Origin of the sequence: Billgrantia gudaonensis (assembly GCF_900100195.1) — a bacterium.
Lineage (GTDB): Bacteria > Pseudomonadota > Gammaproteobacteria > Pseudomonadales > Halomonadaceae > Halomonas > Halomonas gudaonensis.
Genome location: NZ_FNES01000001.1, coordinates 228235 through 284987, shown reverse-complemented (window position 1 = coordinate 284987; position 56753 = coordinate 228235). Strand labels below are relative to the sequence as shown.

Annotated in this window: 51 protein-coding genes (2 of these 51 only partly in view); 13 read left to right on the top strand and 38 right to left on the bottom strand. The window is 66.2% G+C overall.

Features of this window, described 5'->3' with window-relative positions; genetic code table 11:
- The 4 genes from BLP96_RS01265 to BLP96_RS01250 all read right to left on the bottom strand — a co-directional run.
- Window positions 1-446: the 5' portion of a Nudix family hydrolase gene (locus BLP96_RS01265; protein ID WP_245682116.1), read on the bottom strand. It extends 511 nt beyond the left edge of the window; only the first 446 of its 957 coding nucleotides appear in the window; the start codon lies at window positions 444-446; its stop codon lies off the left edge, out of view.
- A gap of 66 nt (window positions 447-512) precedes the next feature.
- Entirely contained in the window at window positions 513-1742 is a 1230-nt protein-coding gene (gene argJ / locus BLP96_RS01260) for a bifunctional glutamate N-acetyltransferase/amino-acid acetyltransferase ArgJ (protein ID WP_089682272.1), read from the bottom strand.
- 135 nt (window positions 1743-1877) lie between these two features.
- On the bottom strand, window positions 1878-4613 hold the full coding sequence (gene secA, locus BLP96_RS01255) for a preprotein translocase subunit SecA (RefSeq protein ID WP_089682270.1): 2736 nt from the start codon (window positions 4611-4613) through the stop codon (window positions 1878-1880).
- An 86-nt stretch (window positions 4614-4699) separates the two neighbouring features.
- On the bottom strand, window positions 4700-5065 hold the full coding sequence (locus BLP96_RS01250; protein WP_176761426.1) for a hypothetical protein: 366 nt from the start codon (window positions 5063-5065) through the stop codon (window positions 4700-4702).
- A 149-nt stretch (window positions 5066-5214) separates the two neighbouring features.
- Here BLP96_RS01250 and BLP96_RS01245 point away from each other — a divergent pair, with 149 nt between their 5' ends.
- From BLP96_RS01245 to BLP96_RS01235, 3 genes are all read left to right on the top strand, one after another.
- Window positions 5215-5694, top strand: a complete 480-nt coding sequence (locus tag BLP96_RS01245; RefSeq protein WP_089682268.1) for a DUF721 domain-containing protein — start codon at window positions 5215-5217, stop codon at window positions 5692-5694.
- Window positions 5695-5780: 86 nt separating this feature from the next.
- Window positions 5781-7172 (top strand): CHAD domain-containing protein, encoded by a 1392-nt coding sequence (locus BLP96_RS01240; protein WP_089682266.1) that lies wholly within the window; start codon window positions 5781-5783, stop codon window positions 7170-7172.
- 71 nt (window positions 7173-7243) lie between these two features.
- The gene (locus BLP96_RS01235) at window positions 7244-7795 is read left to right on the top strand and encodes a thioredoxin family protein (RefSeq protein WP_089682264.1); all 552 of its coding nucleotides are present in this window, start codon (window positions 7244-7246) and stop codon (window positions 7793-7795) included.
- Between the two features lie 34 nt (window positions 7796-7829).
- Here BLP96_RS01235 and BLP96_RS01230 read toward each other — a convergent pair whose 3' ends face one another.
- Window positions 7830-8201 (bottom strand): DUF2306 domain-containing protein, encoded by a 372-nt coding sequence (locus tag BLP96_RS01230; RefSeq protein ID WP_089682262.1) that lies wholly within the window; start codon window positions 8199-8201, stop codon window positions 7830-7832.
- A gap of 116 nt (window positions 8202-8317) precedes the next feature.
- On the opposite strand from BLP96_RS01230, the gene BLP96_RS01225 reads away from it, so the two are divergent.
- The 3 genes from BLP96_RS01225 to dkgB all read left to right on the top strand — a co-directional run bounded on the left by BLP96_RS01225 (window position 8318) and on the right by dkgB (window position 10352).
- The gene (locus BLP96_RS01225) at window positions 8318-8848 is read left to right on the top strand and encodes a PadR family transcriptional regulator (protein WP_089682260.1); all 531 of its coding nucleotides are present in this window, start codon (window positions 8318-8320) and stop codon (window positions 8846-8848) included.
- 71 nt (window positions 8849-8919) lie between these two features.
- Window positions 8920-9420: a nucleoside deaminase gene (locus BLP96_RS01220; protein ID WP_089682258.1), complete on the top strand. Its 501-nt coding sequence runs from the start codon at window positions 8920-8922 to the stop codon at window positions 9418-9420.
- A gap of 128 nt (window positions 9421-9548) precedes the next feature.
- Window positions 9549-10352: a 2,5-didehydrogluconate reductase DkgB gene (gene dkgB / locus BLP96_RS01215; RefSeq protein ID WP_089682256.1), complete on the top strand. Its 804-nt coding sequence runs from the start codon at window positions 9549-9551 to the stop codon at window positions 10350-10352.
- 15 nt (window positions 10353-10367) lie between these two features.
- Here dkgB and BLP96_RS01210 read toward each other — a convergent pair whose 3' ends face one another.
- From BLP96_RS01210 to BLP96_RS01180, 7 genes are all read right to left on the bottom strand, one after another.
- Window positions 10368-11525 (bottom strand): hypothetical protein, encoded by a 1158-nt coding sequence (locus BLP96_RS01210; RefSeq protein WP_089682254.1) that lies wholly within the window; start codon window positions 11523-11525, stop codon window positions 10368-10370.
- Entirely contained in the window at window positions 11522-12361 is an 840-nt protein-coding gene (locus BLP96_RS01205) for a hypothetical protein (protein WP_089682252.1), read from the bottom strand. Before BLP96_RS01205 ends, BLP96_RS01210 begins: the two co-directional genes overlap by 4 nt.
- Window positions 12362-12550: 189 nt before the next feature.
- Complete coding sequence (locus tag BLP96_RS01200) at window positions 12551-14362, bottom strand: acyl-CoA dehydrogenase C-terminal domain-containing protein (protein ID WP_089682250.1); 1812 nt, start codon at window positions 14360-14362, stop codon at window positions 12551-12553.
- Window positions 14363-14500: 138 nt separating this feature from the next.
- Complete coding sequence (locus BLP96_RS01195) at window positions 14501-14953, bottom strand: MarR family winged helix-turn-helix transcriptional regulator (RefSeq protein ID WP_176761425.1); 453 nt, start codon at window positions 14951-14953, stop codon at window positions 14501-14503.
- A gap of 93 nt (window positions 14954-15046) precedes the next feature.
- A complete protein-coding gene (locus BLP96_RS01190; RefSeq protein WP_089682246.1) occupies window positions 15047-15814 on the bottom strand; it encodes an SDR family NAD(P)-dependent oxidoreductase in 768 nt (255 codons plus the stop codon).
- Window positions 15815-15831: 17 nt separating this feature from the next.
- Window positions 15832-17505, bottom strand: coding sequence for an AMP-binding protein (locus tag BLP96_RS01185; RefSeq protein ID WP_089682244.1), 1674 nt, complete (start codon window positions 17503-17505; stop codon window positions 15832-15834).
- Between the two features lie 166 nt (window positions 17506-17671).
- On the bottom strand, window positions 17672-18277 hold the full coding sequence (locus tag BLP96_RS01180) for a TetR/AcrR family transcriptional regulator (RefSeq protein WP_089682243.1): 606 nt from the start codon (window positions 18275-18277) through the stop codon (window positions 17672-17674).
- A 103-nt stretch (window positions 18278-18380) separates the two neighbouring features.
- Here BLP96_RS01180 and BLP96_RS01175 point away from each other — a divergent pair, with 103 nt between their 5' ends.
- The 4 genes from BLP96_RS01175 (at window position 18381) to BLP96_RS01160 (ending at window position 23077) form a co-directional block, all read left to right on the top strand.
- The gene (locus BLP96_RS01175; RefSeq protein WP_089682241.1) at window positions 18381-19568 is read left to right on the top strand and encodes an acetyl-CoA C-acyltransferase; all 1188 of its coding nucleotides are present in this window, start codon (window positions 18381-18383) and stop codon (window positions 19566-19568) included.
- Window positions 19568-20392, top strand: coding sequence for an alpha/beta fold hydrolase (locus tag BLP96_RS01170; RefSeq protein ID WP_089682239.1), 825 nt, complete (start codon window positions 19568-19570; stop codon window positions 20390-20392). Before BLP96_RS01175 ends, BLP96_RS01170 begins: the two co-directional genes overlap by 1 nt.
- 303 nt (window positions 20393-20695) lie before the next feature.
- Complete coding sequence (gene arsB / locus BLP96_RS01165) at window positions 20696-21778, top strand: ACR3 family arsenite efflux transporter (RefSeq protein WP_089682237.1); 1083 nt, start codon at window positions 20696-20698, stop codon at window positions 21776-21778.
- Between the two features lie 48 nt (window positions 21779-21826).
- Window positions 21827-23077 (top strand): MFS transporter, encoded by a 1251-nt coding sequence (locus BLP96_RS01160; RefSeq protein ID WP_089682236.1) that lies wholly within the window; start codon window positions 21827-21829, stop codon window positions 23075-23077.
- A gap of 7 nt (window positions 23078-23084) precedes the next feature.
- Here the strand turns inward: BLP96_RS01160 and BLP96_RS01155 are convergent, their stop codons facing one another.
- The 10 genes from BLP96_RS01155 to BLP96_RS01110 all read right to left on the bottom strand — a co-directional run bounded on the left by BLP96_RS01155 (window position 23085) and on the right by BLP96_RS01110 (window position 34131).
- A complete protein-coding gene (locus tag BLP96_RS01155) occupies window positions 23085-23435 on the bottom strand; it encodes a metalloregulator ArsR/SmtB family transcription factor (RefSeq protein WP_089682234.1) in 351 nt (116 codons plus the stop codon).
- A gap of 282 nt (window positions 23436-23717) precedes the next feature.
- Window positions 23718-24953, bottom strand: coding sequence for an organoarsenical effux MFS transporter ArsJ (gene arsJ, locus BLP96_RS01150; RefSeq protein WP_089682232.1), 1236 nt, complete (start codon window positions 24951-24953; stop codon window positions 23718-23720).
- On the bottom strand, window positions 24946-25989 hold the full coding sequence (locus BLP96_RS01145) for an ArsJ-associated glyceraldehyde-3-phosphate dehydrogenase (RefSeq protein WP_089682230.1): 1044 nt from the start codon (window positions 25987-25989) through the stop codon (window positions 24946-24948). Before BLP96_RS01145 ends, arsJ begins: the two co-directional genes overlap by 8 nt.
- Before the next feature lie 121 nt (window positions 25990-26110).
- On the bottom strand, window positions 26111-27811 hold the full coding sequence (locus BLP96_RS01140) for a methyl-accepting chemotaxis protein (RefSeq protein WP_089682228.1): 1701 nt from the start codon (window positions 27809-27811) through the stop codon (window positions 26111-26113).
- A gap of 41 nt (window positions 27812-27852) precedes the next feature.
- Window positions 27853-28260, bottom strand: coding sequence for an arsenate reductase ArsC (locus BLP96_RS01135; protein ID WP_089682226.1), 408 nt, complete (start codon window positions 28258-28260; stop codon window positions 27853-27855).
- 151 nt (window positions 28261-28411) lie between these two features.
- Window positions 28412-29263, bottom strand: coding sequence for a phosphate ABC transporter ATP-binding protein PstB (gene pstB, locus BLP96_RS01130; RefSeq protein ID WP_089682224.1), 852 nt, complete (start codon window positions 29261-29263; stop codon window positions 28412-28414).
- Window positions 29264-29291: 28 nt separating this feature from the next.
- The gene (gene pstA, locus BLP96_RS01125) at window positions 29292-30458 is read right to left on the bottom strand and encodes a phosphate ABC transporter permease PstA (protein ID WP_089682222.1); all 1167 of its coding nucleotides are present in this window, start codon (window positions 30456-30458) and stop codon (window positions 29292-29294) included.
- An 18-nt stretch (window positions 30459-30476) separates the two neighbouring features.
- The gene (gene pstC, locus BLP96_RS01120) at window positions 30477-31733 is read right to left on the bottom strand and encodes a phosphate ABC transporter permease subunit PstC (RefSeq protein WP_089682220.1); all 1257 of its coding nucleotides are present in this window, start codon (window positions 31731-31733) and stop codon (window positions 30477-30479) included.
- A 104-nt stretch (window positions 31734-31837) separates the two neighbouring features.
- Window positions 31838-32863: a substrate-binding domain-containing protein gene (locus BLP96_RS01115; protein WP_089682218.1), complete on the bottom strand. Its 1026-nt coding sequence runs from the start codon at window positions 32861-32863 to the stop codon at window positions 31838-31840.
- 92 nt (window positions 32864-32955) lie between these two features.
- The gene (locus BLP96_RS01110; protein ID WP_089682216.1) at window positions 32956-34131 is read right to left on the bottom strand and encodes a multidrug effflux MFS transporter; all 1176 of its coding nucleotides are present in this window, start codon (window positions 34129-34131) and stop codon (window positions 32956-32958) included.
- A 134-nt stretch (window positions 34132-34265) separates the two neighbouring features.
- On the opposite strand from BLP96_RS01110, the gene tal reads away from it, so the two are divergent.
- Window positions 34266-35204: a transaldolase gene (tal, locus tag BLP96_RS01105; protein ID WP_089682214.1), complete on the top strand. Its 939-nt coding sequence runs from the start codon at window positions 34266-34268 to the stop codon at window positions 35202-35204.
- A 73-nt stretch (window positions 35205-35277) separates the two neighbouring features.
- Here tal and BLP96_RS01100 read toward each other — a convergent pair whose 3' ends face one another.
- From BLP96_RS01100 to BLP96_RS01060, 9 genes are all read right to left on the bottom strand, one after another.
- Window positions 35278-35790, bottom strand: coding sequence for an STAS domain-containing protein (locus BLP96_RS01100; RefSeq protein ID WP_089682212.1), 513 nt, complete (start codon window positions 35788-35790; stop codon window positions 35278-35280).
- A complete protein-coding gene (locus tag BLP96_RS01095; protein ID WP_089682210.1) occupies window positions 35777-36982 on the bottom strand; it encodes a PP2C family protein-serine/threonine phosphatase in 1206 nt (401 codons plus the stop codon). Before BLP96_RS01095 ends, BLP96_RS01100 begins: the two co-directional genes overlap by 14 nt.
- Window positions 36983-36992: 10 nt before the next feature.
- Window positions 36993-37775 (bottom strand): MlaA family lipoprotein, encoded by a 783-nt coding sequence (locus tag BLP96_RS01090; RefSeq protein ID WP_089682208.1) that lies wholly within the window; start codon window positions 37773-37775, stop codon window positions 36993-36995.
- 20 nt (window positions 37776-37795) lie between these two features.
- Window positions 37796-38917: a beta-ketoacyl-ACP synthase III gene (locus BLP96_RS01085; protein WP_089682207.1), complete on the bottom strand. Its 1122-nt coding sequence runs from the start codon at window positions 38915-38917 to the stop codon at window positions 37796-37798.
- Window positions 38918-39055: 138 nt separating this feature from the next.
- Window positions 39056-43129, bottom strand: coding sequence for an ATP-dependent RNA helicase HrpA (gene hrpA / locus BLP96_RS01080; RefSeq protein WP_089682205.1), 4074 nt, complete (start codon window positions 43127-43129; stop codon window positions 39056-39058).
- Window positions 43130-43211: 82 nt separating this feature from the next.
- Window positions 43212-44888 carry an AMP-binding protein gene (locus BLP96_RS01075; protein WP_089682203.1) on the bottom strand — a complete coding sequence of 559 codons (1677 nt, stop codon included), beginning with the start codon at window positions 44886-44888 and terminating at the stop codon, window positions 43212-43214.
- 134 nt (window positions 44889-45022) lie between these two features.
- On the bottom strand, window positions 45023-45823 hold the full coding sequence (locus BLP96_RS01070) for a class II glutamine amidotransferase (protein ID WP_089682201.1): 801 nt from the start codon (window positions 45821-45823) through the stop codon (window positions 45023-45025).
- On the bottom strand, window positions 45816-47642 hold the full coding sequence (locus tag BLP96_RS01065) for a VWA domain-containing protein (RefSeq protein ID WP_176761424.1): 1827 nt from the start codon (window positions 47640-47642) through the stop codon (window positions 45816-45818). The genes BLP96_RS01070 and BLP96_RS01065 overlap by 8 nt, the downstream gene beginning before the upstream one ends.
- Before the next feature lie 31 nt (window positions 47643-47673).
- Window positions 47674-48114 carry a hypothetical protein gene (locus tag BLP96_RS01060; protein ID WP_089682197.1) on the bottom strand — a complete coding sequence of 147 codons (441 nt, stop codon included), beginning with the start codon at window positions 48112-48114 and terminating at the stop codon, window positions 47674-47676.
- A 106-nt stretch (window positions 48115-48220) separates the two neighbouring features.
- Between BLP96_RS01060 and BLP96_RS01055 the strand changes: the two genes are divergently transcribed.
- Window positions 48221-50290, top strand: coding sequence for a S9 family peptidase (locus BLP96_RS01055; RefSeq protein WP_089682195.1), 2070 nt, complete (start codon window positions 48221-48223; stop codon window positions 50288-50290).
- A gap of 61 nt (window positions 50291-50351) precedes the next feature.
- On the opposite strand, the gene BLP96_RS20040 is transcribed toward BLP96_RS01055, so the two are convergent.
- The 7 genes from BLP96_RS20040 to dnaX form a co-directional block, all read right to left on the bottom strand.
- Window positions 50352-51155, bottom strand: coding sequence for a hypothetical protein (locus BLP96_RS20040; protein ID WP_176761423.1), 804 nt, complete (start codon window positions 51153-51155; stop codon window positions 50352-50354).
- A 144-nt stretch (window positions 51156-51299) separates the two neighbouring features.
- A complete protein-coding gene (locus BLP96_RS01045; protein ID WP_089682193.1) occupies window positions 51300-51749 on the bottom strand; it encodes a YcgN family cysteine cluster protein in 450 nt (149 codons plus the stop codon).
- A 154-nt stretch (window positions 51750-51903) separates the two neighbouring features.
- Complete coding sequence (locus BLP96_RS01040) at window positions 51904-52200, bottom strand: YcgL domain-containing protein (protein WP_089682191.1); 297 nt, start codon at window positions 52198-52200, stop codon at window positions 51904-51906.
- Entirely contained in the window at window positions 52197-53327 is a 1131-nt protein-coding gene (rnd, locus tag BLP96_RS01035) for a ribonuclease D (RefSeq protein ID WP_089682189.1), read from the bottom strand. Before rnd ends, BLP96_RS01040 begins: the two co-directional genes overlap by 4 nt.
- A gap of 33 nt (window positions 53328-53360) precedes the next feature.
- Window positions 53361-53966 carry a recombination mediator RecR gene (gene recR, locus BLP96_RS01030; RefSeq protein WP_089682187.1) on the bottom strand — a complete coding sequence of 202 codons (606 nt, stop codon included), beginning with the start codon at window positions 53964-53966 and terminating at the stop codon, window positions 53361-53363.
- Window positions 53967-54117: 151 nt separating this feature from the next.
- Window positions 54118-54444 carry a YbaB/EbfC family nucleoid-associated protein gene (locus BLP96_RS01025; protein WP_089682185.1) on the bottom strand — a complete coding sequence of 109 codons (327 nt, stop codon included), beginning with the start codon at window positions 54442-54444 and terminating at the stop codon, window positions 54118-54120.
- Between the two features lie 31 nt (window positions 54445-54475).
- Window positions 54476-56413 carry a DNA polymerase III subunit gamma/tau gene (gene dnaX, locus BLP96_RS01020; RefSeq protein WP_089682183.1) on the bottom strand — a complete coding sequence of 646 codons (1938 nt, stop codon included), beginning with the start codon at window positions 56411-56413 and terminating at the stop codon, window positions 54476-54478.
- 168 nt (window positions 56414-56581) lie between these two features.
- On the opposite strand from dnaX, the gene BLP96_RS01015 reads away from it, so the two are divergent.
- A protein-coding gene (locus tag BLP96_RS01015) for a DNA recombination protein RmuC (protein ID WP_245682114.1) crosses the window boundary here: on the top strand, window positions 56582-56753 show its start. Its footprint extends 1256 nt past the window's final position; the window shows 172 of its 1428 coding nt (coding positions 1-172); the start codon lies at window positions 56582-56584; its stop codon lies beyond the right edge, outside the window.

The window sequence follows — 56753 nt, the reverse complement described above, 5'->3', positions numbered from 1 at the left end:
CGCGCCTCGTCGCTCTCCTCGCCGGTGATCAGGTACTCGGTGGGCAGCATGACGGCCCTCAGGATCGGCAGGTTGGCGGCCGGGAAGGGATAGCCCACCAGCTCGTCCATGGCCACCCAGCGTACCGCCTGTCCTTCGCGACCGAAGGGCTCTCCGGCAAAGGCATGCACCTGCCATACATCGAGCAGGATGTGCTTTTCGGCATATTCGTGATGCACGCGAATCAGCGGCTGAGCGCGCTGTATCTCCACGCCCAGCTCCTCGTGCAGCTCGCGCTTCAGGCCTTCGAGACCCGTCTCGTAAGGCGCCAGCTTGCCGCCGGGAAATTCCCACAGCCCGCCATGGTCGACGTTGGACGGCCGACGCGCGATCAAGACCTTGCGGCCATCCTCACTGATGATGGCGGCCGCTGCCACGTGCACCCTTCTCTTCACCATTGCGTTCATTAACCTCTATCCCGCTGTGACCGCGCCTCGCGGAGCGCGGGGCTGATTCATCCTTCGCAACCGCCGTCAGCTGCGGTAATCGGCATTGATGCTCACGTAGTCATGCGAGAGATCCGAGGTCCACACCGTGGCGCTCTCCCCGCCTCTTCCCAGGCCAATGCGGACCCTGATCTCCTCGCACGCCATCACCTCGCTGCCGGCCTCCTCGGTGTAGCCGGGGGCACGCCCACCGTTTTCCACCAGCCGAACGTTGCCCAAATCGATGGTCACCCTGCCTACGTCGAACTTCGCCACTGGCGCCCGCCCCACGGCAGCGAGAATTCGCCCCCAATTGGCGTCCGAGGCGTAGAATGCCGTCTTGACCAGCGGCGAATGAGCCACGGTGAAGGCCACCGCCAGCGCCTCCTCACGGCTCGTCGCTTCGCTGACCTGCAAGGTGACGAACTTGGTCGCCCCTTCGGCATCGCGAACGATCGCCTGGGCCAGCTCGGTCATCACCCGCTGCAGACCGTTGCGAAACACCGCCACCTGCTCCTCGTCGACCACTCTGGCACCGCGACCGGTGGCGATCAGTAGACAGGCGTCATTGGTCGAGGTGTCGCCATCCACGGTGATGCAGTTGAAGGAGCGTTCGACGGTCTCGCCCAACAGCGAGTCGAGCAGCGGCTGCTCGATGTCGGCGTCCGTGGCCACGTAGGCGAGCATGGTGGCCATGTTGGGCTGGATCATTCCCGAGCCCTTGGCGATGCCGTTGATGGTCACGCTCTGCTCACCGAGTTCCACGGTCACGCTCGCCCCTTTGGGGCGGGTATCGGTGGTGAGAATCCCCTCGCCCGCCAGCCGCCAGGCTTCCGCACCGTCATCCAGCGCAGCGATGGCTGCCGGCAGGCCGCCCAGCAAGCGTTCCATGGGCAGCGGCTCGCCGATCACCCCGGTCGAGAACGGCAGCACGCTCTCCTCTGCCACGCCCGCCAGGCGGGCCAGCTCCGCACAGGTCGCATGCGCGTCGCGCAGGCCGGCCTCGCCGGTACCGGCATTGGCGTTGCCGGTATTGATCACCAGGTAACGCGGCGCTGCCGCGCGGGCCGTGCAGGCCGCCAAGTGCTCGCGGGCCACGATGACCGGTGCCGCGCAGAAGGCATTGCGCGTGAAGGTTCCTGCCACCCGCGCCCCCTCGGGTACCTCGATCACCACCAGATCGCGCCGGTCGGGCTTCTTGATGCCCGCCATGGCGCTGCCCAGACGCAAGCCCTCTATCGTCGGCATCACTGGAAAGCGTGATTCACCCACTGCCATGGTCGTCTCCTGTCAGAATCCGCTTCGAGCTTCGAGCTTCGAGCTTCGAGCTTCGAGCTTCGAGCTTCGAGCTTCGAGCTTCGAGCAGGATGCTACCCCCTGGCAAAGGGGGCGCAACCCGAGGCCCGTAGCCCGTCAGTTCAGCTTGCCGCAGCACTGTTTGTACTTCTTCCCCGAGCCACACGGGCACGGATCGTTGCGCCCGACCTTGGGGCCTTCGCGGCGCAAGGGGCGGCCGTCGGCGCCGGGCGGCAGCGGTGCCGGTTCGTCGTCATCGCCGGCAGTGGTCATCGCCGGCGAATCGTGACGACTCGCCGCACTCGCCTTCTCACGCTCCAGTGCCTCACGACGCTTGCGCTCCAGCGCCTCGACCTCCTCCGGCTGGCGCACCTGGACATGACTCAGGATGCGGGTGATGTCCGACTTGATGTTGGTGAGAAGGGTCTGGAACAGTTCGAAGGCCTCGCGCTTGTACTCCTGCTTGGGATTCTTCTGCGCATAGCCGCGCAAGTGAATTCCCCGACGCAGGTGATCCATGGCCTGCAAGTGTTCCTTCCAGCGCGTATCGAGAACCTGCAGCATGACCTGCTTCTCGAAACGGCGAATCAACGCTTCACCGGCCTGCTGCACCTTCTCGTCGTAGGCCTCGCGGTGCATCGCCTGCAAGCGCTCGCGCAGCTGTTCCTCGTGAAAGCGGTCGTCCTGCTCGGCCCACTCCACCACCGGCGCTTCGAGGTTGAACTCGTTCTTCAGATGGTCCTGAAGGCCTGCCAGATCCCACTGTTCGGGCAGGCTCTGGGGCGGCACGAACTCGCTGATCGCGGCATCGAGCACTTCTTGGCGAATGCCCAGTACGTTCTCGGAGACATCCTCGGCGCCGAGAATCTCGTTGCGCTGCTCGTAGATCACGCGACGCTGGTCGTTGGCCACGTCATCGTACTCGAGCAGTTGCTTGCGGATGTCGAAGTTGCGGCTCTCGACCTTCTTCTGGGCGCGTTCCACGGCGTTGGTGACCATCTTGTGCTCGATCGCCTCGCCGCGCTCCAGGCCCAGCGCTTTCATCATGCGCTGCACGCGGTCGGAGCCGAACAGGCGCATCAGGCTGTCTTCCAACGACAGGAAGAAGCGCGTCGAGCCGGGGTCGCCCTGACGGCCGGAACGCCCGCGCAGCTGGTTGTCGATACGCCGCGACTCATGACGCTCGGAGCCGATGACGTGCAGCCCGCCGGCAGCCACCACGGCCTCGTGGCGTTCGCGCCACTCCTCCTTGAGCGCCTCGATCCGTGCCTCGCTGGGGTTCTCCAGCTTGGCCACCTCGGCCTCCCAGTTGCCGCCCAGCACGATGTCGGTCCCGCGGCCGGCCATGTTGGTGGCGATGGTCACCGCGCCGGGCCGGCCGGCCTGGGCGATGATCTCGGCTTCGCTCTGGTGCTGCTTGGCATTGAGCACGTTGAAGCCGAGACCTTCCTTCTTCATCAGTTGCGCCAGGTACTCGGAGGTCTCGATGGAGGCGGTACCCACCAGTACCGGCCGGCCAGCCTCGGTCTGTGCCTTCACGTCCTCGATGATGGCCTCGAACTTCTCCTCGGCGGTGAGATAGACCAGGTCGTTGTGATCCTCGCGGATCAGTGGCTTGTTGGTGGGGATCACCACCACGTCGAGGCCGTAGATCTGGCGGAACTCGAAGGCCTCGGTGTCGGCGGTGCCGGTCATGCCCGACAGCTTGTCGTAGAGGCGGAAGTAATTCTGGAAGGTGGTCGAGGCCAGCGTCTGGCTCTCGCGCTGAATGGTGACGCCCTCCTTGGCTTCCACGGCCTGATGCAACCCTTCGGACCAGCGCCGCCCGGGCATCGTGCGGCCGGTGTGCTCGTCGACGATCACCACCTGGCCTTCGCTGACGATGTAGTCCACGTCGCGATGGTAGAGGTGACGGGCGCGCAGCGCCGAGTGCATGTGTTGCAACAGGTTGAGGTTCTGGGCCGAGTAGAGCGAGTCGTGCTCGCCGAGCAGACCCTCGCCACGCATCAGTTCCTCGACCTTGTTGTGACCCGCCTCGGTGATCTCCACCTGCTTGTGCTTCTCGTCGAGGGTGAAGTCGCCGCTGGTGGGATCCTCCTCGTCCTCGCACGGCACCAGGTTGCGGGCCAGACGATCCACTACCGAGTAGAGCTCGGTATTCTCGTCCACCGCCCCGGAGATGATCAGCGGCGTACGCGCCTCGTCGATGAGAATCGAGTCCACCTCGTCGACGATGGCGTAGTGCAGGTCGCGCTGCACCTTGTCCTCCAGCGAGAACGCCATGTTGTCGCGCAGGTAGTCGAAACCGTACTCGTTGTTGGTGCCGTAGGTGATATCGCACCCATAGGCGGCACGCTTTTCCTCGGCGCTCTGGCCGGCATAGATCACTCCGACCGACAGGCCGAGGAATTCGTACAGCGGTCGCATCCACTCGGCATCGCGGCGCGCCAGGTAGTCGTTGACGGTGACCACGTGCACGCCCTTGCCCGGCAGGGCGTTGAGATAGACGGAAAGGGTGGCGACCAGAGTCTTGCCCTCGCCGGTCTTCATCTCGGCGATGCGCCCATTGTGCAGCGTCATGCCGCCGATCAGCTGCACGTCGAAATGACGCATGCCCATGATGCGCTTGCTCGCCTCGCGCACCGTGGCGAAGGCCTCGGGCAGCAGCGAATCCAGGCTCGCCCCCGCTTCCAGGCGCTCGCGAAAGGCTGCCGTATGCGCCTGGAGCGCCGCATCGTCGAGCGTCTCGTACTCGCGCTCGAAGGCATTGATCTGCGCCACGCTCTTGTGCATGCGCTTGACGACGCGGTCGTTCTTGGAACCGACCACCTTGCGTAACAGAGAATTGATCATGAATCGTCCACAGTCTGCGAAAGGCACGCTGCCGGCTGCCGGCGACACGAGGTCGCCCGGCCGGCGGTCTCGAAAAAACGCTGATGTCAGCGAGTTCGTGGCGGGCCGCGGCGCGTCAGCACGTCCAGGGCCGCCGCCCAGCGCAGTACGGGCAGTACGCGAAAAGCAGAAGGGACGATGGAACGGGGCTGCGGCAAAATCGGCCAGCGCATCTGAGCCCGGCGACGCGCCTCTCGGCGACAGCGCACGCGCATCAGCGCCGGTGCCAATATGCAGATCTGGGCGATGCGCTCGGTGAGACGCGGCGACTCGACATGGCTCAGCCCTACCGGCAGCAGACAGCTCACCAGCAGCCCCGCCAGCCACCAGCGCGACGACGCCCGCGGCGGCGTCGCCCGGCGCGCGGCCGGCCAGTCGGCAAGACTGGCGTGTGACGGTTCGTCGGTGGCCATGATGTCGAGGCACTCCTCAGCGTGCTAGGCTCAAGCAGGTTCCGGGCGCCAGGCGGGTACCTGACGTGAAACGCTTTGTCGTCGGCACGAGCCGGCGCCCGGCGGGTTCGGACCCGCGGAACCACCGACTGCCCCGGGAAAGCAAGCACATGAGTATAAAGGTTAAGCGTTCACGCGCCCAGCCCATGTCACGACTGCTGGGCGGTCAAGGCGAACTGGCGCCACTGATGCGCACGGCGCGGCTGATCGACCAGGCCCAGCACCACCTGCGTGCGCACCTTCCCGACGAGGTGGGCGAGCATCTCCACGTGGGCGGATTCAGCGACGGCAAGCTGACCCTGATCACCGACCGCGCCGTCTGGCTCACCTGGCTACGCTACGAGCAAGCCCGCCTACTCGAGCTGCTGCATCAACTGCCGGCCTTCGCGGCGGTGACTGGCTTCACCTTCAAGGTGCGGCCGGTGCACCCGGTCAAGGCCCCGCCCCGCCAGGCTCGGCAGCTCTCCGGTCCGGCCAGCGACGAACTGACCGCCTGCGCCGAAAACACCGACGACCCGCGCCTCAAACAGGCTCTCGAGCGCCTCGCCGCCCATGCCGAACGCAGCGATGACGCGCCGCCGCAGCGGTGAGGCAGCGAGGGCCGCGCAGGGTGTGGCGACGCAACGCCTTTTCCGCGATAGTCTGAAGAAGGGATGCAAGCTTCGGAGGGTACGCCATGAAGCACCTGTACCTGATCCGCCATGCCAAGGCGCGCCAAGCCGACCGCGACCAGGCGGATCGCGAACGCCCGCTGCGCCGGCGCGGCCACCGTCAGCTCGCCGCCATGGCCCACCCCCTCGAGCGAATCGGCGCCTTCGACGGTGCGCTCTACGTGAGCAGCGCCACCCGCGCCCGGCAGACGTTGCTGGGCCTCGCCGTGGCACTGCCGACGCAGGACCTGACCAAGCGGGCCCATCATTCCGACGACCTCTACACTTTCGATGCTCGCCAGCTGCGCCGCTGGTTGCAGGAGAGCGCCCCGGAAGACGCCGCCCTCACCCTCATCGGCCACAATCCCGCCCTTCTGGCGCTGGCCCAGTGGCTCGCCCAAGCGTCCCCCGAGCGGCTACCCACCGCCGGCGCGCTGCACCTGGCTCTGCCCGTCGACCGCTGGGAGCAGCTCGGCAAGCACTGTGGCACCCTCGTGGCCAGCCTCGCGCCGACCGAGGTCAGCCATGCGCTGTTCAAGGGCAGCGCTCCCGATGCGCCGGCCCTGAAAGGACTCTCACTGGCCGAGCGAGTCCATGGCCGGCTCGTCCACCACTACCAGCGGATACGAGCGCTGGAGCCGGGCGTGAAAGCCGGCTGGGATCCCGAGTTTCTCCACCAGTACCGAGTCAACCTGCGGCGTAGCCGGGCCATCGCCGAGTCGTTGCTGTCCATCACGCCCAAGCCCAAGGTCAAGAAAGCTCTCGAGGGCGTGAAGCGCAGCGCCCGCGCCACCAGCCGACTGCGCGACCTGGACGTCTTCCTCATGGGCCTGGAAGGCAAGCCCGAAGGCGAGCGAGGCGCCATCGAGCCGGCCGTGGCCGCCTGGCTGCGCGAGCAGGCCGAGGCAGAGCATCGCGCGCTCTGCCAGCGCATGGCCAGCCGTCGTTACCGGAAGCAACTGCGCCGCTGGCGCGACGCGCTCGACGCCAAGCCGATGCGCAACCTGCTCGACACTCTCGAGCCCGACGCCATCGAGCAAGTGCTCACCGAGCGCATGGCACGACACGACGCTCAGTGGCGGGCGCTGGATGACACCGCTCCCGATGAGGCGATCCACACGCTGCGCAAGACCGTCAAGCGAGTTCGCTACCTGGCCGAACTGGCTCCCGATCGGCACCGCGACCTGCTCGACCGTCTACCCACACGCCAGACGCTGCTCGGCGATTTCCAGGACATCGCCAGCCAGCGCGGCCTGCTGGCGGAGTTTCGCGAAGCCCCGGCAACCGCTTCCCTCTCACCGCAGACCGACGATGCCCTGACCGCCTGGGACCGGGCGCTGAGCGACCGCATGGCCGAACTGCGAAGCCGGATCCTGGCACTGCCACCGCTCACGGAAGCCCCGGCGGCCAGCGCCTGAGCATCGCCGCACTGGCCCTGGCAGCGTCTGTTACGCTGAATGCAGAGCCGCACCCAATGAGGAGGTGACCCATGAGCCTGACGCCTTCCACCATGATCGAGCTGGGTAGCTCCCTGCCCACTTTCCGCCTGCGAGATCCCGAGGGCCGCGAGGTCGGCAGCGACGACTTCTCCGGCCAGCCGCTGCTGGTGGTGTTCATGTGCAACCACTGCCCCTTCGTCAAGCACGTTGCCGACGCCCTGGCCGAGTTCGCTCGCGAGTACCAGGCCAAGGGGCTCGGCGTGGTCGGCATCAACAGCAACGACTACGCCAGCCACCCCGACGACAGCCCCGAGAGGATGCGCGAGGAGATCGAGCGGCGCGGCTACACGTTTCCCTATCTGGTGGACGAAAACCAGGATGTGGCCCGTGCCTTCGAGGCGGCCTGCACGCCGGACTTCTTCCTGTTCGACGCCGATCACCGCCTCGCCTACCGCGGCCAGTTCGACGACAGCCGCCCCAGCAAGCCGACGCCGGTGACCGGAGCCGACCTGCGCGCCGCCGCCGACGCCGTGCTCGCCGGCGAGGCACCGAACAACGACCAGAAACCCTCCATGGGCTGCAATATCAAGTGGCGGGAATGAGCCAGCTCCGAGGCCTCTGGCCGGTTGACCGCGCTCACCACAGGCCCAATTGGGAAGCGACCCAGCGACCCGGCATGAGGGTGCCGGCAAACGCGGCGACCAGACCCAGGTAGGCACCCAGCATCCACTCGCGATGCTGGCGTACCTTGCCCTTCACGATGGCGACGACGGCTGCCGTCAGCGCCACCAGCACCCACAGCGACAACAGGTGGATGGGCCCCAGGTGAGCTACCAGGGGCAGCACGCCGCCGCCCAGCCAGAACGAACTCAGCGCCGAGAGCGCCATGGCCGCCACCCAAGTGCTCCCCAGCAGCCGGTGCGGTTTCGTTCCCTTGCGCATCGACAGGATCAGCCCGCCGAGCCCTAGGGCCACGAAGGATGCGTAGAGGTGCAGCGTGAATGCCATGTGGCCTCCGTTGGTCATGCCGTGTCGGGGGTAGTGCAACTTGTTGCATAACACTAGCCTCGCGCCGATCGCTATGCAACCATGTGCATATCAATCGGCAACGAACCTGCCTCTCCATGTCCTTGCGCGCCATACTACTGATCACCCTGCAGCAGGAGCCCGGCACGGGTTACGACATCCTGCAGCGTTTCAAGGCCGGGCTCGCCCATGTCTGGCAGGCCAGCCACCAACAGCTCTACCGGGAGCTCGACCGCATGCGCGGCGACGGCCTGCTGACCTGCGAGACGGTGCCCCAGGCCGAGCGCCCCGACCGCAAGGTCTACCACTTGACCGCGGCCGGGGGGGAGGCCCTCGACACCTGGCTCGCCGAGCCCCTGGCGGCCGGCCCCGTGCGCGAGCCCCTCTTCGCCAAGTTCTTCGCCTGGGAACGGTGGCCCGCCGACGCCCGCCGACGGGAGCTCGGCGACCTGCACGAGCAACTCACCCAGCGCCTGGCCACCTATGCCGCCATCGAAGAGGAGTGGTTCGCCGCCCCCGAGCGCCTCACCCCCGCCCAGCGCGCGCCCTGGCACACGCTGCGGCTCGGTCAACGGCTCACGCAGACCTGGCGGGAGTGGATCGAGGAAGTGCTGGAAGAAGGGGAATGATCGCTGTCGCCAAAGCCAGACGTTCGACTTTATGCTGTGGGTCAATGCAGTCATCCACGGGAGAGTCCGCCATGATCGATGCCAATGACATGAAACACCTCGAGCGCTGCGTAGCGCTGGCGGAGCAGGCGCTGGAGACCGGCGACGAGCCGTTCGGATCGGTGCTGGTGAGCGGCGCTGGCGAGGTGCTCGCGGAGGACCACAACCGCGTCGCCGGGGGCGACAGTACCCAGCACCCGGAATTCTACCTAGCGCGCTGGGCGGCGCAGCATCTGACACCCGAGGAACGGGCGCGAGCCACGGTTTACACTTCCGGGGAGCACTGCCCGATGTGTGCGGCGGCCCACGGCTGGGTAAGGCTAGGGCGCATCGTCTACGCCAGCTCGTCGCAACAGCTGGTGAGCTGGCTCGAGGCGATGGGCGCAGATCCAGCGCCGGTGGCGCCGCTGCCGATCCAGACAGTGGTACCGGGAGCATGGGTCGAGGGGCCGGTGCCCGAGCTGGCCGAGCGCATCCGCGACCTGCACCAGCGCCGACACCATGCTAGCCGGTCAGGCCCCGGAGAGGCATAGAACCGGCGATGGGCAGCAGCCTGTTGACCCCAGCGCCCTTGAAGAAGCCAACCCTCGCCCGCAGGCAAATGACACCCCCACAGAGCTCATGCACCAAGAGCTCATCCCCGACGACGAAGGAGCAGTCCATGACGCGCATTCCCAATCCCGGTTTCGGCACCTTCCGCCTGGAAGGCGACGTACTCAAGAACGCGGTGAAAAGCGCCCTGGCAGCAGGCTATCGCCATATCGACACCGCCCAGATGTACGGCAACGAAACCGAAGTGGGCGAGGCCATCCGAGAGAGCGGCATTCCGCGCGACGAGATTTTCCTCACCACCAAGGTATGGCACGACCGCCTGCGCCCCGGCGATCTGGAAGCCAGCGTCGACGAAAGTCTGGACCGGCTCGGCACCGAGTCCGTCGATCTGCTGCTCATCCACTGGCCATCCCCCGATGGCGAAGTGCAAATGGACGACTACCTGAACGCCCTCGCGGCCGTGCAGGATGCCGGAAAGGCCAAACACATCGGCATCTCCAACTTCACTCGCGCCCAGGTCGATCAGGCCATCGACATTCTCGGCGAAGGCGCCCTGCTGACCAACCAGATCGAGGTGCACCCCTTCCTGCAGAACCGCGCTCTCGTCGAACACTGCCAGTCGCGCGGCCTCGAGGTGACCGCCTACATGCCGCTGGCCGTCGGCAAGGTGATGAAGGACGCCACCCTGGAGCGCATCGCCCAGGCCCACGATGCCAACCCGGCGCAGATCGCCCTGGCATGGATCAAGGCTCGCGGCCTGGTGACCATACCCTCCTCCACCAAGGCCGAGCACATCCGCAGCAATCTGGCCGCCTTCGAGATCGCGCTGAGCGACGACGAAATGGCCCAGATCGCCGAGCTGGATCGCGGCGAGCGCATCGCCGATCCCGACTTCGCCCCCGAGTGGGACTGAACGCCGCTTGGTACCTCACCGCTCCGGTTCGCTCAGCCTGTCGACGATGCGATAGACCGCTGGCGCTTGCTTCGCTTCCTCGAGGAGAGAGCGGGAAAGCCGCTCCTCCATAGCCTGGGCAGCATCGGCGGTGGCCACCTCCAGAGTCACGGCCATCGCAGCCCGGCTGCGATCGATCTCGTCGAGCAACTGGGCCTGCATGGCCGGACGCTGCAAGGCTTCCTGTGCCTCGAGCATGGCGAATTCGCTGCCGGCGATGCCGGCCAGAGTCGCTGCGGTAGTCACGCTACCCGCTACCAGGGCGCCCGGGCCACTGGGAGCAGTGAACGCCGCGACTGCGCTGCCACCCAGCATGGCACGCGCGGCGCCGGTACCCAGGCGCGAGGCCAGAGCGCGCAAGGCCAGCCGGCTGCCCTGACCCGCCGCGGTGCTTCCCAGGCGCGCCGCCAGGGCACGACCCGCCAGCAATCCCGCTCTGCCGCCGCCCACGACGGCCACGCTCCAGCGCGAGCGGTCGCGGCCGTCGAGCATCAGGCCATGCAGCACGAGATCGATGTCGAGGATGGGAAGCGCGTCGTCGCGTTCCGATGCTTCCACCTGGCGCGACGCATAGCGATCATGTAGCTGGCTGGCCATCTCGCCGATCAGCCTTTGCTGCTCGCCGACCAGGCGTCGGGAATGAGCCGCCTGAAGCTCGGCCAGGGCCGCCTCGATACCGCTGGGTTCGATCAGGCGGGCGTGAAGCTGATCGTCCAGCCAGGCATCCAGGTCGCCGAACAAGGCCACACCGAGGCGGCTGTAACTGCCGACCGGCGAGAAGTACCAGTCGAGATAGCCCGGCACCGCCGCCTCGAGCGGAGCAAAGGCCGCCGCGAGCCGCCCTGCGAGCCACGGCCGCATGCGCGCCGCGAGGCGCTTGCGGGAGTCGCCGGCAAGCCCCGCCAGGTCGCGAGAGAAATCGTCGTGGGCCTGTTCATCGAGGGTCAGCGACTCGCCCGCCACGATCACCCGGTACAGCGGCGCCTCGCTTTGCGATGCGAGCCAGCGCTGCCCGACGTCGAGCAGCATCATCAACAGCACCACGACCAGCAGCGTCGGCCACCAGCGGCGCCCGCCGGCCATCGGCAACGTCCACCGGCGAATCGGGAGAGTGGCACCCTGCGAACGGGTCATTCATCGCCTCCCCGGCACCGTTGCAGCGCCGTGTCTTGACCTGGATCGCCGGCACCGAACAGGGCTTCGGCGCCCACCAACAGGCGGACGTAGGCCCAGGCGACGGCGCCTTGGGTCAGCAGCATCGACAGCCAGCCCAGCAAGGCGACCGGCGCACCGAGACGCAGGCGCTCCACGGCGTTCTGCATGGCCCAGAACTGGACCGTTTCGGCGGCAACGGCGAGCCGCTCGAACAGCGCCAGCAGCGAATCGCCCCCGCCGGTCGGTAGCTCGCGCAAGATGGCCTCCTGCCAGCCCAGCCCCACCAGCCAGGGCTGAGGCAGCCACAACGCCAGCCCCACCAGCCCCCCGACAAGAAGACCCGCCAGGGGCGGTACCAGCAGCTGGCGGCTGACCGGCGCCAGACATTCGCCAATCACATGCGGAGCCAGGCGCCGCCACAGCCAGCGACGCACCAGCGCCATGCCCAACGCCGCGGCCAGCAGCAGCGGCCAGGTGGCGAGCGGTAGCAAGCGCAGCTTGACCAACAGCACCAGCGCCAGCACGACACCGGTGAACTGATGGCGCAGCACCATCAGTATCCCGCCGCGCAATCGGCGGTGCCAGGGCGAATGGCGGTGCAGGTACTGGCCGAGCCAGGCCCGACGGCGCAGGCGCGCCGTCTCGAGGCTGCCGACGACGATCAGTTGGGAGGCCAGCACCAGCGACGGCAGGAACAGCCAGTCGGCCAGGCTGCTGCCGACCAGGGCCCAGAGCAGCAGCGCCGCTACCGTCGGGACGAGGTAGCCCTGGCCTCCCAGTCGGATTCGTTGGCTGGCCGTTCGCAGGTCGTGCATCTGTCGGTCTCCCGGCGACATCACCGACAGAATAGCGCCTCCGGCCGGCGAATTCTGCAACGGTCTGGCCGAGCATCCGCCTATGCCGGGCCGTCCCACCGACTCATGCGCAAACGCGCAGACGAAAAAACGGCGGGCCATGGCCCGCCGCAAAGGAACCGATCGAAACCCGCTCGAGAGCGTTTCCGTTCAGATTTCGAAGCCGCGCCCGAAGTCCTCGGGGGAGAGCGCCATCAGCGGCTCGGCGCCGGCCTCGATGGCCTGCTTGTGGGCACGGGTACGCGGCAGCAACCGTTGGTAGAAGAAACGTGCGGTGTTGAGCTTGGCGCGGTAGAAGGCGGCATCCTCGGTGCTCGCGGCCAGGGCCGCACGGGCCTGCCTGGCCGCCCGAGCGAACAGGTAGGCCAAGGTCACGTAGCCTGCGTACATCAGGTAGTCGACGCTGGCCGCGCCGACTTCCTCGCGGTCGCTCATGGCCTTCATGCCGATGCCCATGGTCAGCTCGCCCCACTCCTGGTTCAGCTTGGCCAGAGGCCTCACGAATTCGGCGAGTTCGCCGTTGCCTGCCTCGGCCTGGCAGAACTGGTGGATTTCCTTGGTGAAGACCTTGAGCGTTTCACCCTGGCTCATCAACACCTTGCGACCCAGCAGGTCGAGCGCCTGGATGCCGGTGGTGCCCTCGTAGAGGCGGGTGATGCGCGCGTCCCGCACCAGCTGCTCCATGCCCCACTCCTGGATGAAGCCGTGGCCGCCGAAGACCTGCACGCCCTCGTTGGTGGCCTCGAACCCGGTTTCGGTGAGGAACGCCTTGACGATGGGCGTCAGCAGGCCCAGCAGGGTCTCGGCGCGCTCCTTCTCGGCGGCATCGTTGCCATGCTCGACGATGTCGATCATCTGGGCGGTATAGAGCACCAGCATCCGGCCGCCCTCGGCGAAGGCCTTCTGGGTGAGCAGCATGCGGCGTACGTCGGGATGGACGATGATCGGGTCGGCCGGCTTCTCGGGCGCCCGGGGCCCGGAGAGAGCGCGCATCTGCAGACGGTCACGGGCGTAGGCCAGGGCGTTCTGGAAGCTCGCCTCGGTGAGCCCCAGCCCCTGGATGCCCACGCCGATGCGTGCGGCGTTCATCATGGTGAACATGCAGGCCAGCCCCTTGTTGGGCTCGCCCACCAGAAAGCCCTTGGCTCCGTCGAAGTTCATCACGCAGGTGGCGTTGCCGTGGATGCCCATCTTGTGCTCGAGCGAGCCGCACACCACGCCGTTGCGCTCACCGGGCTCGCCCGCTTCGTTGGGCAAGAACTTGGGCACCACGAACAGCGAGATGCCCTTGGAGCCCTCCGGCGCGTCAGGCAACTTGGCCAGCACCAGGTGGACGATGTTCTCCGCCAGGTCGTGCTCGCCAGCGGAAATGAAGATCTTGGTGCCGGTGATGTCGAAGGCGCCGTCGTCGGTGGGCACGGCGCGGGTCTTGATCAGGCCCAGGTCGGTACCGCAATGCGGCTCGGTGAGGCACATGGTACCGGTCCAGGTGCCCTCGACCAGCTTGGTCAGGTAGGTGGCCTTCTGCTCATCGGTACCGTGGTGGCGAAGCGCATCGGCGGCACCGTGCGAGAGCCCCGGATACATGCCCCAGGCCAGATTGGTGGCACAGATCATCTCGCTCAGCACCATGGCCAGCGAGTGCGGCAGGCCCTGGCCGCCGTGTTCGGGATCGGCGGCCAGACTCGGCCAGCCACCCTCCACGTACCGGGCGTAGGCTTCCTTGAAGCCCTTGGGCGCCTTCACGTCGCCGCCTTCCAGCAGGCAGCCTTCCCGATCGCCGCTCTGGTTCAGCGGCAGCAACACCTCCCGAGCGAAGCGCGCCCCCTCCTCGAGGATCGCCGCCACCACATCGGGCGAAACCTCCTCGCCGCCGGGCAGACGTGCGTAGTGGGCCGGGTAGTCCAGCATCTCGTCCATCACGAAGCGCAGATCGCGCAGAGGGGCCTGATAGTCGGGCATATCGATCTCTCCAGAAGACGTCGGGCATGCGCAGCCGCAGGCGCCGCTTTCAAACGAATGTTTGAAAACCTAGCGATCGATATCCGCCAAGTCAAGCGTTCGTTTTAATCTTCCCCTCCGATCGGGCCGGGATGGCGCTCAGGGCATGGCATCCTTGAGCCGCCCTCGCAGCGTCTCCAGCTGCTCCTTGAGCTCGTGGAGTTCGTCGAACGTCTGGCCGCTGGCCATCACCACGCAGTCGGGAATCTCGCGGGCGCGCTCCTGCAGGGCCCGCCCCGCTTCCGTCAGGTGAAGTTCCACCACGCGTTCGTCGCGCTCGCTTCGCACGCGTTCGAGCAGCCCTTCCCGGGCCAGGCGCTTGAACACCGGCGTCAGCGAGCCGGTATCGGTGTAGAGCCGCTGGCTGATGGTGCCGGCACTCAGGCCGTCTTCCTCCCACAGCACCATCATCACCAGGTACTGCGGATAGGTGAGGTTGAGCGCCGTGAGCAATGGCTTGTAGAACTTGGTCATCAACAGCGAAGTGGAGTAGAGCGCAAAGCAGAGTTGATGATCGAGCTGCAGATCGCTGCAGGCATCCGGTTCGGCCATGACGGTGTCTCCTTGAGCCATCCCCAAAAAAGATGATGCGCTATACGTTAGCGCACCAAATTATGGATGACCAGACAATGGCCGAAGCCGCACTCACTGCATGCGAATGCCGCCATCCAGACGAATCGTCTCGCCGTTGAGCATGGAGTTGATGATGATCTGCTCGGCCAGGCGGGCGAATTCATCGGGCTTGCCCAGTCGCTTGGGGAAGGGCACGGCCGCGGCCAGCGCTTCGGCCGCCTCGTCGGGGATCTCGCTCATCATCGGCGTCTCGAAGACGCCGGGGGCGATGGCCATCACCCGCACGCCGTGGCGCGAGAGCTCGCGTGCCGCCGGCAGGCTCATGCCTACCACCCCGGCCTTGGAGGCGCTGTAGGCGCACTGCCCCACCTGCCCGTCGAAGGCAGCGATGGAGGCGGTGTTGACGATCACCCCGCGCTCGCCGTCCTCGCCGGGCACGTTTTTGGCCATGGCCGCGGCAGCCAGGCGCATGACGTTGAAGGTGCCCACCAGATTGATCTGCACGGTGCGGGCGTAGGCGTCGAGATCGGCGGGGTTGCCCTCGCGATCGACCAGTTTGGCCACGCTGACCACGCCGGCACAGTGCACCACGCCGGCCAGGCCGCGGCCGTCGCTGAGTTCCACGGCGGCGTCCACCGCCGCCTGAATGTCGTCCCCCGAGGTGACGTCGCCGCGCACCGCACGGGCGTGCTCGCCCAGGGTCTTGGCGTGGGCTTCGACGACGTCGCTCAGGTCGCAGAGCACCACCCGGCCGCCGCCGGCGACCAGGCGTTCGGCGGTGGCCGCCCCCAGCCCGGAGGCGGCGCCGGTGATCAGGAAGGTGTTGTCCTTCACTTGCATCTATCGTGTCTCCCAGTTCATTTCGCGGGCTCGGCGTCCGCTTTGTCGGCGGCGTCGGCACGCAGCTTGAAGCGCTGGATCTTGCCGCTCGGCGTCTTTGGCAAGGTGTCCACGAACTCGATCACCCGGGGGAAGGCGTGGGTGGAAAGCCGCTCGCGCACCAACTGGCGGATTTCGTCGGCCAGCTCGTCGCTCGCCTCGAAGCCGTCGCGCAGCACCACGTAGGACTTGATGATCTCGCCGCGGATCTCGTCCGGCTGGCCCACGGCGGCGGACTCGGCCACCGCCGGGTGAGTCATCACGCTGTTCTCCACGTCGGTAGGGCCGACACGGTAGCCCGCGGTGGTGATGATGTCGTCGTCGCGGCCGGCGAACTGGAAGGTACCATCCTCGTTCTTGATCACCACGTCACCGGTCAGATAGAAGCCCTCGGCGAAGGGGTGCTTCTCCTGCCAAGTGTAGCCGGGGAAGAAGTGCGCCGGCGAGTTGGCGATGTCCACTGCCAGCACGCCGGGCTCGCCCGGGGGCAGCTCGTTGTATTCGGCGTCCAGGATCGCCAGGCGATAGCCCGGCATGGGCACGCCCATGGCGCCGACGTGCTTGGGATGCGCCAGGGCATGATGGTTGCAGCAGGTCATGCCGGTTTCGGTCTGGCCGTAGTGGTCCATGACCGGACAACCCAGCGAACGCTCTACCCAGGTCACCACCTCGGTGTTGAGCGGCTCGCCGGCGGAACTCGCCACGCGCAGCTCGAGGGTCTGGCGGGCATCGTCGAACAGCCCTGAGGCCTTCATCAGGCGGTAGGCGGTGGGCGCGGCGGCGAAATTGGTGATGCGATGGCGCCTCATGAAGTCGAGCGCTCCTTCGGCGCTGAAGCCTGCCTCGCAGAAGTGAGTGGTCACGCCCAGCAGCAGTGGCCCGGCAATGGCGTAGTAGAGACCGTAAGCCCAGCCGGGGTCGGCCATGTTCCAGAAGCGGTCGCTCTCGCGCAGGTCGATGGCCAGCTCCATGTAGAGCGCGAAGGCCGGCATGCCGGAGAGCGGCACCGCCACGCCCTTGGGCTTGCCGACCGTGCCCGAGGTGAACATCTGCAGGAAAGGGGCCTCCGGCGCCAGGCGCGGCGGCGTCTCTTCCATCGCGGCGTGGCCAAGAGCTTCGGCCCAGTCGAGGTCGTCGCCGTGTTCACCATCGGGGCCGCCCACGGCGAGCACCGGCGGGCACTGCGAGAGGCCGTTGAACTTGAAGCGGTTGGCGGCGTCGGTGATCACCAGCTTGGTATCGGCACGCCCCAGGCGATAGTCCACGGCATCCGGTCCGAAGGCGGTGAACAGTGGCTGGTAGACGGCACCGATCCGCCAGGTGGCGAGCACCGCCACCAGCAGTTCCGGCGAGCGCGGCAGCATGCAGGCGATGCGATCGCCGGTGCCGAGGCCGCGCTCGCGGAACCAGCCGGCCAGCCTGGCGCTGCGGGCGTCCAGCTCGGCATAGCTGAGGGCAGTGACGCTGCCCGCGGTGTCCTCGTGAACCAACGCCGTCACTTCGCCGCGACCGGCGCGCAGATGACGGCCACAGCAGGATTCGAAGGCATTGAAGCGGCCATCGCGATGGTCATCTAGCCGGGCGATGACCTCGTCGATGGAGAAGGACGCGAGATAGTCTTGATAGTCGGGTAGGGTCGCGGCGTGACTCATGGAGGGCCCTCTTGTGCTGTTGTGATTGTTCGATGCGGTGGTGGTAGGAACGCGGGACACTATCGGCGGCGTTTACCGCAGTTGACGTAAACGTCAACATAGCAAGCGCTAGGTACAAGCTAGAAGCAAAGCCGCCGCGGAGCAACCCCGCAGCGACGGCAACGAACTAGACCATGGTCGATGCCGACGACGGGAGAGTCACCGGCGAGGTGAGCATGGCGATCAGCTCGCGGGCGAGCTCTTCGGGGGTGCGCGGGCCCTCCGGATCGTACCAGCGCACCGTCCAGTTGAGCGCGCCCATGACGAAGCGGGATACGAGGAAGCGGTCGCCGTGGATCAGGCCAGCGTCCAGTGCCTCGTCGATGACCTCTTCCCACAGCGCTTCATAGGCGTCACGCAGGTGGCTCAGGTGATCTCGCGCTTCCGGATCGAGGCGACGCCACTCATAGAGCGCCACCACGTGAGCGTTGCGGTCGGTCAACAGGGTTTCGAGATGCGCACGCGCCATGGCATGCAACCGCGCCTCGGGGGTAGTGTCACAACGACCGAGGGCACGGCGAGCGATGGTCAGCGCATTCTGAGTGCCTTCCTCGATCACCGCCGCGAGGATCTCCTGCTTGTCGCGAAAATGATGGAACAGGCTGCCGGACTTGATGCCCATCTCGTGGGCGAGCATGCGCACCGTGGTCCGATCGAAGCCCTCCTGGACGAAGAGCTGGGCGGCCAGGCGGGTCAGTTCCTTGCGGCGGGGGGACTCGTTTACGACATTCATCGGGTTTACACTAGCGCTTGCTTGGTTGACCTTGAGAAAAGCACAGGCCCGCCGGGAGGTCAACGCGACTTCCGCCAACAACCACAAACCGTGGAGACTTGCCATGAGCCACGCCAACGACATCGTCTTTCTCTCCGCCGCCCGTACCCCCATGGGCGGCATGCTGGGCAGTCTGTCGAGCCTCGACGCACCGCAGCTCGCCGCCACGGCCATTCGCGCCGCCATCGAGCGTGCTGGCATCGCTCCCGATGCGATCGACGAGGGCATCATGGGCTGCGTGCTGCCCGGCGGCGTCAAGCAGGGGCCGGCCCGCCAAGCCATGCGCCAGGCCGGCATTCCCGACGCCATCGGCGCCACCACCATCAACAAGCTGTGCGGCTCGGGCATGAAGGCCGCCATGTTCGCCCACGACCTGATTCGTGCCGGCAGTGGCGAAGTGATGCTCGCCGGCGGCATGGAGTCGATGTCCAATGCGCCCCATGTGCTGACCAAGGCACGCACCGGCTACCGCCTCGGCCATGGCGAACTCAAGGACCACATGTTCCTCGACGGCCTGGAGGATGCCGAGACCGGCAAGCTGATGGGCGTGTTCGCCCAGGACATCGCCAGCGAGCGCGGCTATTCGCGCGAGCGCCTCGACGACTTCGCCATCGCTTCGCTGGAGCGCGCCATGGAGGCCACCAACGCCGGTCATCTGGCCGCCGAAATGGCCCCGGTCACGGTGACGGATCGCAAGGGCGAGACGGTCGTCGAGCATGACGAGCAACCTTTCCAGGCCAAGCTCGACAAGATCCGCACCCTGCGTCCGGCCTTCGCCAAGGACGGCACCATCACTGCCGCCAACTCCAGTTCCATTTCCGACGGTGCCTCGGCGCTGATCCTGGCCAGCCAAGCGGCAGCCGACCGACTCGGCGCCAAGCCCCTCGCGCGCATGCTCGGCCACAGCACCCATTCACGCCATCCCAGCGAATTCACCATCGCTCCGGTAGGCGCCATCGACAAGCTGATGAAAAAGCTCGATTGGGGGGTGAGCGACGTCGACCTGTTCGAGATCAACGAAGCCTTCGCCGTGGTCACCCTCATGGCCATGGACGACCTGGGCCTACCCCACGACAAGGTCAACGTCTTCGGCGGCGCCTGCGCCCAGGGCCACCCCATCGGCTCCACCGGTTCGCGCATCATCGCGACCCTGATCCACGCCCTGCGCACCAAGGGCGGCAAGCGCGGCATCGCCAGCCTGTGCATCGGCGGCGGCGAGGCCACCGCCGTGGCAGTGGAACTGGTCGACTGATGGCAGCGGTCCTGCGGATCGACACCGCCGAGGGGCCCCTGCACGCCGTCCGCTGGTCGCCGCAGGCGGCCGCGGACGGCGTGGCGCCCATCGTTCTGCTGCATGATTCCCTCGGTTGCATCGCCCTGTGGCGGGACTTTCCCGAGCGCCTGGCGAACGCCACCCGACGCGAGGTGATCGCCTACGACCGCCTGGGTTATGGCAAGTCGGCCCCCTATCCCGGCCCACAGCCGGAAAGCTTCATCGTCGACGAGGCACAGCATGAATTCGACGCCGTTCGCGAGCAGCTGAACGTCGAACGCTTCGCGTTGCTGGGCCACAGCGTTGGCGGCAGCATGGCCGCCGTCACCGCCGGCCGATACCCACTAGCCTGCGAGGCGCTGATCACCGTGGCGGCCCAGGCTTTCACCGAGCCGCGCACCCTGGCCGGCATCCGCGAGGCGGAGCGTAGCTTCATCGAACCCGGGGGCCTGTCGCGGCTGGCGAAGTATCACGGCGACAAGGCCGACTGGGTGCTGCGCTCTTGGGTCGACAACTGGCACTCCGAGGCCTTCCGCGAATGGCGGCTGGACGACGCCCTGACCCGGGTGCGCTGCCCGACGCTAGCCATTCACGGCGAGCTCGACGAGTACGGCTCGCGGGAACAGCCAGCACGCATCGCCGCGCTGACGCCGGGCCCCAGCGAGCCATACCTGCTCACCGACTGCGGCCACGTGCCGCATCGCGAATGCCCGGAGCGACTGATCGGCGCCATCGCCGCCTTTCTGGAAACGCAGCCGGGTGCTAACACGGGAAGCGCCTTTGACCACCCGCCTAGGAGCTGAGCTTTTTCCGGCGCCAAGCCCCGCCGCTCGACTCACTCGAGCTTCAGACAAGAGCGCTAAATCGGCGCCGACAGGCGATCCAGTCGCAATCGCTCACGGCCGTCGAACAGCCGACGGCTTCGCGGCGAATGTTACCGATCGCCTCCTGCCGGCGCTGCCCCAGCATCAGTCGGCTCCCGATCATCGCACGCTGGCGCCAGGCAGCGACACGATGTCTCCCCGCAACGCTGGCTAACGCGATTCGCCTCCCGTAACATATACGGGCTCCCATATATAAAGTCCTCGCCGCTGAAGGAGCCCAGCATGACAACGCAGCAAGGCGCTCAGGCGCCAAGCACCTCGCAGGGCATGGGCCGCTTCGAGCGTTTTCTCTCCGTGTGGGTGGCACTGGCCATCGTCGCCGGGGTGCTGCTCGGCCAGTTCGCCCCGGCGATTCCCGAGGCGCTGTCGCGCTTCGAAGTCGCCCAGGTGTCGATCCCGGTGGCGGTGCTGATCTGGGCGATGATCTTTCCGATGATGGCGCAGATCGACTTCGCCGCCGTACTCGGCGTGCGCCGCCAGCCCAAGGGGCTCGTCATCACCACCACGGTGAACTGGCTGATCAAGCCCTTCACCATGTTCGCCATCGCCTGGTTCTTCCTGATGGTGGTCTTCCGTCCCTTCATTCCGGAACCCCTGGCCAGCCAGTACCTGGCTGGTGCCATTCTGCTGGGAGCCGCCCCCTGCACCGCCATGGTCTTCGTGTGGAGCACCCTGACCCGCGGCGACGCCGCCTACACCCTGGTTCAGGTCTCGCTCAACGACCTGATCATGCTGTTCGCCTTCGCACCCATCGTGGTCTTCCTGCTCGGCGTCTCCGACATCCAGGTGCCCTGGGACACCGTCGCTCTCTCGGTGGTGCTCTACATCGTGATCCCGCTGTCCGCAGGATACTTGACCCGACGCACCCTGATCGCCCGCCACGGCGTCGAGTGGTACGACAACGTCTTCATGAAGAGGGTGAGCCCGATTACGCCCATCGGCCTGATCATCACCCTGGTGCTGCTGTTCGCCTTCCAGGGCGAGGTGATCCTCCAGGCGCCGCTGCATATCGTGCTGATCGCCATCCCATTGATCGTGCAGACCTTCCTGATCTTCTTCATCGCCTACGGCTGGGCCAAGGCATGGCGAGTGCCCCACTGCGTGGCCGCGCCCGGGGCGATGATCGGCGCCAGCAACTTCTTCGAACTGGCCGTGGCGGCCGCCATCGCCCTGTTCGGGCTGCAGTCCGGCGCGGCACTGGCCACGGTGGTGGGCGTGTTGGTGGAGGTGCCGCTGATGCTCGCCTTGGTGCGCATCGCCAACACGACACGCGGGCACTTCCCCGACGCTGACCGGGCCGGTTGACCGCCGGCCGGGCTTGCCCGGCCAGGCGGGCAGGGTGAGTATGTCACGATGAACGATACCCTGTGGCACCGCCACCCCCTGGCGATCATCGTCCTAGCCCAGCTGTGCGGCACCTCGCTGTGGTTTTCCGTCAACGGCGTGGGTCTGGCCCTGTCGCGCGACCTGGGCTTTTCGGAGGCAGATCTCGGCCGCCTCACGCTCACTGTGCAAGCAGGCTTCATTCTCGGCACCCTGAGCATCGCCACCACCGGCTTGGCCGACCGCTTTCGCGCCAGCCGCATCTTCGCGGTTTCCTGCCTGGCCGGAGCCCTGACCAATGCCGGATTCGTACTGGTGGCCGCACAGTTCCCTCTCGCGCTCTCGTTGCGCTTTCTGACCGGGCTGTGTCTCGCCGGCATCTACCCGCTGGGCATGAAGCTCGTCATCGGCTGGACCCCCAGGCACTCCGGCGCCGCGCTCGCCTGGCTGGTGGGCATGCTCACCCTGGGTACCGCCCTGCCCCACTTGCTGCGCGGCACCACCCTGGGCATGCCCTGGGAGTGGCCGCTGTTCGGCGCTTCCGCTCTGGCGCTCGCCGGCGGTGCGGCGATCCGTGCACTCGGCGACGGACCGCACCTGCCACCGTCGAGCGGCAAGGCGCGGCTGCTCGATGGCCTGGCCGCCCTGCGCGAGGCGCGCTTTCGTGCCGTGGCCGGCGGCTACTTCGGGCATTGCTGGGAGCTCTACGCCTTCTGGACGCTTACCCCCTTCCTGATTGCCCGGGAAGTGGCGCGGCTCGGCGCCCCCCAGGCGTGGATTCCGTGGCTGTCGTTCGCCGTCATTGCTCTAGGGCTCGTCGGCTGCGTGGGCGGCGGCGCCCTGAGTCGCCGGCTGGGCAGCCTGTGGGTAGCACGCCGGGCCCTGATCGCCTCGGGATCGATCTGCCTCGCCTATCCGCTGTTGCTCTGGCTACCGCCCGGCCTGCTGCTGGGACTGCTGATTCTCTGGGGCCTGACCGTCATCGCCGATTCGCCGCAGTTCTCGGCACTGGCTGCCGCTAGTGCCCCGCGGGAACGGGTCGGTTCCACCCTGGCGGTAATGAACGCCGTGGGATTTGCCCTGACCATTCCGGCCATATCGCTCACCACCGCGCTGTGGTCGCTGCAGGGCGCCTGGGTGGTATGGTGGCTACTGCCGGGGCCGCTGCTCGGACTGTGGGTCATGCAGGGCCTGGCTGACTCGGCCATTCATGACGCACGAACTCGTCGAGCCATCACTACCCGGTCGGGCGCGCCGGGAACCCCCTCCCCCGACGAATGAGGCCCCCTCAGCAGAACGCCGCGCGACGCTCCGGGCGGTCGCCCATAGCACTCAAACGCGCCTGCAGGGCCTCCAGGCGCGTTGCCTCCGCGTTCGCCGCAACGTCCAGAATGGTGACTGCCCATTCGGGCAGCGCAGGGGCAAGCCGGTAGTAGACCCACTGCCCCTCGCGGCTGTCGTAGAGCAGGCCACAGTTGCGCAGCTGCGCCAGATGCCGCGACACCTTGGGCTGCGATTCCTCGAGAGCGTGGGTCATCTCGCACACGCAGAGTTCGCCCTCGCGCAGGATCAGCAGCATCAACATGAGGCGGGTGTCATCGGCGAGGCATTTGAAGAGGCGCAGTGAGTCCAACGGCATGAAACGGCTCCTTGATTGGCCATGCAGACAATTCTACGCAACCGTCACCCGAGTGCGTAGCGCCGAACGATCCGAGCTGCGTGAGGAGCGCCGGGGACAAGCCGAAGGGGAGATCCTACGCCAGGAGTGAGGAGCACTGCTCCGAACGGGCTGGCCATGGATGGCCAGCACCGGACCACGCGAGAGCGCTGCAAGGCGTAGGCAGCGTACAAGGACGTATTCGAAGCGCCCACCCAGGCTCATGGACGGAACAGCCCCGAGCAATACCACCGACAGTCGCGCTTAGCCCCCTGCCCGCTCTTCCCGCGGCAACGCCAGCGCCATCGCTGCGCTGGCAGCCACCAGAGCCGCCGAGACCCACAGGCAGGCGGCGAGCCCGTAGAACTGGTAGAGCCAACCGGAGAGTACCGTGCCGGCGAGCCGCCCCATGGCATTGGCCATGTAGTAGAAGCCCACGTCCATGGAGACGCCGTCGGCACGGGCGAAGTGCACGATCAAGTAACTGTGCCAGCTGGAGTTGATGGCGAACAGCACCCCGAAGGCCAGCAGCCCCGCCACCAGCCATTCCACCTCGGCCAGCGGCAACCACGCGAGCAGTGCCGGCAGGCCGGCCAGGGCGAGCGCCCAGAACACGGTGACGGCCCGCGCGCCGCCACGAATCAGGCCGGTCAGGCGTGGCGCCTGGGTCTGTACGCCGCCGTAGCCGATCACCCAGATGGCCAGCAGGCCCCCGACGGTCCAGTGACTCCAGCCATGCTGGTCGTAGAGGAACACCGGCAGGGCCACCACGAACCAGACGTCGCGGGCAGCGAACAGGCAGAGCCTGGCCGCCGAGAGCACGTTGATGGCCCGCGACTTGGAAAACGCCTCGGAGAACTTGGGCTTGCGCTTGCCGCGCCCCAGATCGGCCTTGAGGCGAACCAGCGACAGTGCCAGCACGCCGGCGAGCATGACGGCCATGAGGCCGACCGCACCTTGAAAGCCAACCAGGGTCAACAACAGTCCGCCGAGGAAGAAGCCAGCCCCCTTGAGGGCATTCTTCGAGCCGGTGAGGACCGCCACCCAGCGGTAGAGCGCGCTCTGTGCGCTGGCGCTCTCCTTGGGCACCAGCACCTTGACCGCGCTCTTGGCGCTCATCTTGTTGAGATCCTTGGCGATGCCGGATAGCGCCTGAGCCGCCATCACCCAAGGCACGGTCAGCGCCGCCGCGGGCACCATCAGCATCGCCAGCGCCACGATCTGCAGGCCGAGGCCCACGTTCATGGTGCGGTTGAGCCCCAGGCGCGCGCCCAGCCAGCCCCCCACCAGGTTGGTGACCACGCCGAAGGCCTCGTAGAAGAGGAACAGCATGGCCACTTCCAACGGGCTGTAGCCCAACTGGTGGAAGTGAAGCACCACCAGCATGCGCAGGGCGCCATCGGTGAGGGTGAAGGCCCAGTAGTTGCCGGTGATCAGCAGGTACTGGCGAACCTCGAAAGGCAGCGCCTTCAGTCGGCTTGCAAAGCTTGCGTCAGGCATTGACTACCTGCCTACGTCCCACCTTCAGGGCCAGCTCGGCGGTACGGTTGGCGTAGCCCCACTCGTTGTCGTACCAGGCGTAGAGCTTGAGCTGAGTGCCGTTCACCACCATGGTCGAGAGCGCATCGATGATCGAGCTGCGCGGGTCGGTGCGGTAGTCGATGGACACCAGCGGGCGCTCCTCATAGCCGAGGATGCCGGCCAGTTCGCCCTCGGCGGCGGCCTCGAGCGCCGCGTTGACCTCCTCCGCCGTGACCTCCCGCTCCAGCTCGAAGACCATGTCGGTGAGCGAGGCGTTGGCCAGTGGCACGCGAATAGCATGGCCGTTGAGCTTGCCGGTGAGCTCCGGGAAGATCGCCGTGATCGCCTTGGCCGAGCCGGTGGTGGTGGGGATCAAGCTCATGCCGCAAGCCCGCGAACGACGCAGATCCGGCTTTCGTGGAGAGCTCGGGGCGTCGAGGATGACCTGGGTATTGGTGATGTCGTGCACCGTGGTCATGGAGCCGTGGCGAATGCCGAAGGTCTCGTGGATCACCTTCACCGCCGGCGCCAGGCAGTTGGTGGTGCAGCTCGCCGCGGTGACGATGCGGTGCACCTCGGGATCGTAAGCGTCGTCGTTGACGCCCATCACCACGTTGAGCACGCCCTCCTCTTTCACCGGCGCGCTGACCACCACCCGCTCGACGCCTTGTTCCAGATAGGCTTGCAACGTCTCCGTCGTCTTCATCTTGCCCGAGCATTCGATGGTCACCTGACAGCCGGACCAGTCGTTGTCACTCAACGCCTTGTGAGCGCTGAAGGCGATACGCTGGCCGTCGACGACCAAGGTCTCTTCCTCCGCGTGGATGCCCTGCCCCGGCGCCCAGTGACCGTGCACGGAATCGAATTCCAGCAGATGAGCGAAGGTGGCGGCATCGCCACCCGGGTCGTTGATGCGCACCACCTCGACGTCACCCCGCTGGACATGGGGCCACAGACTGCGAAACGTCAGTCGCCCCATGCGACCGAAGCCGTTGATGCCGATGCGCAAGGTCATGAATGCTCTCCTGAAAAAGTGCGGCGCGGTGCCGAGCGTGAAGTCGTCGACGCCATTATATATGGAATTTCATATATAAACTATCCGCGCACTCGATCATGGGCACACGCGGTGCGAACGCTCAACAGGCCGCCAGCGTATCGCGTCGCGTCGTGCGCCGTTCCGGCTCCCGGTCGGACGACGCGCTGTCGGAGAGCGCCAGGGTCAGCCAGTGCGAGGCATCGACGTCGGCGGGCTGTGCTGGCCTCTCATTACCGCTTTCCGCGGCGGCCAGCGAGAAACGCCGCGCATAGTCATGCATGCGCTGGGCTTCATCGGCGAGTTCCGCAGCATTGCCGGCCGCGCCTTCCACCAGACGCGCACTATCCTGCGTCGCGGTTTCCATCTGCACCATCGCCTGGTTGACCTGCTCGATGCCGTATCGCTGTTCGCTCGAGGCCCGGGAGATGTCGTCCATCAGCACGCTGACCCGTTCGATGGCGGTGAGAATCGCTCGAGTGTGCTCCGCCGCTTCGCGCGAGAGTGCATCGCCCTGCTCCACGCTCGTGCGCGACGCCTGGATGCGGTGGCGAATCTCCCGGGCGGCGTCGGCACTGCGCGTGGCCAGGTCGCGCACCTCCTTGGCCACCACGGCGAAGCCGCGGCCCTGGTCGCCGGCGCGGGCGGCTTCCACCGAGGCGTTGAGGGCCAGGATGTTGGTCTGGAAGGCGATGCTTTCGATCAGGGCGATGATGGACTGGATCTCGTCGGAATGGCCATGGATCGCTTCCATGGTGGTGAGGAACTGCTGGATCACCGCATCGCCCTCACGCGCCTTGTCCGACGCATCGTTGGCCGACCGATTCACGTCATGAGCCCGCTCGGCATTCTGCGCCACGGTCGCGGTGAGCTCCTCCAGGCTCGATGCCGTCTGTTCCAGGGCCGACGCCTGCTGCTGGGTCTGGCTCGACAACGATCGATTGCCTTCGGCCAGGGCCTGGCTGCCGTGCTGAACACGCTCGCTGCTGGCCAGCACACGGCCGACGGTATCGGTCAGCGATTGCTGCATGGTGGAGAGTTCGGCGAACAGCTGGCCGATCTCGTTGTTGCCGCGACGTTCCACCGGCGTGGCGAGATCGCCGGCGGCGATACGCTGGAAGTGTTCGACGATGCGGCGCAAGGGCTTCAGCACGTTGACGCGCACGCCCCACACCACGACGGCGATCAGCGCCAGTGCCGCCAGCAGGGTGCCGACCACGCCCGCGTTCAACCAGTCCGAGGTCCGTCCGAAACGCTCGGCGAGGCGCTGGCCCAGCTGCTGGTTACGGTCGAAGAAAGCGTCGATGGACTCGATGAAGCGCTCGCTGCTTTGCGTCACTCGCGACTGTCCGGAAAGATACCCGGTGACGTCAGCATCCTGCAGCAGACTCAGTTGCAATCGCAGGTTGTTGTCATGCAACGAGCGGAAGCGCTCTTCCAGCGTATCGACCAACGCCTGCTGCTCGGGCTCGTGAGACGACTCGAGAAAGCGTTGGAATGCCCGGTTGGCGTCGTCCAGCAGCGCATCGGCCGATTCGATGATCGGCTCCGGACGATCGAAGGAAGGGGTGCGCAGCAGTTCGGCAGCGCGATCCATTTCGACGCGTGCGCGCAGCAGGGCATTGTAGGCCGCATTGAGGTCACGCTCCTGGCTCACGTTGGTCTCGTTGAGCGTGGCAAAGGCCTCGCGCCCCACCTGATTGGCGGCGAGCCCCAATCCGCCGATGGCCAGGATCAGCGCACTGAATGCCACCAGCACGAGGGTCCAGCTCGTCCTGACGGTCATGTTGTCGAGCAGTTTCATGGCGTCTCTCTCTTCGACAGGGTGGGGAACGGCCAGTCCGGCTAACGACGCGCCAGCAGCCACAGCTGAAGTCGGCGGCGTATTTCCTGGAGCGCCTGTTCGTAGGCATCGGTCTTGCCGATCAGGCGCGGGTCGCGAATGTCCCAGTAGAGCCGTTCACCGGCGCTTCCCTGCCAGTCACGGCAGGCCTGTTGGGCCTTGTCGCAGAGCACGATCACCGCATCGAAATGCTCATCGGCGAAGTCATCCAGCGACTTGCTGGCCAGCCCTTCGCAGGAGATGCCCTGCTTGCGCAGGGCCGCCAGGGTGAACGCATGAGGGTGGTCCGGCTCCGTTCCGGCGCTGAAGGCCTCGAACCGATCGCCGGCGAGATGGCGAAGCAGCGCTTCGCCCATGAGGGAGCGAGCCGAGTTGGCATTGCAGAGAAAGAGAACGCGCTGGCGCGGCATGGGACTCTCCTTGGGGCGTGATTGCCAAGTAGAGTAGCGAGCCAGTGTGACGATAGGATTGCAGTCGCCCGCCAGGCGACGTCGAACCATCCACCCAAAAAAACGCGGCAGCGGGACTCGCCCGCCGCCGCTCGGCTTCCGTCGGACGAGGTCAGCCGTAACGCCCGGTGATGTAATCCTCGGCCTTCTTGGTGGCAGGGCTCGAGAACATCATCTGGGTATCGTTGTATTCGATGATCTCCCCCAGGTGGAAGAACGCCGTGTAGTCCGCCACCCGCGCCGCCTGCTGCATGTTGTGGGTCACCGTGATGATGGTGAACTGCTGCTTGAGCTTGTCCATCAGGTCTTCGATGGTCGCCGTGGAGATGGGGTCCAATGCCGAGGTGGGTTCGTCCATCAGGATCACGTCGGGCTGCACGGCAATGGCCCGGGCGATGCACAGGCGTTGCTGCTGACCGCCGGAGAGCGAGGTCCCGGGTTGCTGCAGCTTGTCCTTGACCTCCTCCCACAGGCCGGCATCGCGCAGCGCCTTCTCCACCAGCTCGTCCTGGTCGGCCTTGCGGCTGACCAGATCGTGCATGCGCGGGGCGTAGGCCACGTTCTCGTAGATCGACTTGGGAAAGGGGTTGGGCTTCTGAAACACCATGCCTACCCGGCGGCGCAGAGCCACCTCGTCCATCTTCACGGCGTTGACGTCGCGGCCATCCATCTCCACCAGACCGCGGATCGTCACGCCGGGAATCAGGTCGTTCATGCGGTTGAGACAACGCAGGAAGGTGGACTTGCCGCACCCCGAGGGTCCGATCAGCGCCGTGACGTTCTTCTGGAAGATATCGATGTCGAGACTCTTCAGAGCCTGGGTCTCGCCATACCACAGGCTGAGGTCGCGTACGCGAATGCTCAGATCGTGGCAGGCATTCTCGTTGCGCACGTAGGGCTGTCCCAGCTCTGGCTCGGGCGGGTTGACGGCCGCGGTGGGAGTCGTGGTTTGCAGGGAAGTCATGGAAAAGTCCTCTATCACGGGCTGGCGCTTACCAGCGACGCTCGAATTTCTTGCGCAGGATGACGGCGGTGGCGTTCAGGAAGATGAGGATCGCCAACAGTACCAGGATGCCGCCGGCGGTCTTCTCGACGAAGGCCTGCTCGGGCTCGCCCGCCCAGGTGAAGACCTGCGCCGGCAGCACGGTGGCGGCCTGGGTGAACGACGCCGAGACATCGGGAATGAAGGCCACCATGCCGACGATGATCAGCGGCGCGGTCTCGCCCATGGCCTGGGCCAGGCCGATGATCGAGCCGGTCATGATGCCGGGCATGGCCAGCGGCAGTACGTGGTCGCGCACCACCTGCCAGCGCGAGCAACCCACCCCGAAAGCGGCGTGACGAATGGAGTCCGGCACGCTGCGCAGCGCCGTACGCGTAGCGATGATGATCACCGGCAGGGTCATCAACGCCAGCGTCATGCCGCCCACCAGCGGCGAGGAGCGCGGCACCCCGAAGAAGTTGATGAAGATCGCCAGACCCAACAGACCGAACAGGATCGAGGGGATCGCCGCCAGATTGTTGATGTTGATTTCGATGATCTGGGTGAGCCGATTGTCCGGGGCGAACTCCTCCAGGTAGACCGCCGTCATCACGCCGATGGGGAAGGCGATGGCCAGGGTCACCAGCATGGTCATCACCGTACCCACGGCGGCCGCCATGATGCCGGCTCGCTCGGGCATCTTGGAATCGCCCTGGGAAAAGAAGGTGGTGTTGAACTTCAGGGCCACCTGCCCGTTCTCGACCTTCTCGTCGACCGCCTGGCGCTCGGTCTCGCTCAGTTTGCTGCGGTGCCCCTTCAGGTACTGATCCACCTCCCCGTTGGCCAGCACCCAGCGAGTCTCGGTGGTCCCCAACAGGTCGGGGTCGTCACGCAGCATGCCCGGAATCAGACGTTCGAAGCTGCGGCTGACGATCTTGGCATCCTCGGGCTCCATGGCCTCGCGGCCCATCCGCTGCGCATCCTCGTTGTACTCGAGTTCGACCTGCACATAGGCCTGCTGGAAGGCCGGCAGCCCCTTGGACAGCATGTCGGCGAAGAACAGCACCAGAAACAGGCCCGCCAGGCCCAGGGCGCCCATGGAGATCCACTTCAGGCGCGCCGATCGGCGGTGACGGCGGCGAAGCTGAGCGCTGATGTCGTCGAAGGTTTGACTCATCTCGGCGATTCCTCGGCGTTACAGATTGTTGACGCGATATTTCTCGCGGAAGCGGCGGATCATCAGCACCGACACCAGGTTGAGGGTCAGCGTCACCGCGAAGAGCACCAACCCCAGGGCGAAGGCGGAGAGGGTCTCGGCACTCTCGAATTCCAGATCGCCGGTCAGCGCGGCGACGATGCGCACCGTCACCGTGGTCATGTCCTCGAGCGGGTTGGCGGTGAGGTTGGGCCGCATGCCGGCAGCCATCACCACGATCATGGTCTCGCCCAGCGCCCGGGAAACCGCCAACAGCGAGGCGGAGATGATACCCGGCAAAGCCGCGGGAATGACCACGTCGCGAATCGTCTCGCCATGGGTCATGCCCAGCGCCAAGGAGCCTTGACGCATGCTGTCGGGCACCGAGTTGATCACGTCGTCGGAGAGCGACGAGATGAAGGGAATGATCATGATGCCCATCACCACACCCGGCGCCACGGCGTTGTTGAAGGAGGCATCCAGGCCGAAGAAGCCGGCTACGCCGACGATGATCGGTGCCACCGTGATGGCGGCGAAGAAGCCATAGACCACGGTGGGAATGCCGGCCAGCACCTCGAGGGTCGGCTTGGCCAGGGTACGCACCCGTTGCGGGGCGAACTCGGACATATAGATGGCGGCCAGCAACCCGATGGGAATCGCCACCAGCATGGCGATGGCGGTGATCATGAAGGTGCCGGCGAACAGCGGCACAGAGCCGAACTGCGCAGCGCTGGCCCCTTCCTCCGCACGTCCCGCCGCAGCCAGGAAGCTGGCCCCGGGATTCCACACCGTGCCGGTGACGAAGTCCCAGAAGCTGTGCATCTGGAAGAAGCGCAGCGCCTCGAAGACGATGGAGAACAGGATGCCGAAAGTCGTGAAGATCGAAATCAGCGCCGCCGCGACGAGCACCCAGCGAATCACCCGCTCGATGGCCTTGCGCGCATGGAAATCGGGGCGCACCTGAGCGATGCCCACCGTCAGGCCGCCGGCGGCCACGATCAGGCTGGCTGCCAGCAGGTAGGGCAACGGAATCGACGCGCCCAGCAACAGCATGACGAACGCGCCCAGAGCGCTGACGAGCAATGCCGGCCCGGCGGTGGAAAGCACGGTGAACCAGGCGTACTGATCGGGCTGCGCATGCATGGCCACGCCGTCAGCGCGAACCCGTGCGGCCTTGGCGCGCCCCATGAAGAAGGCCACCAGCCCCAGCGCCAGCAGGACGCCGCTGAACAGGGCAAGGAGTTGGTCGTTCTGCATCGGTCTCTCTCAGTCTCAGTCGACGGCAGGCGGTCTGCCGGAACGTGCGACGGCCGGCAGCCTTGGGCTGCCGGCCGGATCGGGCTTCCGTGCCTGGCGTTGCCTTACAGGTCGGAAACCTGCAGCTTGGCACGATCGGCCACTTTCTGGCGAGTCTGCTCGCGCTCGGCTTCGGGCAGCGGAATCAGGCCGATGTCCATCAGGTAACCGCCGTCGCCGATCATGGTCTCGGAGACGAACATGTCGACGTACTCGTACAGCGGCGGCACGTCGTCGGCGTGCTGGTTCTTGACGTAGAACCACAGCGAGCGGGCGATCGGATAGTCGCCGGCACTGATGGCCTCGGCCTCGGGCTCCACGCCATCGATGCTAGAGGCGACCAGCGTATCGGGGTTCTCCACCAGGAAAGAGTAGCCGAAGATACCGAAGGCCTCGGTGTCCTCGGTGAGGCGCTGAACGATCAGGTTATCGTTCTCGCCAGCATCGATGTAGACCCCATCGGCACGGATCTCGGTGTAGCCCTCGCCGCCGTAGGCTTCCATTTCCTCGGAAGCGGCTTCCATCACCAGCTCTTCGAAGGCGTCGCGAGTACCGGAGGTGCTGGGCGGGCCGTAGACGGAGATCTCGCGGTCCGGCAGCGAAGCGTCGATGTCGCTCCAGTTGGTGTAGGGGTTGTCGACCAGCTCGCCATCCACGGGCACCTGAGCGGCCACGGCCAGGAACAGCTGCTCGAGGGTCAGCGCCATGGCGTCGTTGGTGCTGGACTGGGCGAAGACGATGCCGTCGGAACCGATCTTGACCTCGGTGACGTCGGTCACGCCGTTTTCTTCGCAGCGCTCGACCTCGGAGGCCTTGATGCGGCGCGAGGCGTTGGTGATGTCCGGGGTACCCTCGCCCACGCCGTTGCAGAACAGGCGGATACCGCCGCCGGAACCGGTTGACTCGATGACCGGCGTCGGATACTCGGTGACGGCACCGAACTCTTCGGTCACGTAGCTGGCGAACGGATAGACGGTGCTGGAGCCGACGATGCGAATCTGGTCACGGGCGTGGGCTGCGGTGGCAGCACCCATGACCGCTGCGGCGATCACGGTCGTCTTGAAGGCACGGGACTTGAGGATGCGGTTCATGCGAGTCACTCCTGTCGATGAGAGAATTTATCCTCCGCACGGCACACGTTGCCGCAGTCAGATGACAGCTTCGTGACAGGCAATGACATTTTTCAGTGGGCTGGGGTGAGCCGGCGCAGCGCCACATTGCCGAATAGCGAGACGATCAACATCGTGGTCACCATGGGCCAGATGCTCTCGATCTCGAAGGCACCGACCATGAAGCCGGCCAGTGCACCGCTCGAAAACTGAATGCCACCCAGCAGCGCCGTCGCCGTGGCACTGATGTGGCTGAAATGCTCGAGCAGGGAGGAGATCGCGTTGGGCGTGATCAGGCCGATCATGCCGGTGAACAGCATCACCAGCGGCACCACCGTGACCAGCGAAGCCGCTCCGCTGGCGGCCACCACGGCCAGCGCGGTGGCCGCGAACAGCTGGATGGCCAACCCCAGGCGCAAGTTCTGCTGGGGGGTGCGCCGGCGCAGCAGATGGATATTGACGCGGTTGGAGCCGGCGATGACCACCACGTTGACGCCGAACACTACCGGGTACATCGCCGGACTGAGACCGAAGTGTTCGATGTAGAGAAACGGCGAGGCGGTGACGAAGGCGAACAGTCCGGCAAACGACGCCGCCACGGCACACACGTAGCCCATCCCCTCGCGGTGGGTGAGCACGCTGGCGTAATTGGCCAATACCTGGCGAAAGGAGGCGGCAGGCTGACCCGACGCACGGGTTTCCGGCAATCGGGTTCCCATCAACCACAGCAGAAACGCCGCATAGGAGGCCAGGAAGACGAAGATCAGCCACCAGTCGGCCAGATAGAGCAGCCCACTGCCCACCGCCGGCGCCACCAGCGGGGCCAGCATCATGATCATCGCCATGGTCGACATCACCCGCGCCGCCTCGCGACCGCTGAAACAATCGCGCACGATGGCCGCCGAATTGACCACGCAGGCGCCGCCGCCAAGCGCCTGCAAGAAACGCCAGATCAGCAAGGCAGTCAGCGAATCGACCGTGGTGATGGCCAGACTCGCCAGCAGGAAGGCCACCAGCCCCGAGAGCAGCACCGGCTTGCGTCCCAGGCGATCGGAAAGGGGACCGAACAGCAGCTGGCCGAGCGCGAAACCGATGAGAAAGGCACTGATCGACAGCTCCGTGTGGTGAATGCTCGCGCCCACCGATGCCGCCAGCGCCGGCATGGCCGGCAGGTAGGCATCGATGGCGAATGGCGCCAGTGCCGTATTGGCAGCCACCAGCAGGGCTACGCGTCGCGGATCGAGGCTCAAGGACCCTCCCTGATTTGCGGCATTAGATAGGCCGCTAATGGTAGCCGTTTCTGCGCCGTCTGTCGCGCCCGCGGCTGTTGCGCCGCCGGGCCGCTTGTTACAGTGTCGCCCTGTCCCATTCCACGGAGTTCCTCATGGCCAGAGACCTGCTCTCCCAACTCAAGGCGATGACCACCGTAGTCGCCGATACCGGTGACCTCGAGGCCATTCAGCGCTTCACCCCCCACGATGCCACCACCAACCCCTCGCTGATCCTGCAGGCAGCACGAACGGAGAGGTGGCGTTCCCGGTTGGCCGACATCGCACGGCACAGTACCGACATCGACGACGCCCTGGACTCGGTCGCCGTGGAGATCGGCAGTCAGGTGAGCGAACTGGTTCCGGGCTACGTTTCCACCGAAGTGAGTGCCCGCCTGTCGTTCGACACCGACGCCACCCTGGCCCGAGCGCGCTCGCTGATCGAACGTTACGCCCGCCATGGCGTCGGTCCGGAACGCATCTTGATCAAGGTCGCCGCTACCTGGGAAGGCATTCGTGCGGCCCGTCAGCTGGAGCGGGAGGGCATTCGCACCAACCTGACGCTGCTGTTCAGCTTCACCCAGGCCCGCGCCTGCGCCGATGCCGGCGTCACCCTGGTCTCGCCCTTCGTCGGTCGCATCCTGGACTGGTACAAAGCCCAGGAGCCGGCAGCCGATTTCAGCGGCGACAACGACCCCGGTGTGCAGTCGGTCAAACGCATCTACGATCACTTCAAGGGCCACGGCTACCGCACCGTGGTGATGGGAGCGAGCTTTCGCAACATGGGCGAGATCGTCGCCCTGGCCGGCTGCGATCGCCTGACCATTTCTCCAGCGCTGCTGGGCGAACTGGCAGAGAGCGAAGGCGAACTGGAGCGTCGGCTGAGCCCTTCGGATGCCGAAACCTCGCCACCGGAGCCCCTGGACGAAGCGGAATTCCGCTGGGCGCTGAACGAAGACGCCATGGCCTCCGAAAAGCTGGCCGAGGGCATTCGCAAGTTCACGGCCGACCAGCGCAAGCTGGAAGCCCTGCTCGGCGAACTCCGCCAGACCTGACGTACCCGGGCTCTACCGACGCACCGGGGGCGCCCCATGGGGCGCCCCCGGTGCGTCGGTAGAGGGGACGAACTCAGCCGTGGTGCGAGACGGTTTCCTGGGCCTCGAGCATCTCGACCAGCGGCTGGAATTCTTCGCGATTGTGCTCGTTCATGCGCATCAGGATGCGATGCGCCTCGAGGATGCGCTGACGAGTGGCCTCCAGGTCGGCGGGCACTTCGGGAAGGTCGTCGCACAGCTCGCATACCTCGGTGACCGGCGCCGCCATCATGGTGAAGAACTGGGCGAACCCCATCACTTCGAGCATGCGCTGAACATCGGGGTTGTCCACCACGATGGTGGGCTTGTGGTCGATCTTGTCCTGCACCGCCATGGCCACCTTGGCCAGAAAGCCAAGTGCCGTGGAGTCGACGTTGGTCGCCTCGCGCAGATCGATGACCAGCGCCTGAAGCCCCGGCGTCTCGGCCAACTGCTGAGCCTGGCTGTCCAGGGTGGCGCACAGAGTCAAGCGCACGTCACCACACAGCTTGAGTACGAACACACCAGCGTCGAACGCCGCCTTGACGCGGCCCTCATTCATGATCATCGGCAAACCCGCTAAGCAACATGATCGTTACATCGTCCAGCAGTTCAGTACCCTCGCCTTCCCCTTCGACATCGCTTTCCGAGGAAGTGCTCAGGGCCAGGCCCTCGCGCAACTGTGCCAACGTCGTGCACGACGCTATCCGCTGCTCCAGTTCGTGGAGCCGCGCATCGAGCGTTTCGCCCGGCAGGCACTCCAGCACGCCATCCGAACACAGCCATAGACGGAAGTGCGGCGGCAGGTCGTAGCGCAAGCGCGGGTATGTCACGTTCGGGAAAAGCCCCACCGGCATGCCTTCTCCGGGCAGCTCGATCACCTGCTCCCCCACCATCAACAACGGCTTGGGGAGTTGGGCGCCGAGGGAATAGTGAAGAGTATGGTCGCGATGGTCAATGACCCCTACGAAAAGCGTGGCGTGTTTGCCGATTCCGGTGTCGAGCAGCTCGCGATTGAGACGGCTCAGCCAGCGTGCCGGCAGCGCTTCCGGGCTGGCACCGTCCCACTCCGACAGCCAACGGTTGCACAGCGACTTGAGCAGCACCGTGACGAATGCCGAGGAAGCGCCATGCCCCGATACATCGGCAAAGTAGAATAGCGTGAAGCGCTCGTCGAAGCGCTGGAAATCGAGGAAGTCGCCCGACAGGTAGAGCGAGGGCGCCATCCAGTAATCGCAGGTCACCCCGCCCAGCGTCTGATCGTTGGGCGGCAACAGCTTGCGCTGGATCTGCCCACCGGCCTGCTGATCGAGTCGCAGCATCCCCAGGTGGGTTTCCAGACTCTCGTTGAGCTCTTCCAGGTGCTCGTTGAGCTGCGCGAGCCGCTCGCGGTCATGGGCGCGCTCCTCTTCCAGGCGATGCAGCTCGATGGCCTTGCGAATCATGCGACGCAGCAACTGGCCATGACGCAGCGGCTCGACCACGTAATCGACCAATCCCACGTCCACCGCAGTGAGCAGGTCTTCGTCGAGACGAGAGTCGCTCACCACCAGCGTGGGCAAACGCTCGGCGAGACGCGACCACTCCAGGCTCGGCACCGCCCGGGCATGCGCCACCACCAGCGCAGTCTCCTCCGGCAGATCGTCGAGCGATTCCACGGCCATGACTACCAGTCCATCCCGGGCGATGGTATCGGCCAGGGCATCGCGATAGGCGCCAGGCGTGTCGAGCACGCCAATCAGCGGCTTGGGTGCATCCATGGGGCCTGCCTCAGTCGGCAAAATCGGCATCGTCGAAATCGGAGTCATCGAAGTCGAAGTCGTCGCTGGCGAAAGGGTCGTCGCCCTGCTCGCCATCGCTGACTTCGAAGCGGCGCTGCTGTAGATAGGCATCGCGAATGAAACTGTAACGATCGCCGTGGATCAGCGCCTCCTGGTCCAACAGACCGGCACGCGTGTCGACGATGCGCAGCGCGGTCAGGCCGATGCGCGTCGGATCGTCCTCGATGTAGGTGGTGGGATAGGAGTACACGTCCACCGGCAGTGCCCCCGTATCGCGTACCGTGCTCGCCCCCAGGAAAGGCAGCACCAGGTAGGGCCCCTCGCCGACCCCCCATACGCCCAGAGTCTGGCCGAAATCCTCCTCGCGCCCGGTGACCTCCATGTGGGTGGCGAAATCCCACAGGCCGCCAATGCCCACCGTGGTGTTGATCACGAAGCGCGCGCCGGCGATGCCGGCATTGCCCGGTTTGCCCTGGAGAAGGCTGTTGAGCAGCGTACGCAGCTCGCCCAGGTTGGAGAAGAAGTTGCCCACGCCGGTCTGCACCGGCTCCGGCGTCACGGTGCGATAACCCTGTGCCACCGGCTTGAGCGCATAGCGATCCACCACCTCGTTGAAGGCGAACACGCGACGGTTGAAGCCCTCCCAGGGATCGTCGGGGTGTCGTTCTTCAGGCGCTGGCGTGCTGGCACAGCCGGCCAGCAACCCCACCGCGAGCAGCGCACCGGCCAGGGCGACCCTGCGGCGCCCATCGCTTTTCCTGCCTCTTTGCATGTCCCGTCTCCGCTCGCACCTCATTGTCGGCGCACCACGACACTGCCGGCACTGTAGCCGGCGCCGAAGGAACAAACCACCCCCAGCGCACCGGGCGCCAGGTCGTCGCGATTCAGATGAAAAGCGATGATCGAACCCGCCGAGCTAGTGTTGGCATAGCGATCGAGAATCACCGGCGCCTCGCTCGCCGTCGGCTCGCGCCCCAGCACGCGCCGGGCAATCAGGTCGTTCATGTGGCGGTTGGCCTGGTGCAGCCACAACCGGGAAAGGTCGTCGCCCGACAGCGACAGGCTGGCCAGATGATCGCCGATCAACGACGACACCAGGGGACAGACCTCCTTGAACACGCGCCGCCCCTCCTGCACGAAGAGCTTGTCGGCGGCCAGCGGATCGCTATCGGTCACGCGGTTGAGAAAGCCCGCATTGTTGCGGATGGCATTGGAGAAACGGGTCGTCAGTCGTGTCCCCAGTATGCCGAAGCGCTCCTCGGCCGTGGCCAGGTCATCGCGCTCGACCACGATGGCGGTGCAGGCGTCACCGAAGATGAAGTGGCTGTCGCGGTCGCGGAAGTTGAGGTGTGCCGAGCAGATCTCTGGATCGACCACCAGGGCGCGGCTGGCGTTGCCGGCGCGAATGGCGTTGGCCGCGGTCTCGATGGCGAAGGTGGCCGAAGAGCAGGCCACGTTCATGTCGAAGGCATAGCCACTGGCGCCCAGCGCCGCTTGCAGTTCAACGGATACCGCCGGGTAGGGACGCTCCAGGTTGGAACAGCCCACGATCACCAAGTCGATGTCGCTGGCCGCCACCCCGGCCGCCTGAAGCGCATCGCCGGCGGCCGCCAGGCCCATTTCGCATTGGATGGAGGGCTCGTCGTTGCCGCGCTCGGGCAGGCGCGGGCGCATCCGTTCGGGATCCAGGATGCCCTCGGCATCCAGAACGTAACGGCTGTGGATACCCGAGGCCTTGACGATGAACTCGCTGCTGGAATGCGCCAGTGGCTCACGTTCGCCGCTGGCAATGGCCTCGGCGTGGCGCGCGTTCTCGGCATCCACCCAGGCATTGAACGCCGTCACCAGCGACGCATTGTCGATGGCGTGCTCCGGTGTGTACAGCCCAGTGCCGGTGATCACGACCTCTGTCATGTCTTTCTTCTCCTGACTGGCTCCTGGCCCGGACCGAAAACCGGCGACGTTCGCCGGCCGTCTCGGTCAGGGGCCGGACCCGCGACTTGGCATCGTCCTTGCGATGCTCGTGTTCCGTTCACGCGGCGCACCGTTCGTTCAGCCGCCGTGGCCGATCAGCTCCGCCCAGCGCTTTTCGAGGCGCTTGGCGGAAACGGGAAACGCCGTGCCCAGCTGCTGTGCGAAGAGCGACACGCGCAGCTCCTCGATCCACCAGCGAAATTCGACCAGCGCCGGCTCTTCGTGCCCGCCGCGCCGCTGATTCTCGCGTCGTGCGGCCAGGCGCTCTTCGAAGGCCTGGACCTCCTGCATGTGCATCTGGTCGCGCATTCTCTCCCGCGGGGCCTTCTCCAAACGAATCAGCGCCGCTTCCATGTAGCGCGGGTACTCGGCCAGCCAGGTGCTGGCCTCGCTGACGAAGCCGGGATGAACCAGCCTGGCCATCTGGGCCTTTAGATCACTGTATACCAGCGCCAGGGCCAGGTTCAGATTGCCCTTCAACGCCTTGGCCACCGCAAGGTGGCCTTCCAGAGCGCGCTTCAGGATGGCCACCAGCTCCCCCGCGCGTGGCACGAGCTCGTCCTGCGTCTCAACCAGGCGGGCCTCCAGCTCGGCCTCCGAGCGCGGTAGCGGGTCGACCGCCACCACCTGCTGGAACACCGCATTCACCACATCGTCGACGAGCTGTCGCTTGCTGCCCACCTTGGCGAACAACAGCGCACAGGTCTCGAGCCCCTCGATCCGCTCGATCTCGCGCGCTATCCCGGGCAGGCGCTGCCGGGCCAGCTTCACGATGCCCCGGCGATGTGCGGCACGTGCCTTGTCGGGATGATCGAAGAGCTCGACGCGAAAGCGCTCTCCCTCGGGCACCAGAGCGGGATAGGCTTCCACGCGGATGCCGGCCTGGGAAGTGACCCGCGACTCGGGCAGTGGCGACTCGGGCAGTGCCTCCACCGGCGCGGCAAGGCGCGACTCCTCAGCCAGCGCCCGTGCGCCCTGCCCCGCCGCCTGCTCGAAGCGACGTTCCAGCTCGCGCACGTCGCGGCCCTCCCCCAGCGTGCGGCCCTCGTGGTCCACCACGCGCACGTTCATCACCAGGTGCGGTTCGAGCTGGTCCAGACGCCAGTCGTCGGGATGCAAGCGCACGCCGGTCTTGCGCCGCAGGAATTCGCCCAGCGCCTCGGTGAGCGGCACGTCATCCGGGGTGAGCGCCTCGAGGGCTGCATCCACCCAGTCGGGAATCGGCACCACCTGGCGGCGCACCGATTTGGGCAGCGACTTCATCAGGGCGATGCACTTCTCGCGCCGCAGGCCAGGCACCAACCATTCCAGGCGTGCCGTGGGCAGCTGCGACAGCATGGCCGCCGGCACGGTGAGGGTGACGCCGTCGTCGGGTGCGCTGGGCTCGAAGCGATAATCGAGCGGATAGCGCACGCCGTTCAATACCAGGTCATCGGGGTAGTCGACAGCGGTGACTTCCTCGGCCTCCCGTGCCTGCAGCGCCGCACGGTCGAACTTGAGGATATCGGGGTCGGCGGCTTCGGCCTTCTTGCGCCATGCCTCGAAACCCTTGCCATTATGCACCGACTCGGGAATCCGTGCGTCGTAGAAGGCGAAGAGGGTGTCTTCGTCGACCAGGATGTCACGCTTGCGGGCCCGGTCCTCGAGTTCTTCGACCTCCGCCACCAGGGCACGGTTGTGGGTAAAGAATTCGCCCTTGGTGCGAAACTCGCCCTCTACCAGGGCGCGTCGAATGAACAGCTCCCGGGCCTCCACCGGGGCGATGGGCCCATAGTGCACCTTGCGGCCGCTGACGACGGGCAGGCCGAACAGGGTCACCTGTTCCTTGGCCACCACCTGGGCGCGCTTCATCTCCCAGTGGGGTTCAGCGTAGCTACGCTTGACGAGATGCTCAGCCACGGGCTCGATCCACTGCGGATCGATCCTGGCCACGGTTCGCCCGAACAGGCGGCTGGTCTCGACCAGCTCGAAAGCCATCAGCCACTTGGGCGACTTCTTGGCCAGCCCCGAGCCAGGATGGATGACGAACTTGCGGTTGCGTGCCCCCAGGTACTCACGATTCTCGGTGAGCAGGCCGAGGTGCGAGAGCAGGCCGGGGAGCAGCGCGCGGTGCAATGCCACGGCATTCTGGCGCCGAGCCTGGGTACGGGCCTCGTCATCGTCCGGGAGCGGTGCCGGCGGCGGCACTTCGATGGCCATGTCGCGCAGCAGTTGGCGCAGCTGGCGGAAGGTGTCGTGCCATTCGCGCATGCGCAAGTAATTGACGTAGCGCTCCTTGCACCAGCGCCGCAGCTGGTTGCCGGAGAGCGTCTCGCGGGCCGCCTCGAAGCCTTGCCACAGGTTGAGCAGTGCCACGAAGTCGGACTCCGGATCCTGCCAGCGGCGGTGGGCCTGGTCGGCGGCCTCGCGTTTGTCCGCCGGGCGGTCGCGGGGATCCTGCACCGCCAGGCCGGCTACCACGATCAGTACCTCGCGCAACCCGCCCTGCTCGGCACCGGCCAGCACCATGCGCGCCAGCCGCGGGTCGATGGGTAGTCGCGCCAACTTGCGCCCCATGTCGGTGAGCCGTTGACTGGCGTCGACCGCTCCCAGCTCGAAGAGCAGCTTGAAGCCATCGGTGACGAAGCGCGAATCGGGCGGATCGACGAAGGGAAAATCCTCGATGTCGCCGAGCTTGAGCGACAGCATGGACAGGATCACCGAGGCCAGGTTGGTGCGGCGAATCTCGGGGTCGGTGAATTCGGGGCGGGCGAGGAAGTCTTCCTCGTCGTAGAGGCGAATGCACACCCCTTCGGCCACGCGGCCACAGCGCCCCTTGCGCTGGTTGGCGCTGGCCTGGCTGATCGGTTCCACCGGCAGGCGCTGGATCTTGGCGCGGTAGCTGTAGCGGCTGATGCGCACCAGCCCCGGATCGATCACGTAGCGAATGCCCGGTACGGTCAAGGACGTTTCGGCCACGTTGGTGGAAAGCACGATGCGCCGCCCTCTGTGCGGGGCGAAGACCCGGTTCTGCTCGGCGTTGGAGAGCCGCGCGTAGAGCGGCAGGATCTCGGTACCCTTGAGGTCGGCACGGCGCAGGGTATCGGCCGTCTCGCGGATTTCGCGCTCGCCGGGCAGAAACACCAGAATGTCGCGTGGTCCGTGAAACCAGCGCTTGTCGCGCTCGATCTGCTCGATCTCCTCCACGGCATGCAGGATGCCTTCCTGAAGGGTGCGGTCGGCTTCGTCGTCGGCCTCGCGAACCAGCGGACGATAGCGCACCTCCACCGGATGGGTGCGGCCCGACACCTCCACCACCGGCGCAGGAACCGGCTCGCCCTGTCCGCCGGGCAGCGCGAAATGCGCGGCGAAGCGCTCCACATCGATGGTCGCCGAGGTGATGATCACCTTGAGGTCGGGACGTCGCGGCAGTAGCCGCTTGAGGTAGCCGAGCAGAAAATCGATGTTGAGACTGCGTTCGTGAGCCTCGTCGATGATGATCGCCTCATAGCGGCGCAGGTCCGGATCGTGGCGGGTCTCGGACAGCAGAATGCCATCGGTCATCAATTTGACCAGGGTGTCGTCGCCGCTCTGGTCGGTGAAACGCACCTGGTAGCCCACCTGCTCGCCCAGCGGCGTCTGCAGCTCTTCGGCGAGACGAGCGGCCACCGAACGCGCCGCCAGACGCCGGGGCTGGGTATGCCCCACCAGACCGCGGCGACCCAACCCCAGCTCGAGACACAGCTTGGGCAGCTGGGTCGTCTTGCCGGAGCCGGTCTCGCCGGCCACCACCACCACCTGATGATCCCGCAGGGCGGCGAGGATGTCCTCGCGGCGCTCGGCCACCGGCAGGTCGGGCGGGTAATTCAGCGTTACCGGACGTTCGCTGCGACGCAGCACCTGCGCCCGGGACGTCTCGATAGCCACGGCCACCCGGGGCAGGCCGCGATCCACCGGCTTGCCCTCTTTCAAGCGTCGGCCGAGGCCCGCCAGACGCTTCTCCAGCGTGGGGCGGTCGCGCAGCAGGACGCCATCGAGCGCCTGGCGCAGGCGTTCGAGTTCCTGGGTATCCGTTGACACGGAAGCGGAGCGGGGATGGGTTGCGGTGGTCACGGCATCCTCTGACGCTGAAACGAGCCGCCCGCCCCGGCATGACCGGAGCGGGCGGATCATTGTAACGCCGGTAGCGCACCGGCGGCCAATTTCCACGATAGCCTTCGCCTATCGGTCGAGTGACGGTCGGCTATCGACGTCGTCAGCCGTCGGCACGGCCCACTTCGTCGTCACGCAGCTGGCGGCGCAGCACTTTTCCCACATTGGTCTTGGGCAGCTCGTCGCGAAACTCGACCGTTTTGGGCACCTTGTAGGCGGTCAATTCCTTCTTGCACCACTCGCGCAGCGCCTTTTCATCGAGGCTGTCATCCTTGGCGACCACGAACAGCTTGATGGCCTCGCCACTTGCTTCGTCGGGCACGCCCACCGCGGCGGACTCCACCACGCCGGGGTGGGTGGCGACCACGTCCTCGATCTCGTTGGGATAGACGTTGAAACCCGACACCAGAATCATGTCCTTCTTGCGATCGACGATGCGGATGTAACCGTCGTCCTGCAGCACGGCGATATCGCCGGTACGAAACCATCCATCCTCGCTGAGCACCTGGGCCGTCTCGTCCTCGCGGTTCCAGTAACCCTTCATCACCTGGGGCCCCTTCACGCACAGCTCGCCCGGTTCGCCGAAGGGCAAGTCGTTGCCGTCGACATCCACCACCTTGACCTGGGTACCGGCCACTGGCCGGCCGATGGTACCGAGCTGGATGGCATCGATGGGGTTGAAACTGACGATCGGCGAGGTTTCGGTGAGGCCATACCCCTCGGCGACCGGACAGCCAGTGACCTCTTCCCAGCGCTCGGCGACGGCACGCGTCAGCGCCATGCCGCCCGAGATGGTCAGATGCAGGCGCGAGAAGTCGAGCTGTCGGAAGTCTTCGCGGTTGCACAGGGCATTGAACAGGGTATTGAGACCGATGAAACCGGTGAACGACATCCCCTTGAGCTCCTTGACGAAACCGTCCAGATCGCGGGGATTGGTGATCAGCACCGAGTGGTTGCCCGTCTCCATCAGGAACAGGCAGTTAACGGTGAAGGTATAGATGTGGTAGACGGGCAGCGGCGCCACCACCAGCTCGCGCCCTTCGTCGAGGCCGGGCCCGATCGCCTGGCGCGCCTGGAGCATGTTGGCCACCAGGTTTCGATGGGTGAGCATGGTGCCCTTGGCCAGACCGGTGGTGCCCCCGGTGTACTGCAGCGCGGCGATGTCGTCCGGCTCGCGAGGCACTTCGCGGTGGCTCCGCCCGGCCCCCGCCCGCAGTGCCTGGCGCAAGGTCACCGCACCGGGCAGCCGATACGACGGCACCATCTTCTTGACGTACTTGACCACGGCATTGATCAACTGCCGCTTGGGGAATTCGTGCAGATCGGCCAGCTCGGTGACCACCACGTGGCGAATCTCGGTGCGATCGAGAATGCGCTCGAGCTTGTCGGCCATGTTGGCCAGAATGACGATCGCCTTGGCACCGGAATCCTTGAACTGGTGCCCCATCTCCCGCTCGGTGTAGAGCGGGTTGGTATTCACCACCACCAGACCGGCGCGCATGGCGCCGAACACGGCCACCGGAAACTGCAGCAGGTTGGGCAGTTGAATGGCGATGCGATCTCCCGGCTCGAGATCGGTTTCGGTCTGCAACCAGGCCGCGAAGTCGCCGGACAAGCGATCGAGGTCGGCGAAGCTGAGCGTACGGCCCATGCAACTGAAGGCAGGATTGTCGGCGTAGCGCTCGACCGCGGCATGGAAGACCTCCATCACCGAACGGTACTCATCCATGCCTTCGATATCGGGCCCGGCAAGGATCGGGGCGGTGGCGTGCTCACTCATGGCGTCTCTCCGAGCATCGTCGATCCGACACGGCCGTCGAGAATCGACTGTTCTTCTTGTGAGGGTCTGGTCAAGCTGGCCACACGATATACCAGGCGACACCAGACTGTAAAACGATCGATTGAAACCTTCGTTTAACCGTGCCCTTCTTCGTCGTAGCGGGCGACGATCTCACCCAACCGCCATACCAGCAGCTCGCCGGGACGCATGGCAAGCCACGACTCGTTGCAAGTCAGCGGTTCGGTCGCCACCACCGATACGATGTCATTCGGCGTGGTGTGCTCGGCGAAATTGACCGTCAGTTCGGCATCGGAGAGCGCCGCCTTGCCGAACGGTGCCCGCCGGGTAATGTGGACCAGCTTGGTGGAGCAGAAGGTGTAGAGATAATCGCCATCGGCCAGCAGCAGATTGAAGACCCCGAAACCGCGTAGCCGTTCGCACAGCCGATGCAGCCACCGCCATAGCTGCTGCCTGGCATCGTCGTTGCTTGGCCGCTCCGGAAAGCGCTGGCGCAGCTGGTCCAGCAGCCAGCAGAAAGCGTGCTCGCTGTCGGTGTCGCCCACCGGTCGATAGACGCCGAGGGGCAGCGCCTCCCAGCCGGCCAGTTGTCCGTTGTGGGCGTAGCACCAGGTTCGTCCCCACATCTCGCGGGTGAAGGGGTGGGTGTTGGCCAACCGTACCCCGCCAACGTTGGCCTGACGGATATGACTGATGGCGATATGCGACTTGATCGGATAGTCGCAGATCAACCTCGCGATGGGCGAACGCACCGACGGATGAGGATCGCGAAAGTCGCGATAGCCACCCGCCTCGTAGAAAGCGATTCCCCAGCCGTCACGATGCGGGCCGGTGCCGCCACCGCGATGCAAAAATCCGGTGAAACTGAAGCAGATGTCGGTGGGCACGTTGGCGCTCATGGCCAAAAGCTCACACATGCGGCTCCTCCCGGTATCGGGCGGCATCCCGCCGATGGCGCCGACGGCGCTGACGCCACGCCCGCATCACCAAGACCACGATGATCAGCCCCAACACGCCCGCCCACAGCCGGGGATCGCGCCGATGTGCCTCCAGCCAGCGCATCAGCACGGGTTGCCATGTCTCCCACTGCCCCTGAGCCAACTGCGGTAGCCGATCGAGCAGCGCGATGAGGCGCTCCACCCCGTCGGGAGCGGCCTCCGCCGAGGAGGGAGAGCCCGGCTCGGGCACTTCGTGGAAACGTTCCACCGCCAGGCTCGGCCGAACCTCGGCGACATCCACTCCGGTGTCGCCATCGGGAAACAGCAGCAGTCGCGGCAGGCGCAGCTCGCGGGTGCGCTCCTCGAGCGTGACCCGGCCTCGCAACATCAGCGGCTGGGTGAGACTCTCGTCGAGCACCGGCAGGTTGATCGCCCAGCGCTGGGCGTCCAGCGCTTCGGCTTCCAGCCGCTGCCCCTGAAGCTCGGCGTGCAGCTGTGTATTGTCGCGGTTCAGCCCCGGATGCTCGGCACGCAAGAGAACCCTGCCGCCCTCGACGTCATGCTCCGCGGTCACAGCAGGCAGCACGTTCACGGCCTGAACACGCTGGCGACGAAACCCCTGACCGTCGGCACGCACGGCCAGTTGGGCGGTGCCGGTCAGCGCCGGCGCCGGCAACTCGCCGACGAACCGCTTGCCACTCGAGTCGAGTTGAGTGGCAGCCTGGATGCTTCCCTCATCGTCTCGCAGTTCAGCGCTCATGCTCAGATGCGCCGGCCACTGCTTCTTTGGCAGGGCCTCGCCGTGGCGAGACAGCCAGGCTTCCACGGGTACGCCGAAGCCAAGGTAGAGCGTGCCCGGCAACGGGGCCATTTCAAGCGTCAGCGGCGATACCAGGGTGACACGGCTCTCGCGGTCCACCTCGCCTTCGAGACGCCATTGGCCAGGTTCTGGATCCGGCACCTGGATCAGGTCGTAACGCTCCTCATGACGCCAGCGGGCACTTTCGGGAGGATCCTCGGCGGTATAGCGCCGGCCATCGGGCCCGATCAGCACCGCCGGCGGATCCGACGAGTCGCGAAACAGCAGAGCGTTGAAGCCTTCGAGCCCCGGCTCGATCACGAAGCCGCCGTTGCGCAACGGTGCACGATCGCTGGGGAAGATGCGATCGACGATATCGAGGAAAGCCCCCATCAGGGCTTCGGGCGTTTCCACTGGCGCCGACAAGCCACCGGTCTGCTGGGAGAGGCGTTCCACCAGCGAGAGGTCCGCTTCGTCGGAAAAGGCGATGGCATGCACCGTCACATCCGAACGCGCCAGGCCCGGCGCCAGCTCGTTCAACAGTTCACGCCGCGAGTCCTCGTCGATCGCCGGCTTGTCGCCCCGCCAGGGAGGCAGATCGATCATGCCGTCGGTTAGCAGTACCAGGTGCCGTTCGCCAGGCGCTTCGTCGGCTGCCGTTTCCCGCACGGCGGCCTCGATATCGGTAAAAGGATCTCGCCCCTCCAGTCGGGGAGCCAGAGCCATGGCCTGCTCGCGCCAGCCGGCGTCGACCGTGCCCAACGGCAGGGGATTCGACACTCCTTCGCCGAAGGTCCAGACCCCGGCTCGCGTACCACCGGGCAACAGCGTGACCAGCAGCTCGAGCGCATCGGCCGCCAACTGGTCAGGGTCGTTGTCGCGCATGCTCCCCGACACGTCGATGATCACACGCACCTGCGGCGGCGCCTCCTGGGCGGCCGACGGCAGGGCCGCACACATCAGCATCAAGCCGAGCAGTCCGACCAGCCACTGGCTCATGCTTAACGATGCCCTGCCCATGGGTGGCTCCCTAGCCGATCATCGGCTCACGACGTCCCTGTCCCGCCGAAGCGGTCCCGCTGCCATCCCGTCTGGGACGCGACGCCGACTCCGCTGGCGCCTCATCGGAACGCCGCCGCGCCCACCACTGCAGCAGACCCAGCGCCACCCCCAGGCCGGCGCCGGCACCGACCAGCAGACCGGAGGACAACAGCGCGTCAGCGTTGCTCTCCAGAAACGCCACGCTGGCCACTACCACCGCCGGCGCCATCCCGGTATAGAACTCTCCCTCCTCGAGCAGCGGGAGACGAAATCGCGTGGGAATCCACAGCACGCCGGCCACCGCCCAAGTGATCGGCAAGCGCAGCACGCGCGGCACGAAGGCCAAGCCCAGATAGCCGGTCAACAGCACGACCAGCGACAAACCCAGATAGGTCAGCCATAGTAGGGTCATCGAATTCGACGTCAGCATCGACACCACTTCCTCCGCTTCGGTACCTCACGGCTCGCCCGATCCTGCGTTGCCGTGCAGTATGGAACTTGCTAATACTCGATCTCAGTATGGTACACCTGACACCATGAAAGCACAGCCGCCGCCGCACTCGAGTGCCAACGCTCCCGTCTCCCGCTTCCACCGCCCCGACGATCCCGCCTGGCACTGGCTGGAGAACCGAGACGATCCGGACGTTGCCGCGTTTCTGAAAGCCGCCAACCAGGAGTCCTCAGACTGGTTCGCGCCCCTGGACGGCCTGGTGGAACGCCTCTATCACGGCCACCTGGCACGCCGAGAACTGGCCGTAACCAGCCTGCGTACCCCTCTCGACCATCATACCTACTGGAGCGAAACGGCCGCCGACGCCGACTACCCGGTGTGGTGGCGTCATCCCAATGACGCCCCCCAGGCGGCCGAACGCTTCCTGGACCTCCAGGCCCGAGCGGCCGCCCATGACTTCTTCGAGGTCGGCGACATGGCGTTGTCGCCCGACGAGCGCTGGCTCGCCTGGACGGAAGACACCCGCGGCGACGAGACCTTCACGCTCTATCTGAAGGCGCTGCCCGATGGCACGCCTCGCGTCCTGCTCGAGGAGATCGGCCCGGAACTGGTCTGGGCCGAGGACGACGCCACGCTGTTGTTCACTCGCTATGACGCCACGCAGCGGCCCGAAAGCATCTGGCGGCTGCCACTGAACGACGGCGAGGCCGCACGGCCCTCGCAGGTGCTCCACGAAGCCGACCCGGAGTTCTGGCTGGGCCTTGGCAAGACGCGCTCACGGGAATGGCTGGTGCTGGAGAGCGCATCCAAGGACACCAGCGAATGCCACCTGATTCCGGCCCGGGATCCGGCAGCACCGCCGCGCTGCTTCCGGCCGCGCGAAGCTGGCGTGGAGTACTCGCTGGACCACCGCCCGGGGCGCTTCTACGTGTTGCACAACCGCCAGGCGACGCACTTCCGGCTCGACTGGGTGAAGGAATCCGCGCTGCAGACGGCTTCCTGGCAACCGCTGATCGGCCATCGCGACAGCGTGACGCTGGAAGGCGTGGATGCTTTCGCCTGGGGCCTGGTGATCACCGAGCGCGATCATCATGAGGCCCAGGTCGAACTGCGCGTGCTCGAACTCGATGACGATCATGCCGTCACTCGCGATGAGACCCTGCCGTTGCCCGAAACGCCCTGCAGCCTGGCGTTGGGTGACATGCCGTACTTCACCAGCCGACGGTTATGGCTTCGCGAGGAGTCCTTCGTCATGCCGGTCAGCTGGTTCGAACACGATCTCGACAGCGGCGAACGCCGCCTGCTCAAGCGCCAGCCTGTACACGGCGACCTGAAGCCCGAGCAGCTCGCCTGCGAGCGGCTCTGGGCCACCGCCCACGACGGCGAGCGAATTCCCGTTTCGGTGGTCATGCGTGCCGATCGGGTCGGTCACCCGCTGCCCACCCTGCTCTACGGCTACGGCGCCTATGGCGAAGTGCTCGATCCTTGGTTCTCGGTGGCACGCCTGGAACTCCTGGCTCGCGGCGTGGCCTTTGCCGTGGCCCACGTCCGCGGCGGCGGCGACCGTGGCGAACCGTGGTACCTGGCCGGCAAGCTCGAACACAAGGAAAACAGCTTCCGCGACTTCCTGGCAGCACGCGATGCGCTGGTCACTTCCGGCATCAGCGACGGCGATCGCATCGCCGCCTACGGTGCCAGTGCCGGCGGCCTGCTGGTGGGGGCGAGCCTCAATCTCGCACCCACCGCCTTCTGCGCAGCCGTACTCGATGTGCCCTTCGTCGACGTGCTGCGCACCATGGAGAATCCCGACCTGCCGCTGACCACCGCCGAATACACCGAGTGGGGCAACCCCCACGAACCCGATGCCCGGCGACGAATCAAGGCCTACTCGCCGCTGGACAACCTGACCGCCCAGCCCTGGCCCAGCGTCTTTCTGCAAAGCAGCTGGCACGACACGCGAGTGCCGTACTGGGAACCCGCCAAGCTCTATGCCCGACTCACCGAACTGGGCAGCGCGCGTGGCCCGGTATTGCTCAGAACGGACATGACCGCCGGCCACGGTGGCGCTTCAGGACGCTTCAAGGCGTGGCACGATAACGCGCGACAGGACGCCTTTCTGCTCTGGGCGCTCGGCCTGGTAGAGCGCGAGGGCTGATCGCCCCATACGCACGAACGCCCCGGTCAGGGGCGTTCGTCGTCTCACGGCGAACCAGCGCTCAGTTGCCGCCGCCGGCACCACCGCCAGTGCCCCCACCGGCACCGCCGCCAGAACCCGAACCGCTGCCGCCAGCCGAGCCGCCGCTACCTCCGCTGCCGCCGGTACCGCCACCCGATCCGCTACCGCCAGCGGAGCCACCGCCGGAGCCTCCGCCGGCACCACCGCCAGTGCCCCCACCGCCGGAACCACCGCCACCGCCGCCAGAACCAGCGCCTCCGTCACCGTTACCACCGCCGCCGTTGTCGCCGCCGCCGTTATCGCCGCCGCCGTTGTCACCACCGCCGTTGTCACCGCCGCCGTTGTCACCGCCGCCGTTGTCACCGCCGCCGTTATCGCCGCCGCCGTTATCGCCGCCGCCGTTGTCACCGCCGCCGTTATCGCCGCCGCCGTTGTCGCCGCCGCCGTTGTCGCCACCGCCGTTGTCGCCACCGCCGTTATCGCCACCGCCGTTGTCACCGCCACCCGGCGAATCATCGACCACGGCCACCAGGCCGCCGCCATCGCCACCGCCGCCACCGGTACCCGCCTCCGTACCCCCTGCACCGCCAGCCGCCGGTGGATTGCGTAGCAGCAACTGCTCGAGATCCTCACGGGTAGCCAGCCACTCGAGCAGCAAGCTCACCTCGGCCCGATTCAACACCGCTCCGTTGTTCATCAAATCGTCGTAGATCTGCGCCAACTCGCCCTCGCTGAGCGGATCGGACCGCCAAGCGGACGCCTGCGTGGTCGACTGCCCCCAGGCCACCGACGATGCCAAGGCACCGATGGCCACCGCCAATGCCAGCTTATGCCAACCGTTCATGCTCTCCCCCTTCTACGCGTTCGCGCTCGTCAGCCATCGACACTGCAACGAATTCACAACAATCCGTTACAGTTCTGCATCAAGCATTGCACGAACGACGCAAGGCGCCATGGGACGAGAGGATGATTCGCAGGATGAAAAACGTCAGTCGTCGATAGGTAGAATGGCAATGATGTGCTCTTCGAGCTCAGCCTCAGGCACGTCATGCTGAGAGATGGCAAAGCTGCGTACGCTGATGCCCTTGCGATGCACTCGCTCGGAATCGCCGCACAGCAGGGGGTGCCAGCGCGCCAGCTTGCGCCCTTCGGCGAGCCGCCGATACGCGCATGAGTGGGGTAGCCAGTGGAATTCGGCAATGCGCTCGGGTGTCAGACGGGTACAGTCCGGCACCCGCGAAAAGCGGTTCTCGTAGTCGCTGCAGCGGCAGCTGGCAATATCCAGGAGTTCGCACGCCACGCCAAGAACGGCCAGTTCTCCGGTGTCGTCGTCCTGGAACTTGAGCAGGCAACACTGACCACAGCCGTCGCACAGCGCCTCCCACTCTTCTGTGGTGAGCTCCTCCAGGGGAAAGCGCTCCCAGAAGCGTTCTCTCATGATTCTCCAGGGCCATCGGTTTGGGCTACGGGATTCGGGATTCGGGATTCGGGATTCGGGATTCGCCAGCATGATGCGCCGGCACTGGCATCTAGCAACTCCCTGCCCGCGGCTCGTATCTCGCGGCCCGCGATTCATAGCTCGCGGCTTTCCCTCAATATTTCGCTTGGGTCGGCGTACGATACAGGTCGAGAAGATACTCCTCCTTGGCCGGGGGCATCTGCAAGTAGTAGCCCTTGTCGCGGATCGCCGCCATGACGTCCGCTGCCTGGGCGCGCGCCAGCCGCTTCTCCGCCGTCAGAATCAGGGTCATGACGGAAACCGGCTTGCCGAAGCGTTCGAGCAGCACCTCCGGCACGTCGAGGAGTCCGCGCTGCTTGTCCACGTAGAGGTACATATCGTCCTTGCGGGCGCTCTTGAATATCTCGCACAGTAGCTTGTCATCGGTCATCGGTCGTTAACCTCGTCGAGGGCTCGTGCCAAGTCGTCGGCGAGCAGCTCACCGCGCCATCCTCCGGGCTGCGGCAAGGCCTGACCCGTCAGGTCGGCCACCACCAGTGCCTCGAGATCGCGACGGCGCAGCAACACTTCCGGGGCGAGGCCAAGCCGCTCGGCCGCGCCGTTGACCACCCGCTTGAGCGCCTTGAGACGCTGCTTGAAAGCCGGCGTCATGGGCGAAGGCAGCGCCGCCGGCAGCGACTCGGCATCGCGCTGCCGAGCTTCCCGGACCAGAGCCAGCAGGGTATCGCCGTCGCGCTTGATCAGGCCCGGTTTGATGTCATCCACCTCGGCGAGCTGGTGCCGATTCTCGGGCAGGCGTTCGGCCACGCCATAGAGCACCCGGTCGTTGACCAGCCAGCCTCTCGGCAGATTGCGACGCCGCGCCTCGCCTTCTCGCCAGGTGGTCAACAGACGGTAGGCCTCGATGCCCCGCGGCGGCAAGCGCCACAGCTGGCGGTGACGACGGTACCACTGGCCGTCCGCCGCGTTGCTGCGCAGCGCCTGGGCGACCAGCTCTCGGCAGTCCTCCAGGAGCCAGGCAAGACGCTCCTGTCGCTCCAGTGCGGCGCGTTGACCCTCCCATACTTGCAGCAGAAAGCTGACGTCCAGAGCCGCGTACAAACGCTGCGAGTCGGAAAGCGGGCGGGCCAGCCAATCGGAGCGAGTCTCGTCCTTGGGCAGATTCATCCCGGTCCAATGCTCGACAAGCCGCTGGTAGCCCATGGCCGGATCTTCGCCCAGCAATGCCTGGGCCACCTGAGTATCCACCAGCGGCGCCACGCTGATGCCGGCCCAGTGCGCCAGAACCTCGAGATCTTCGCTGGAGGCGTGCAGCAGCTTGAGTGGCCCCTCGGCGAGCAGGTCGCGGAACGATTCGGTGCAGTCGACGGCGAGCGGGTCGACCAAGTGGGCGGCCCCCCCCGCAGAGAACTGGATCAGCGCCGGTACCGGATGGAAGGTCTTTTCGCGGAAGAACTCGGTGTCCAGGGCGATGACCTCGGCATCGGCCACTTCGGCGCAGGCGTCATCGAGTGCCTCGGGGGTGTCGATCCAGCGTATCTCGGGGGTCAGAGTCATGCATCAATCCAGCAGGAAGTCGAAAAGGCGGCGTCACTCGCCGCGAAACGGCAGGCGGCCGCTGAAGGCGCGGGTCAGGGTACCACCATCGACGTACTCGAGCTCGCCGCCCATGGGCACGCCATAGGCGAGCCGCGACAGACGCACGCCGTGGGTTTCGAGCTGGGCGGCGATGTAGTGTGCCGTGGCTTCGCCCTCCACCGTCGGGTTGGTGGCCAGTATCACCTCTTCCACGCCATCCTCGGCGACCCGGGTTTCGAGCTGATCGAGGCCGATGTCCTCGGGACCGATGCCGTCCAGCGGCGAGAGGTGGCCGTGCAGGACGAAATAGCGGCCGCGATAGCCACCGGCCTCCTCGATGGCCAACTGGTCGGCTGGGGATTCCACCACGCACAGCACGCTGTCGTCGCGCCGTGCGCTGGCGCACAGCGTGCACAGCGGTTCTTCGGTCAGGGTGCGACAGCGCTCGCAATAGCCGACGCGCTCCAGCGCCGTTCCCAGCACCTCGGTCAGACGGCGGCCGCCGTCGCGGTCACGTTCGAGCAGATGCAGGGCCATGCGCTGGGCGGTCTTGGGGCCGACCCCGGGCAGTACGCGCAGCGACTCCATCAACTTCTCGACGAGGGGAGAAAAACTCATCCGCAGTCTCTCACTGACGCGAGCTGAAACGTAGGCAAGCGATGATCAGGCAAGGCAGAAATCCTCGAGAAGGCAGCGTTTACGCAGACTCAATGGGCACTCGAGAGGGTTCTTAACGCCGCATGATCGAGCGCAGGCCGTTTCAGCCGTGTCAGAAGGGCATCTTGAAACCGGGCGGCAGATTCAGCCCCGCCGTTGCCTCCTCCATCCGTTCCTTGGTGCTGGCCTCGACCTTGCGCACGGCATCGTTCACTGCCGCGGCCAGCAGGTCCTCGAGCAGCTCCTTGTCCTCTTCCATGACACTGGGGTCGATGTCGACCTTGCTGACGTCATGGCGGCCGTTCATGGTCACCTTGATCATGCCGGCGCCGGCTTCACCGGTCACTTCCGCGCGCGCGACCTCTTCCTGCGCCTGTTGCATCTTTTCCTGCATTTCCTGGGCCTGCTTCATCAAGTTGCCCATTCCACCCTTCATCATGGTGATTCCTCTTGAGTTGAGATCGTTTCCATCAGTGACTGTGGGTCACATCATGAGGTTTGACCGTGGACTCGACCAGGCGTGCGCCGAAAGCCTGCTGCAACTGCTGCACGTGGGGGTCGCCACTGAGCGCCTCGACCGCCTCGGCATGGCGTGCGGCCGCCTGGCGGTCGGCCCGCTGGCGCGGGGTCTCGACATCGCCCGGCAGCTCACCGGGCTCCAGCGCCAGGCGGCGCTCGAGCCCTTGAGCAGCCAGTGCTTCCTGAATCCGGCGCACGTGCACCTCGGCGTTCATCGCCGCCTGGGAAGGATCGAGTCGCAGCACGAGCCGCTCACCATCGTCGCTCTCGACCACGCAATGGGCGGCCAGGTTGCGCGTCAGGCCACCCAGACCCAGCGCCTCGAAGCGCTCCAGCCAGTCGGCGTGGGTGAGGCACTGACCTTCAGCACCGCCGTCGGACGTCTCAGCGGCGACCGCGGCCGAAGCGACCGGCACCGACGGCTCACGAGCGTCCGAGACGGCCGGCGATGCATCGACGGCCGTCTCAGGCGCAGCGACACTCGACGCCGGCGAGTCGGCGGCCTGTACCGGGGTCATCGACTCTGCATCAGCGGTTTCCGGAAGCGGTTCCCAGGGCGGCGGTGCGTCGCGGGGCGGCTCATCGACCGCTGGCGGGGCCTCCGATGGCGGCGCTACGGGTGACGGCTCGGGTGAATCCAGGCTGGCGGCTGGGGAGGCTTCCGCAGCCGGCGGGGAGGCAGGCCCCTCGCCGCCGGCCGGCGACGAACGCTGCGGCTCGCTCGAACTCCCCTGGGTATCGGGGTTGCCACGCATCGGCAGCGGCGCCTGCGGCGGCTTGGGAACGCCCTGGGGACGGAAGGCCAGCATGCGCAGCAGCGTCATTTCCAGCGCCGTGCGCAGATCCGGCGCATGGACCATGTCGCCCCGCCCCTGGAGCCCGATCTGGTAGTAGAGCTGGACATCCTCGGCAGCGAAGCGGCCAGCCAGGGCCAGCAGGGTGTCGCGGTCGCCGTGGCCGTTGTCCAGCGCATCCGGGACCATCTGCGCCACCGCCAGACGGTGCAGCACCGCGGTCAAGTCGTCGAGCACGGCGGCGAAGTCCGGACCCTGCTCGGCCAGGGCGGCCACCTCGGCGAGCAAGCGCTGTGCATCCACCTCGGCCAGCGCTTCGAGAAGCGCCAGCACGTGGCGATGGTCGAGGGTGCCGAGCATCGCCGCCACGTCGGCGTGGCGAACCGCTCCCTGCCCGAAGGCGATGGCCTGGTCGGTCAAGCTCATGGCATCACGCATGGAACCTTCGGCGGCCTTGCCGAGCAGCCACAGGGCCTGTTCCTCGTAACTCACGCCCTCGGCGTCGAGCACCTGGGTCAGGTGACCCACGATGCGCTCCGGTGGCATGTGCTTGAGAGTGAACTGCAGGCAGCGCGACAGCACCGTGACCGGCAGCTTCTGCGGGTCGGTGGTGGCGAGCAGGAACTTCACGTGGGGCGGCGGCTCCTCCAGGGTCTTGAGCAGCGCATTGAAGCTGTGGCTGGAGAGCATGTGCACCTCGTCGATGAGGTACACCTTGTAGCGCCCCTGGGTCGGCGCGTACTGCACGTTGTCGAGCAGCTCGCGGGTATCCTCGACCTTGGTGCGCGAAGCGGCGTCGACCTCGATCAGGTCGACGAAGCGTCCCTCGTCGATGGCCCGGCAACTGTCGCACTCGCCGCACGGGGTAGAGGTCACGCCTTCGTCACCACTCCCCTTGGCCGTGCAGTTCAGGCACTTGGCCAGAATTCGCGCCAGCGTCGTCTTGCCCACGCCGCGCGTGCCGGTGAACAGGTAGGCATGGTGCAAACGGCCCTGGTCCAGGGCGTTGACCAGCGCGCGCTGGACGTGCTCCTGACCGACCAGCTCATGAAAGGTGCGCGGTCGCCACTTGCGGGCCAGAACCTGATAGCTCATGCGGCGTGGGATCCTTGCAGCGTAGGGTGGCGGGCTCGGGGCCCGAGAATCGACGATCGCCTGCCATTCTAGCGACTGGGGGCGACGGCGGAAAGCAAGGCGGCTGAAAAGACACCTGTTCCGATGTACAGTGTCCGCACTACCCTGCATGAGCCCCCGGAGGCGTCCATGACCTTCTCTCCCCCGCTGCTGGCAGCTCTCGGCGGCGCGCTGGCGCTGCTGCTCGGCATCGGCATCGGCGTGCTGCTGGGCGCGCGTCGCCACCGCCTGGCGCGCGCCCACCATGCCGAGGCCCTGGCCACTCTGGAGGCCCGGCTCGCCGAGACCCGCGAAGCGCTCA

Bases quoted from the DNA above. Each gene is read 5' to 3' on its own strand.
- argJ (WP_089682272.1), bottom strand. From the start codon at position 1,742: ATGGCAGTGGGTGAATCACGCTTTCCAGTGATGCCGACGATAGAGGGC.
- secA (WP_089682270.1), bottom strand. From the start codon at position 4,613: ATGATCAATTCTCTGTTACGCAAGGTGGTCGGTTCCAAGAACGACCGC.
- BLP96_RS01250 (WP_176761426.1), bottom strand. From the start codon at position 5,065: ATGGCCACCGACGAACCGTCACACGCCAGTCTTGCCGACTGGCCGGCC.
- BLP96_RS01245 (WP_089682268.1), top strand. From the start codon at position 5,215: ATGAGTATAAAGGTTAAGCGTTCACGCGCCCAGCCCATGTCACGACTG.
- BLP96_RS01240 (WP_089682266.1), top strand. From the start codon at position 5,781: ATGAAGCACCTGTACCTGATCCGCCATGCCAAGGCGCGCCAAGCCGAC.
- BLP96_RS01235 (WP_089682264.1), top strand. From the start codon at position 7,244: ATGAGCCTGACGCCTTCCACCATGATCGAGCTGGGTAGCTCCCTGCCC.
- BLP96_RS01230 (WP_089682262.1), bottom strand. From the start codon at position 8,201: ATGGCATTCACGCTGCACCTCTACGCATCCTTCGTGGCCCTAGGGCTC.
- BLP96_RS01225 (WP_089682260.1), top strand. From the start codon at position 8,318: ATGTCCTTGCGCGCCATACTACTGATCACCCTGCAGCAGGAGCCCGGC.
- BLP96_RS01220 (WP_089682258.1), top strand. From the start codon at position 8,920: ATGATCGATGCCAATGACATGAAACACCTCGAGCGCTGCGTAGCGCTG.
- dkgB (WP_089682256.1), top strand. From the start codon at position 9,549: ATGACGCGCATTCCCAATCCCGGTTTCGGCACCTTCCGCCTGGAAGGC.
- BLP96_RS01210 (WP_089682254.1), bottom strand. From the start codon at position 11,525: ATGACCCGTTCGCAGGGTGCCACTCTCCCGATTCGCCGGTGGACGTTG.
- BLP96_RS01205 (WP_089682252.1), bottom strand. From the start codon at position 12,361: ATGCACGACCTGCGAACGGCCAGCCAACGAATCCGACTGGGAGGCCAG.
- BLP96_RS01200 (WP_089682250.1), bottom strand. From the start codon at position 14,362: ATGCCCGACTATCAGGCCCCTCTGCGCGATCTGCGCTTCGTGATGGAC.
- BLP96_RS01195 (WP_176761425.1), bottom strand. From the start codon at position 14,953: ATGGCCGAACCGGATGCCTGCAGCGATCTGCAGCTCGATCATCAACTC.
- BLP96_RS01190 (WP_089682246.1), bottom strand. From the start codon at position 15,814: ATGCAAGTGAAGGACAACACCTTCCTGATCACCGGCGCCGCCTCCGGG.
- BLP96_RS01185 (WP_089682244.1), bottom strand. From the start codon at position 17,505: ATGAGTCACGCCGCGACCCTACCCGACTATCAAGACTATCTCGCGTCC.
- BLP96_RS01180 (WP_089682243.1), bottom strand. From the start codon at position 18,277: ATGAATGTCGTAAACGAGTCCCCCCGCCGCAAGGAACTGACCCGCCTG.
- BLP96_RS01175 (WP_089682241.1), top strand. From the start codon at position 18,381: ATGAGCCACGCCAACGACATCGTCTTTCTCTCCGCCGCCCGTACCCCC.
- BLP96_RS01170 (WP_089682239.1), top strand. From the start codon at position 19,568: ATGGCAGCGGTCCTGCGGATCGACACCGCCGAGGGGCCCCTGCACGCC.
- arsB (WP_089682237.1), top strand. From the start codon at position 20,696: ATGACAACGCAGCAAGGCGCTCAGGCGCCAAGCACCTCGCAGGGCATG.
- BLP96_RS01160 (WP_089682236.1), top strand. From the start codon at position 21,827: ATGAACGATACCCTGTGGCACCGCCACCCCCTGGCGATCATCGTCCTA.
- BLP96_RS01155 (WP_089682234.1), bottom strand. From the start codon at position 23,435: ATGCCGTTGGACTCACTGCGCCTCTTCAAATGCCTCGCCGATGACACC.
- arsJ (WP_089682232.1), bottom strand. From the start codon at position 24,953: ATGCCTGACGCAAGCTTTGCAAGCCGACTGAAGGCGCTGCCTTTCGAG.
- BLP96_RS01145 (WP_089682230.1), bottom strand. From the start codon at position 25,989: ATGACCTTGCGCATCGGCATCAACGGCTTCGGTCGCATGGGGCGACTG.
- BLP96_RS01140 (WP_089682228.1), bottom strand. From the start codon at position 27,811: ATGAAACTGCTCGACAACATGACCGTCAGGACGAGCTGGACCCTCGTG.
- BLP96_RS01135 (WP_089682226.1), bottom strand. From the start codon at position 28,260: ATGCCGCGCCAGCGCGTTCTCTTTCTCTGCAATGCCAACTCGGCTCGC.
- pstB (WP_089682224.1), bottom strand. From the start codon at position 29,263: ATGACTTCCCTGCAAACCACGACTCCCACCGCGGCCGTCAACCCGCCC.
- pstA (WP_089682222.1), bottom strand. From the start codon at position 30,458: ATGAGTCAAACCTTCGACGACATCAGCGCTCAGCTTCGCCGCCGTCAC.
- pstC (WP_089682220.1), bottom strand. From the start codon at position 31,733: ATGCAGAACGACCAACTCCTTGCCCTGTTCAGCGGCGTCCTGCTGGCG.
- BLP96_RS01115 (WP_089682218.1), bottom strand. From the start codon at position 32,863: ATGAACCGCATCCTCAAGTCCCGTGCCTTCAAGACGACCGTGATCGCC.
- tal (WP_089682214.1), top strand. From the start codon at position 34,266: ATGGCCAGAGACCTGCTCTCCCAACTCAAGGCGATGACCACCGTAGTC.
- BLP96_RS01100 (WP_089682212.1), bottom strand. From the start codon at position 35,790: ATGATCATGAATGAGGGCCGCGTCAAGGCGGCGTTCGACGCTGGTGTG.
- BLP96_RS01095 (WP_089682210.1), bottom strand. From the start codon at position 36,982: ATGGATGCACCCAAGCCGCTGATTGGCGTGCTCGACACGCCTGGCGCC.
- BLP96_RS01090 (WP_089682208.1), bottom strand. From the start codon at position 37,775: ATGCAAAGAGGCAGGAAAAGCGATGGGCGCCGCAGGGTCGCCCTGGCC.
- BLP96_RS01085 (WP_089682207.1), bottom strand. From the start codon at position 38,917: ATGACAGAGGTCGTGATCACCGGCACTGGGCTGTACACACCGGAGCAC.
- hrpA (WP_089682205.1), bottom strand. From the start codon at position 43,129: ATGATCCGCCCGCTCCGGTCATGCCGGGGCGGGCGGCTCGTTTCAGCG.
- BLP96_RS01075 (WP_089682203.1), bottom strand. From the start codon at position 44,888: ATGAGTGAGCACGCCACCGCCCCGATCCTTGCCGGGCCCGATATCGAA.
- BLP96_RS01070 (WP_089682201.1), bottom strand. From the start codon at position 45,823: ATGTGTGAGCTTTTGGCCATGAGCGCCAACGTGCCCACCGACATCTGC.
- BLP96_RS01065 (WP_176761424.1), bottom strand. From the start codon at position 47,642: ATGAGCCAGTGGCTGGTCGGACTGCTCGGCTTGATGCTGATGTGTGCG.
- BLP96_RS01060 (WP_089682197.1), bottom strand. From the start codon at position 48,114: ATGCTGACGTCGAATTCGATGACCCTACTATGGCTGACCTATCTGGGT.
- BLP96_RS01055 (WP_089682195.1), top strand. From the start codon at position 48,221: ATGAAAGCACAGCCGCCGCCGCACTCGAGTGCCAACGCTCCCGTCTCC.
- BLP96_RS20040 (WP_176761423.1), bottom strand. From the start codon at position 51,155: ATGAACGGTTGGCATAAGCTGGCATTGGCGGTGGCCATCGGTGCCTTG.
- BLP96_RS01045 (WP_089682193.1), bottom strand. From the start codon at position 51,749: ATGAGAGAACGCTTCTGGGAGCGCTTTCCCCTGGAGGAGCTCACCACA.
- BLP96_RS01040 (WP_089682191.1), bottom strand. From the start codon at position 52,200: ATGACCGATGACAAGCTACTGTGCGAGATATTCAAGAGCGCCCGCAAG.
- rnd (WP_089682189.1), bottom strand. From the start codon at position 53,327: ATGACTCTGACCCCCGAGATACGCTGGATCGACACCCCCGAGGCACTC.
- recR (WP_089682187.1), bottom strand. From the start codon at position 53,966: ATGAGTTTTTCTCCCCTCGTCGAGAAGTTGATGGAGTCGCTGCGCGTA.
- BLP96_RS01025 (WP_089682185.1), bottom strand. From the start codon at position 54,444: ATGATGAAGGGTGGAATGGGCAACTTGATGAAGCAGGCCCAGGAAATG.
- dnaX (WP_089682183.1), bottom strand. From the start codon at position 56,413: ATGAGCTATCAGGTTCTGGCCCGCAAGTGGCGACCGCGCACCTTTCAT.